The sequence below is a fragment of the Streptomyces exfoliatus genome (assembly GCF_000725545.1).
Lineage (GTDB): Bacteria > Actinomycetota > Actinomycetes > Streptomycetales > Streptomycetaceae > Streptomyces > Streptomyces exfoliatus.
Genome location: NZ_KL647056.1, coordinates 167,857 through 225,527 on the forward strand (window position 1 = coordinate 167,857; position 57,671 = coordinate 225,527).

At 71.0% G+C, this 57,671-nt stretch carries 49 protein-coding genes (2 of these 49 only partly in view); 27 read left to right on the forward strand and 22 right to left on the reverse strand.

Annotated elements, in window-relative coordinates:
- Window positions 1–184 carry the start of a flavin-containing monooxygenase gene (locus tag IO20_RS0135225; protein ID WP_031127877.1) on the reverse strand. 1,019 nt of this gene lie to the left of the window's left edge, so the window shows 184 of its 1,203 coding nt (coding positions 1–184); its start codon is at window positions 182–184; its stop codon lies off the left edge, out of view.
- A gap of 171 nt (window positions 185–355) precedes the next feature.
- Here IO20_RS0135225 and IO20_RS0135230 point away from each other — a divergent pair, with 171 nt between their 5' ends.
- Window positions 356–805 (forward strand): DoxX family membrane protein, encoded by a 450-nt coding sequence (locus IO20_RS0135230; protein WP_030549969.1) that lies wholly within the window; start codon window positions 356–358, stop codon window positions 803–805.
- A gap of 58 nt (window positions 806–863) precedes the next feature.
- The gene (locus IO20_RS0135235; RefSeq protein ID WP_030549967.1) at window positions 864–1,271 is read left to right on the forward strand and encodes a Zn-ribbon domain-containing OB-fold protein; all 408 of its coding nucleotides are present in this window, start codon (window positions 864–866) and stop codon (window positions 1,269–1,271) included.
- Here the strand turns inward: IO20_RS0135235 and IO20_RS0135240 are convergent.
- Window positions 1,260–3,209: a serine/threonine-protein kinase gene (locus tag IO20_RS0135240; protein WP_245685170.1), complete on the reverse strand. Its 1,950-nt coding sequence runs from the start codon at window positions 3,207–3,209 to the stop codon at window positions 1,260–1,262. The genes IO20_RS0135235 and IO20_RS0135240 overlap by 12 nt on opposite strands.
- 593 nt (window positions 3,210–3,802) lie before the next feature.
- Here IO20_RS0135240 and IO20_RS0135245 point away from each other — a divergent pair.
- Window positions 3,803–5,011, forward strand: a complete 1,209-nt coding sequence (locus IO20_RS0135245) for a hypothetical protein (protein ID WP_157850878.1) — start codon at window positions 3,803–3,805, stop codon at window positions 5,009–5,011.
- A 71-nt stretch (window positions 5,012–5,082) separates the two neighbouring features.
- Entirely contained in the window at window positions 5,083–6,387 is a 1,305-nt protein-coding gene (locus IO20_RS0135250; RefSeq protein ID WP_157850879.1) for a hypothetical protein, read from the forward strand.
- 6 nt (window positions 6,388–6,393) lie between these two features.
- Here IO20_RS0135250 and IO20_RS0135255 read toward each other — a convergent pair whose 3' ends face one another.
- The 8 genes from IO20_RS0135255 to IO20_RS0135290 all read right to left on the reverse strand — a co-directional run bounded on the left by IO20_RS0135255 (window position 6,394) and on the right by IO20_RS0135290 (window position 19,969).
- On the reverse strand, window positions 6,394–7,017 hold the full coding sequence (locus IO20_RS0135255) for an HAD family hydrolase (RefSeq protein ID WP_030549959.1): 624 nt from the start codon (window positions 7,015–7,017) through the stop codon (window positions 6,394–6,396).
- A gap of 169 nt (window positions 7,018–7,186) precedes the next feature.
- Complete coding sequence (locus tag IO20_RS0135260; RefSeq protein ID WP_031127884.1) at window positions 7,187–9,415, reverse strand: FG-GAP repeat domain-containing protein; 2,229 nt, start codon at window positions 9,413–9,415, stop codon at window positions 7,187–7,189.
- Between the two features lie 48 nt (window positions 9,416–9,463).
- Window positions 9,464–11,683, reverse strand: a complete 2,220-nt coding sequence (locus IO20_RS41935; protein ID WP_245685171.1) for an FG-GAP repeat domain-containing protein — start codon at window positions 11,681–11,683, stop codon at window positions 9,464–9,466.
- A 120-nt stretch (window positions 11,684–11,803) separates the two neighbouring features.
- The gene (locus IO20_RS0135270; protein WP_030549953.1) at window positions 11,804–14,044 is read right to left on the reverse strand and encodes an FG-GAP repeat domain-containing protein; all 2,241 of its coding nucleotides are present in this window, start codon (window positions 14,042–14,044) and stop codon (window positions 11,804–11,806) included.
- Between the two features lie 75 nt (window positions 14,045–14,119).
- Complete coding sequence (locus tag IO20_RS0135275; RefSeq protein WP_030549951.1) at window positions 14,120–16,453, reverse strand: FG-GAP repeat domain-containing protein; 2,334 nt, start codon at window positions 16,451–16,453, stop codon at window positions 14,120–14,122.
- A gap of 119 nt (window positions 16,454–16,572) precedes the next feature.
- The gene (locus tag IO20_RS0135280; RefSeq protein ID WP_030549949.1) at window positions 16,573–18,882 is read right to left on the reverse strand and encodes an FG-GAP repeat domain-containing protein; all 2,310 of its coding nucleotides are present in this window, start codon (window positions 18,880–18,882) and stop codon (window positions 16,573–16,575) included.
- 99 nt (window positions 18,883–18,981) lie between these two features.
- The gene (locus IO20_RS0135285; RefSeq protein WP_030549947.1) at window positions 18,982–19,488 is read right to left on the reverse strand and encodes a mycothiol transferase; all 507 of its coding nucleotides are present in this window, start codon (window positions 19,486–19,488) and stop codon (window positions 18,982–18,984) included.
- Window positions 19,489–19,570: 82 nt separating this feature from the next.
- Window positions 19,571–19,969, reverse strand: coding sequence for a DnaJ family domain-containing protein (locus IO20_RS0135290; RefSeq protein ID WP_030549945.1), 399 nt, complete (start codon window positions 19,967–19,969; stop codon window positions 19,571–19,573).
- 131 nt (window positions 19,970–20,100) lie between these two features.
- Here IO20_RS0135290 and IO20_RS0135295 point away from each other — a divergent pair, with 131 nt between their 5' ends.
- Complete coding sequence (locus IO20_RS0135295; RefSeq protein ID WP_030549943.1) at window positions 20,101–20,937, forward strand: M23 family metallopeptidase; 837 nt, start codon at window positions 20,101–20,103, stop codon at window positions 20,935–20,937.
- Between the two features lie 132 nt (window positions 20,938–21,069).
- Here the strand turns inward: IO20_RS0135295 and IO20_RS0135300 are convergent, their stop codons facing one another.
- Entirely contained in the window at window positions 21,070–21,273 is a 204-nt protein-coding gene (locus IO20_RS0135300) for a cold-shock protein (protein WP_015035453.1), read from the reverse strand.
- 260 nt (window positions 21,274–21,533) lie between these two features.
- Here IO20_RS0135300 and IO20_RS0135305 point away from each other — a divergent pair, with 260 nt between their 5' ends.
- From IO20_RS0135305 to IO20_RS0135315, 3 genes are all read left to right on the forward strand, one after another.
- Window positions 21,534–22,406: a menaquinone biosynthetic enzyme MqnA/MqnD family protein gene (locus IO20_RS0135305; protein WP_030549941.1), complete on the forward strand. Its 873-nt coding sequence runs from the start codon at window positions 21,534–21,536 to the stop codon at window positions 22,404–22,406.
- 238 nt (window positions 22,407–22,644) lie between these two features.
- The gene (gene mqnC / locus IO20_RS0135310) at window positions 22,645–23,844 is read left to right on the forward strand and encodes a cyclic dehypoxanthinyl futalosine synthase (protein ID WP_030549939.1); all 1,200 of its coding nucleotides are present in this window, start codon (window positions 22,645–22,647) and stop codon (window positions 23,842–23,844) included.
- 7 nt (window positions 23,845–23,851) lie between these two features.
- Window positions 23,852–24,451 (forward strand): hypothetical protein, encoded by a 600-nt coding sequence (locus tag IO20_RS0135315; protein WP_030549938.1) that lies wholly within the window; start codon window positions 23,852–23,854, stop codon window positions 24,449–24,451.
- A gap of 12 nt (window positions 24,452–24,463) precedes the next feature.
- Here IO20_RS0135315 and IO20_RS0135320 read toward each other — a convergent pair whose 3' ends face one another.
- Both IO20_RS0135320 and IO20_RS0135325 read right to left on the reverse strand, forming a co-directional pair.
- The gene (locus tag IO20_RS0135320; RefSeq protein ID WP_030549936.1) at window positions 24,464–25,303 is read right to left on the reverse strand and encodes a hypothetical protein; all 840 of its coding nucleotides are present in this window, start codon (window positions 25,301–25,303) and stop codon (window positions 24,464–24,466) included.
- Window positions 25,304–25,311: 8 nt separating this feature from the next.
- Window positions 25,312–25,824: a SigE family RNA polymerase sigma factor gene (locus IO20_RS0135325; RefSeq protein WP_030549934.1), complete on the reverse strand. Its 513-nt coding sequence runs from the start codon at window positions 25,822–25,824 to the stop codon at window positions 25,312–25,314.
- Between the two features lie 195 nt (window positions 25,825–26,019).
- On the opposite strand from IO20_RS0135325, the gene IO20_RS0135330 reads away from it, so the two are divergent.
- On the forward strand, window positions 26,020–26,712 hold the full coding sequence (locus IO20_RS0135330) for a demethylmenaquinone methyltransferase (RefSeq protein ID WP_030549932.1): 693 nt from the start codon (window positions 26,020–26,022) through the stop codon (window positions 26,710–26,712).
- Window positions 26,713–26,738: 26 nt separating this feature from the next.
- Here the strand turns inward: IO20_RS0135330 and IO20_RS0135335 are convergent, their stop codons facing one another.
- The 3 genes from IO20_RS0135335 to IO20_RS41945 form a co-directional block, all read right to left on the reverse strand.
- Window positions 26,739–28,133 (reverse strand): phosphodiester glycosidase family protein, encoded by a 1,395-nt coding sequence (locus IO20_RS0135335; RefSeq protein WP_245685172.1) that lies wholly within the window; start codon window positions 28,131–28,133, stop codon window positions 26,739–26,741.
- Window positions 28,130–28,618, reverse strand: a complete 489-nt coding sequence (locus IO20_RS37390; protein ID WP_245685173.1) for a peptidase inhibitor family I36 protein — start codon at window positions 28,616–28,618, stop codon at window positions 28,130–28,132. The genes IO20_RS0135335 and IO20_RS37390 overlap by 4 nt, the downstream gene beginning before the upstream one ends.
- A gap of 112 nt (window positions 28,619–28,730) precedes the next feature.
- Window positions 28,731–28,874, reverse strand: coding sequence for a hypothetical protein (locus IO20_RS41945; protein ID WP_245685174.1), 144 nt, complete (start codon window positions 28,872–28,874; stop codon window positions 28,731–28,733).
- A gap of 146 nt (window positions 28,875–29,020) precedes the next feature.
- On the opposite strand from IO20_RS41945, the gene IO20_RS0135345 reads away from it, so the two are divergent.
- Window positions 29,021–30,307, forward strand: a complete 1,287-nt coding sequence (locus IO20_RS0135345; RefSeq protein WP_030549929.1) for a geranylgeranyl reductase family protein — start codon at window positions 29,021–29,023, stop codon at window positions 30,305–30,307.
- An 84-nt stretch (window positions 30,308–30,391) separates the two neighbouring features.
- Here IO20_RS0135345 and IO20_RS0135350 read toward each other — a convergent pair whose 3' ends face one another.
- Window positions 30,392–31,276: a C40 family peptidase gene (locus IO20_RS0135350; protein WP_030549927.1), complete on the reverse strand. Its 885-nt coding sequence runs from the start codon at window positions 31,274–31,276 to the stop codon at window positions 30,392–30,394.
- A gap of 670 nt (window positions 31,277–31,946) precedes the next feature.
- Between IO20_RS0135350 and IO20_RS0135355 the strand changes: the two genes are divergently transcribed.
- The 14 genes from IO20_RS0135355 to nuoN are packed head-to-tail and all read left to right on the forward strand — an operon-like array spanning window position 31,947 to window position 47,675.
- Window positions 31,947–32,306, forward strand: a complete 360-nt coding sequence (locus IO20_RS0135355; protein WP_019888619.1) for an NADH-quinone oxidoreductase subunit A — start codon at window positions 31,947–31,949, stop codon at window positions 32,304–32,306.
- 17 nt (window positions 32,307–32,323) lie between these two features.
- Window positions 32,324–32,878, forward strand: coding sequence for a NuoB/complex I 20 kDa subunit family protein (locus tag IO20_RS0135360; RefSeq protein ID WP_024756031.1), 555 nt, complete (start codon window positions 32,324–32,326; stop codon window positions 32,876–32,878).
- Window positions 32,875–33,606, forward strand: coding sequence for an NADH-quinone oxidoreductase subunit C (locus IO20_RS0135365; protein ID WP_030549921.1), 732 nt, complete (start codon window positions 32,875–32,877; stop codon window positions 33,604–33,606). The genes IO20_RS0135360 and IO20_RS0135365 overlap by 4 nt, the downstream gene beginning before the upstream one ends.
- Window positions 33,603–34,925: an NADH-quinone oxidoreductase subunit D gene (locus IO20_RS0135370; protein ID WP_030549919.1), complete on the forward strand. Its 1,323-nt coding sequence runs from the start codon at window positions 33,603–33,605 to the stop codon at window positions 34,923–34,925. Before IO20_RS0135365 ends, IO20_RS0135370 begins: the two co-directional genes overlap by 4 nt.
- A gap of 20 nt (window positions 34,926–34,945) precedes the next feature.
- A complete protein-coding gene (gene nuoE, locus IO20_RS0135375) occupies window positions 34,946–35,662 on the forward strand; it encodes an NADH-quinone oxidoreductase subunit NuoE (protein ID WP_397787720.1) in 717 nt (238 codons plus the stop codon).
- Entirely contained in the window at window positions 35,659–37,011 is a 1,353-nt protein-coding gene (gene nuoF / locus IO20_RS0135380; protein WP_211270469.1) for an NADH-quinone oxidoreductase subunit NuoF, read from the forward strand. Before nuoE ends, nuoF begins: the two co-directional genes overlap by 4 nt.
- Window positions 37,008–39,488: an NADH-quinone oxidoreductase subunit G gene (locus IO20_RS0135385; RefSeq protein WP_030549915.1), complete on the forward strand. Its 2,481-nt coding sequence runs from the start codon at window positions 37,008–37,010 to the stop codon at window positions 39,486–39,488. Before nuoF ends, IO20_RS0135385 begins: the two co-directional genes overlap by 4 nt.
- Window positions 39,485–40,849, forward strand: coding sequence for an NADH-quinone oxidoreductase subunit NuoH (gene nuoH, locus IO20_RS0135390; RefSeq protein WP_030549913.1), 1,365 nt, complete (start codon window positions 39,485–39,487; stop codon window positions 40,847–40,849). Before IO20_RS0135385 ends, nuoH begins: the two co-directional genes overlap by 4 nt.
- Window positions 40,824–41,420, forward strand: a complete 597-nt coding sequence (nuoI, locus tag IO20_RS0135395; RefSeq protein ID WP_030214509.1) for an NADH-quinone oxidoreductase subunit NuoI — start codon at window positions 40,824–40,826, stop codon at window positions 41,418–41,420. The genes nuoH and nuoI overlap by 26 nt, the downstream gene beginning before the upstream one ends.
- A complete protein-coding gene (locus IO20_RS0135400) occupies window positions 41,417–42,244 on the forward strand; it encodes an NADH-quinone oxidoreductase subunit J (RefSeq protein WP_030549911.1) in 828 nt (275 codons plus the stop codon). Before nuoI ends, IO20_RS0135400 begins: the two co-directional genes overlap by 4 nt.
- Window positions 42,241–42,540 (forward strand): NADH-quinone oxidoreductase subunit NuoK, encoded by a 300-nt coding sequence (gene nuoK / locus IO20_RS0135405; protein WP_030549909.1) that lies wholly within the window; start codon window positions 42,241–42,243, stop codon window positions 42,538–42,540. Before IO20_RS0135400 ends, nuoK begins: the two co-directional genes overlap by 4 nt.
- A gap of 10 nt (window positions 42,541–42,550) precedes the next feature.
- Entirely contained in the window at window positions 42,551–44,446 is a 1,896-nt protein-coding gene (nuoL, locus tag IO20_RS0135410; protein ID WP_030549907.1) for an NADH-quinone oxidoreductase subunit L, read from the forward strand.
- 5 nt (window positions 44,447–44,451) lie between these two features.
- Window positions 44,452–46,029, forward strand: a complete 1,578-nt coding sequence (locus IO20_RS0135415; protein WP_030549905.1) for an NADH-quinone oxidoreductase subunit M — start codon at window positions 44,452–44,454, stop codon at window positions 46,027–46,029.
- Complete coding sequence (gene nuoN, locus IO20_RS0135420; RefSeq protein WP_030549903.1) at window positions 46,026–47,675, forward strand: NADH-quinone oxidoreductase subunit NuoN; 1,650 nt, start codon at window positions 46,026–46,028, stop codon at window positions 47,673–47,675. Before IO20_RS0135415 ends, nuoN begins: the two co-directional genes overlap by 4 nt.
- A gap of 57 nt (window positions 47,676–47,732) precedes the next feature.
- Here nuoN and IO20_RS0135425 read toward each other — a convergent pair whose 3' ends face one another.
- Together IO20_RS0135425 and fahA are read right to left on the reverse strand one after the other, a co-directional pair.
- Window positions 47,733–48,293, reverse strand: a complete 561-nt coding sequence (locus IO20_RS0135425; RefSeq protein WP_030549900.1) for a hypothetical protein — start codon at window positions 48,291–48,293, stop codon at window positions 47,733–47,735.
- A 165-nt stretch (window positions 48,294–48,458) separates the two neighbouring features.
- A complete protein-coding gene (gene fahA / locus IO20_RS0135430) occupies window positions 48,459–49,685 on the reverse strand; it encodes a fumarylacetoacetase (protein ID WP_030549899.1) in 1,227 nt (408 codons plus the stop codon).
- 293 nt (window positions 49,686–49,978) lie between these two features.
- On the opposite strand from fahA, the gene IO20_RS0135435 reads away from it, so the two are divergent.
- Entirely contained in the window at window positions 49,979–51,313 is a 1,335-nt protein-coding gene (locus tag IO20_RS0135435; RefSeq protein WP_030549898.1) for an LPXTG cell wall anchor domain-containing protein, read from the forward strand.
- A 31-nt stretch (window positions 51,314–51,344) separates the two neighbouring features.
- On the opposite strand, the gene IO20_RS0135440 is transcribed toward IO20_RS0135435, so the two are convergent.
- Both IO20_RS0135440 and IO20_RS0135445 read right to left on the reverse strand, forming a co-directional pair.
- On the reverse strand, window positions 51,345–53,345 hold the full coding sequence (locus IO20_RS0135440) for a CocE/NonD family hydrolase (protein ID WP_030549897.1): 2,001 nt from the start codon (window positions 53,343–53,345) through the stop codon (window positions 51,345–51,347).
- A gap of 9 nt (window positions 53,346–53,354) precedes the next feature.
- Window positions 53,355–54,860: a peptide MFS transporter gene (locus IO20_RS0135445; RefSeq protein WP_030549896.1), complete on the reverse strand. Its 1,506-nt coding sequence runs from the start codon at window positions 54,858–54,860 to the stop codon at window positions 53,355–53,357.
- 198 nt (window positions 54,861–55,058) lie between these two features.
- Here IO20_RS0135445 and IO20_RS0135450 point away from each other — a divergent pair, with 198 nt between their 5' ends.
- Window positions 55,059–56,069, forward strand: a complete 1,011-nt coding sequence (locus tag IO20_RS0135450; RefSeq protein WP_030549895.1) for a polyprenyl synthetase family protein — start codon at window positions 55,059–55,061, stop codon at window positions 56,067–56,069.
- 161 nt (window positions 56,070–56,230) lie between these two features.
- The gene (locus IO20_RS0135455) at window positions 56,231–57,397 is read left to right on the forward strand and encodes a LolA family protein (RefSeq protein ID WP_211270470.1); all 1,167 of its coding nucleotides are present in this window, start codon (window positions 56,231–56,233) and stop codon (window positions 57,395–57,397) included.
- 99 nt (window positions 57,398–57,496) lie between these two features.
- Here the strand turns inward: IO20_RS0135455 and IO20_RS0135460 are convergent, their stop codons facing one another.
- Window positions 57,497–57,671, reverse strand: the final stretch of a protein-coding gene (locus IO20_RS0135460) for a M28 family peptidase (RefSeq protein WP_031127897.1). It continues 962 nt past the right edge of the window; only the last 175 of its 1,137 coding nucleotides appear in the window; the start codon falls outside the window, past its right edge; it ends in the stop codon at window positions 57,497–57,499.

The window sequence follows — 57,671 nt, forward strand, 5'->3', positions numbered from 1 at the left end:
GGGTGGTGTGCAGCCGGAGCCGGTCGTAGTGGGTGCGCCAGGAGGCGCCGACGGCGTCGGACTTCTCCAGGACGACGGCCCGGACGCCGCGCCCGCGCAGGGCGGCGGCGACGGCGAGCCCGCCGGGGCCGCCGCCGATGACGTACACGGGGTGGAGGGTGGGTTGCTGGGGGGTGGTGGCCATGAATGCTGAGCGTAATGACGTGTACACGTAGTGGGTCTCGACCGAGAGGGATTTCGGTTGCGAATCGGTCACGCGTGCCCGATCTCCGCGTACCAGCCCCTTGCGCGGGGGCGGGGGGTGCGCTGAACTGACGTACCGTCAGATCCGACCCGGTCCGTCGAGGGGACGCGCATGCAGACCATCTGGCTCACCGGCGCCGAATGGCTCGCCGTCCTCCGCATCGGCCTCGGCCTGTGGTGGCTGGAGAGCTGGCGCCACAAGGACAGGAAGGGCTGGTTCGAACGCGGCACCGGCATCGCCTGGGCCGCCGACGTCGCCGCCAAGCACCGGTGGCCCCAGGTCGGGAAGGGCTTCGAGACCGTCGTCGCGCCCCGCCCCAAGCTCATGGCGTACGTCGTCGTCTACGCCGAACTCGCGATCGGCCTCGGCCTGGTCGCCGGCTTCCTCACCCCCGTCGCCCTCGCCGGCGGCCTCCTCCTCAACCTCCTCTACCTCGTCCTGATGATCCACGACTGGGCCGAGCAGGGGCAGAACGCGATGATGGCGCTGATCTCCCTCGTCGCGCTCCTCGCCATGTCCTGGCAGACCTGGTCCCTCGACTCGGCGATCGGACTCTTCTGATGACGGCGACGGACCGTGGCGACCGGTCGGTTCCGACGACGGCGACCGGACCGCTCCGATGACGGCCGCCGACCCCGACATCGACGCCTTCACGCGCCCGTACTGGGACGCCGCAGCCGAAGGACAACTGCTCCTGCGTCACTGCGCGACCTGCGACAGGACCCACCACTACCCGCGCGAGTTCTGCCCGCACTGCTGGAGCGAGGACGTCCGCTGGGAGCGGGCGAGCGGCCGGGCCACCCTCTACACCTGGTCGGTCGTCCACCGGAACGACCTCCCGCCCTTCGGCGAACGCGTCCCGTACGTCGCCGCCGTCGTCGACCTGGCCGAGGGCCCGCGCATGATGACCGAGGTCGTGGGCGTGCCGGAGGGTGACCTCCGGATCGGAATGGAACTGGAGGTCGCCTTCCGGGCGGAGGGGAAGGTCACGGTCCCGGTCTTCGGCCGCCCGCGCTCAGATGGCTGAGATGTTCCGCCAGAGGTGCGCGCGGTCGCTCGGGTTGCAGGTGTACGTCATCGCGAACGGCGGTCCGGTGATCAGGCAGTAGCCGCTGTTCACGTTCTTGATGGTCCGCCCGGCGGACGTCGACGTGCCGATCTTCCACGACTGGACACTGGACCCGTTGCAGGCGGCGACGGTGACGGTGGAGCTCGACGGCTGCAGGCACTTCCCGGAGATCTTGCTGATGAGGCGGAAGGTGCCGTTCGCGCCGGGGGAGTAGGTCCAGGAGTAGGCGAGGTAGCCGCCGTTGGTGGGCTTGGAACCGCACGCGTAGGTGTCGACGAGCACGGCGTAGCCCGCGTCGTTCTCCGCCAGGCACTCGCCGTTGGAGACGTTCTCCAGGGAGTACGTCCCCGAGGGCGCCGAGCCGCCGGAGGAGGGCGGCGGAGTCGTGGGCCGCTGGGTCGTCGGCTGGGGTGCGGGAGGGGCCGTCGTGCCGCCGCCGGAGGGGGCTGTGGTGGTCGAACCGCCGCCGGAACCACTGCCGGAGCCGCTGCCCGACCCGCTGCCGGAACCACTCCCGGAACCACTCCCCGAGGCGCTGCCGGACCCGCTGCCGGACCCGCCCCCCGCCCCGCCGGGCACGGTGCCGGTGCCGCCGGCGCCACCACCGGCGCCACCACCGGCGCCACCACCGGCGCCACCACCGCCGTCGGCGGGCGGGGGCGGTGCGCCCGGGGAGGAGCCCGGCGGCTTGGACGACGGGGACTTGGGGCCGCCCGGGGTCTGCGAGGACGGCGAACCGGACGCGCCCGCCGACGGTACGTTCGCCGGCTGCGAGGCCACCGTGGACGGGGGTGCGGCGGACGACCCCGGGCCCGCGCCGAGCCGGCCGATCTCGTACGGGCCGAGGGCGACGGTCAGGGTGGTGCCGGTCGCCACGACGACGGGCACGGCGAGCATGACGAAACGGTTCCGCCGCCCCTCCCGCTTGCCGGGCGCCGCCTGCCCCGTGACGGCCAGGGGGTCGGGCGAGGCGGTCGCGGGCTCCCGGCCGCCCTGCGGGGTGAGGGAGGCCGTCGCCACGTCCTGCGCGGGCTCGGTCTTCTCCAGCTCGGCGAGCTGCTCGGCCGTGGGCGCCCCGGCCGCGAACGTCGCCCGCTCGCCGATTCGCTCGGTGACCTTCGCCGGCCAGACGGCCCCGGCCGCGCGCTCCTCGGTGAGTCCGACCAGCTCGTCGGCGGTCGGACGATCCGCGGGATCCTTGGCGAAACACTTCTGTACGAGCTCCGCGAGCTCGGGATCGGCCTCGGTGAGGCGCCCGAAGTCAGGCTCGCCGTGGACGACCCGGTAGAGGAGGTCGGGACCGGAGCCGTCGCCGAACGGAGGCCGGCCGTTCGCCGCGTAGAGGAGCAGGCTGCCGAGGGCGAAGACGTCGGCGGCACCGGTCAGTTGCCGCTCGGCGACGGCCTGCTCGGGGGCCATGTAGGCCGGGGTGCCGATGACCATGCCGGTCCTGGTCAGACGGCTCTGGTCGGCGGCGCGGGCCACGCCGAAGTCGATGAGGGAGAGACCGGAGGAGGTCAGCATGACGTTGGACGGCTTGAGGTCACGGTGCACCATGTCGGCGCCGTGCACCACGCGCAGCCCGGCCGCCGCCTCGCGCAGGAGCCGCCACAGGGCCTCGCCGGTCAGCGGACCGCCGTTCAGCCGGATGGCCTCGCTGAGCGTGATGCCCGGTATGAACTCGGTGGCGAACCAGGGCGGCTTGGCCGTGCGGTCGCTGGCGAGGAGCTTGGTGTTGGCCCCGCCGGGCAGCCGGGCGAGGTTGTCGAGCTCGTGCCCGAAGTGACTCAGGAAGTCGGCGTCCTCGGCGAGCACGGGCAGCACCCGCTTCACCGCCGCGAACTTCCCGGGCACGGCGCCGAGATAGACCCGCCCCATGCCGCCGGACCCGAGCACGCCGAGCAGTCTGAACGCACCGATCTGCCGGGGGTCACCCGACTCGAGCGGCATCGCCCCGCTGCCGCTCAGACTTTCCAGACTGGAATTGTTTTCCGGTTCCCCCTGCATGGCCGACACAGTAGCGGAGGGGATGAACGATCTGAATGGCGGCCAAGTGCGCTGTGCTAAGGCCCGGTTGGAGCGAGGCGCGTGGGGTGGGGCGGCTACGCGGGTGTCGGGTGCGGCCGCCCTCTTTCCGAGTGTGGCGGCCGGGGGCGTGGCCACGCGGTAGCCCCGGGCAGCGGTCGGGGGCGTGGCCACGCGGTAGCCCCACCCACCGGCGTCAGGCGCACGCGCAGCCCCCGCCGCTGCCCGGGGCTTCGCGTGACCCGGTCCCACCCGCACTCGCTCGACACCGCCACCCACCGCACCTCGGAGACCTTCCGCACAACCATTCGCCCCCTCCGAAGGTCAAAGACGCGAACTACCGAACCAAATCGGAAGAATTCCTGGGGGGATTCGTGGCACATACGCGTGCGGCTCTGGCGATCGCGACGGTACTGGCCGTCGGTGTGGCCCCTGCGGTACTGGGAGGCACGGCGACCGCTGCCGTGTCTCTGAGCGCCGGGGCGGCGACCGCGAGCACGACCGGAACCGTTGTCCAGGAAGGCGGCCCGCTCGTCGTGCCCTCCGGCGAGGAGGGAGCGGTGACGACCCGGATCACGGTCACGCTCCCCACGGGCCATACGGGCCCCGTCAAGGCGCGGCTGCTCCTGCCGACGCCGACATGGGAGCTTCCCGACTTCGACACACCGGCCTACGAACCCGTCACCCCGACCTGCTCCGTCAACGGCGGTGCCTTCTGGTCCTGTCCGTGGGACAGCCCGGGCAACGAGGTCCGGTTCGCGGCCGTCGAGGCCGCGACGACCATCACCTACGACGTCCGGGTCGACGCCGACAGCCGTGCCGCCGTGATGGGAAACCTGACGGCCACCTTCGAAGTGACCGACGGGGCCGGGACCGTCATCGGGAGCGGACCCGTCACCTTCCAGTTCGTCAAGGGCACCCCCGAGAACTACCGGCGGACCACGGTCCTCGCCCGCGACAAGGCCGGCGTGCTCTGGCAGTACCCCAGCTCGGGCCGTGACGACAAGCCGCTCAGGGCGCGCCAGCGCATCGGCGGCGGCTGGAACATCTACACCTCGATCACGTCCCTCACCTACCGGACGGCAGCGGGCGAGGGGAACCTCGTCGCCCGAGACAAGGCCGGTGTCCTCTGGTACTACCAGGGCTCCGGAGACCCGGCCGCCCCATTCAAGCCGCGCGTGCGGGTGGGCGGCGGCTGGAACACGTACACCGCGATCACCGGACGCAACGGCGGTCTCGTGGCCCGGGACAGGGACGGAGTGCTCTGGGACTACTGGCCGACCCACGCGGAGAACAGCTCCGAGATCTTCGCACCGCGCCGACGGGTGGGCGGCGGCTGGAACCAGTACACCGCCCTCGCGGGCCAGGGCAGTGGCTACAACGCCGTGGCGCGTGACGCGGGCGGCGTGCTCTGGTCGTACGGGTACGCGTTCGAGAACGGCACGGGGCCGTACTCGCCGCGCGGGAGGGTCGGCGGCGGCTGGAACGCCTACAACACCATCGCCTGGGCTCAGAACCTCAACAGCACCGGCCACGCCGACGACCTCCTCGCCCGGGACAAGACAGGCCACCTCTGGCTCTACGAAACCGTGGACACCAACACGGGCCGGGTCCCGCTCCCGACGCGCAAGGAGATCGGCTGGGGCTGGGACATCTACGACGCCATCCTCTGACCCGGTCCGACAAGCAACTCTCAGGAAGAAGACCGAACGTGAAGCGCACGCGCACACGCATACGCACGCGCATGGCTCTGGTCATCGCGACCGCTCTGGCAGCCGGTGTCGCCCCCGCCGCCCTGGGAGGGGCGACGGCCCTCGCCGAGACTCCCCAGGCCGCCGGCCCGGCGAGCACGAGCACGGGCACGGGCACGCCCGGAACCGTCGTCCAGGAGGGCGGCCCGCTGGTCGTGCCCTCGGGCGAGGAGGTGGTGACCACTCGGGTCACCGTCACTCTCCCGGCGGACGCGAGCGGCCCCGTGAAGGCGCGGCTTCTCCTGCCGATCACCTATGAGTTCGCGGGTGACGCGTGGGACTTCCAGGACGACATCAAGGCGACCTGCTCGGTCAACGGCGGTGCCTACCAGCCCTGCCCCTGGCTGCAGCCGGTCGAAGGGGTCAACCAGGGCCCGTACGTGGCCACGATGCCCGTCACCGAGGCCGCGACCACCCTCACCTACGACATCCGCATCGAGTCGGGCATCGGCGCACGCCGGCACGGTGACGTCAACGGCACCCTCGAAGTGGGCGCGGGCGGGGCCCCCGACCTCGCGAGCGGGCCCGTGGTCTTCCAGTTCGCCCGGAACACCCCGGCGGCCAACCTGCGGACGACCGTCCTCGCCCGTGACAAGGCGGGCGTGCTCTGGCAGTACGAGAGCACCGGCCTCCACGAGAAGCCGCTCAAGGCGCGCGAGCGCATCGGCGGCGGCTGGAACATCTACACGTCGATCACTCCCCTCGGAGAGCGGACGGCGGCGGGCGAGGGCAGCCTCGTCGCCCGGGACAAGTACGGGGTCCTCTGGCACTACCAGGGCTCCGGAAACCCGGACGCCCCCTTCAAGCCGCGCGTGCGGGTCGGTGGCGGCTGGAACACGTACACCGCGATCAGCCCCCGGGGTTGGAATGGCCTCATGGCCCGGGACAGGGACGGGGTCCTCTGGCGCTACCGTCCGAGCTACGTGTCCCCTTCAGCGCCCTTCCAGCAGCGCGAGCGCATCGGCGGCGGCTGGAACGCGTACAGCGCCATAGTGGGCCGGACCCTCGGCGACGGCGTCGTGACGCGCGACACGGCCGGAGTGCTCTGGTCGCACGATCCCTCCTGGCAGGGCTCGGGCTTCATGCCGAGGGTGCGCCTGGGCGGTGGCTGGAACGCCTACGACCGCATCGCCTACGCCCGGAACCTCGCCGGCTCCCGCTACGGCGACTACCTCGCCCGCGACAAGGAAGGCCGTCTCTGGTTCTACGAAGGCCTCACCCGCAGCGGCAACCTCGTCCCGTCGCCGACCCGCAGGCAGATCGGCTGGGGCTGGGGGATCTACGACGCCATCCTCTGAGCGGTCCTAGCCCAGCGCCGTCAGGATGTGCGGCGCCGCCTCCGCCAGGGTCGGGAAGTGGCGGTGCGCGTCGGGGTGCGCGGCCGGGGTGTTGACCGTCCATACGGTCATCCCGGCCGCCAGACCCGAACGGACCCCCGACGGCGCGTCCTCGATCACCAGACACTCCGCCGGGTCCGCGCCGAGCTTCTCGGCGGCGGTCAGGTACGGGACGGGCGACGGCTTGCCCTCCGCCACCGAGGCCGCGTCGATGACGAGCGCGGGCATCGGAAGCCCGGTCCGATCGAACCGGCCCCGGACCCGGTGCTCGTAGTTCGACGTGACCAGCGCCCACCGGTCGGCGGGCAGGGCGGTCAGCAGCTCGACGGCGCCCTCGAAGGGCGCGTACGTACCCGTACGGACGTCCTCGTCCTCCAGCGCGTGCAGGAGGGCGAGGCACTCGTCCGGGTCCGCGCCCGGCACGACGGCCGCGAACGTCTCCACGGGCCGCGTCCGCAGCGCGACGGCGTACACCTCGTCCCCGTCGAGCCCGTACCGCGCGGCCCACTCGTGCCAGACGCGCCGCTGGTTGGCGACGGCGTCCATGAGGGTGCCGTCGACGTCGAAGAGGACGAAGTCCTTGCTGGTCACGCGCCCGATGCTACGTCCACGAACGCGGCCCACGCCGTCGGGGTTCTTGGATGGCGGTGGGGTGCGCGGCGACCCCGCCGCCCTCGCCACTGCTGTAGCCGCTCTTGAACCAGGCCAGAAAGGACCGGTGCGTCGGCAAGACGGTCTGGGCGACCGTCCCGCTGACGTGTCAGAACGCGGTGCCGCCCAGGTAGGCGTAGCTGTAGACGTCACTGCGGGGGGCGAAGGGGACCTTCCAGTCGCCGGTGCCCTTGTAGAAGTACGGGGTGCCGTGCGCGGCGGTGACGCCCAGCAGGTCGGGGCGCCCGTCGCGGTCCGCGTCGCCGAAGCCGACGATGTCGCTGTAGGTGTTCCAGCCGCCGCCGATCCTGGTGCGCGGGGCGAAGGTGCCGTTGCCGTTGCCGAGGTAGAGCCAGAGGACGCCTGCGGTGTCGCGGGCGACGAGGTCGCCGGCCGCGCCGCCGCCGATGTCGCCGGTGGCGACGATCTTGTTGTAGATGCCCCAGCCATGGCCGGTCTTGACGCGCGGTGCGAAGGGGGCGGAGGCGTTCCCTGTGCCCTTGTAGAGCCAGAGGTCCCCGGCCTTGTCGGTGGCGACGAGGTCGGCGCGGCCGTCGCCGTTCAGGTCGCTGCCGCCGGTGATCTTGTTGTAGATCTGCCAGCCGCCGCCGACCCTCACCCGGGGGGCGAGGGCCCGGCCGGTGCCCTGGTGGAGCCAGAGGACGCCGTTCGTGTCACGGGCGACGATGTCGGAGGGGGCGGCGCCGGCCACGTCGCCGGGGGAGAGGAGCGCGTCGTAGATGTCCCAGCCGGTGCCGAGCGGCTCGGCCGGGTTGACGGGCCACGATCCGAGGGGCGTGCTCGTGTTGTAGAGGGACAGGTGGCCGGAGGGCTCTCGTATGAGGAGGTCCGGGGTGCCGTTGTCGTTGAAGTCGTGCGGGACGGTCTTGCGGACGACCTTGAAGGCGCCGGTCTTTTCCACGGCGGGCCCGATGCCGTCGCGCGGCTCGGCTGTGAGGCGCCAGGTGTAGTCGCCGTTGGGGGCGGGGACGGCGTCGTTGTTCAGGTCGTTGGCGTTCATCCAGTTCTTGGCGTACACGCCGTCCCACTTGAAGCCGACGACGCCCCCGGCGTAGTGGGAGATACTCGGCTTCCACGTCTTCTTCGTCGCGGTGTGGACCAGCTCGACGCGCACCCTCGTGCTGCTTCTGCTGAGCGTCCAGTTCAGCCCGAGCGGGAGGGCCGCGCGGTCGAGGTCGATCGTCTCGGGGACGTCGTGACGGAGCAGTTCCAGCGTGGTGGGCTGGCCGGTCGACGCCACGAGGGTGACGACGGGCCGGGCGCCGTCGGCGCCGGGCGAGACCCGGTAGAGGCCCTCGCCCTGGTCGAGCGTCCCGCCCCGTGCCAGCTGGGTTCCGTCGGCGCCGGGGGTGGCGCTCGTCGTGTGCTCCAGGAGCTTGGCCGTCTCGCCGGTCGTCAGGGAGCGGGCGTACAGCGCGCGCAGGGCGTCCGGGGGCGCGGTGAGGTAGGGGGCCGGCCGCCTGTACGTCAGCCAGTCGCCCACCAGTTGGATGCTGAGGTCGTCCTGGACTCCCAGGTCGTGACGTACCGACTCGCCGGTGTCCCGGCGGGTCACCGTCACCCTCGCGGTGGAGTCGGCGGGCTGCTCCAACCAGGCGATGTGGGTCGCCGAAAGGGCGGTGCCCAGCGTGACGTCGGGCGTCTCGTACTCCTCGATGACCGCGTGGGCCGTGAGGTCCACGACGGCCGCGAAGCTCCGCTTCACGCCGTCGACCGTGCCCCAATACCGGACCACGGCGTCGGCGGGCGAGTCCACGTTTATGCTGATGATCTCGGCGTCCGTGGGGAGGCCGGTCACGGTGTCGTCGACCAGGGAACCCGCCGGCTTGCCGACGACGTGGAGCTCGGTGCCGCCGGTCGCGTTGGGCTTCTTCATGAGGAGACGGCTGCCGGCGTACCCCGCGAAGGTGTAGCTGTCGCCGAGTGGCGTGACGTCGATCTCCAGCAGGTCGCCCCCCGAGCCCATGTCGTACAGCCGGAAGACGCCGTTCTCGCGGCCCGAGGTCACGATGTCCGTCCGCCGGGCCGTCGTGTAGCCCGGGCCGGGTAGGAGGGTCGAGACCCCGTCCGCGTACCGCGTCCACCGATACGTGAGCTGAGTGCCCCTCTGGGCGCTCAGGAACCCCGTGGGGCCGGAGCCGACCACCCAGGCGTCGACCGGGAACGGGACGACGTCCTGCTGGGTCGTCTGCGCGGCGGCCGTCATGGCCCCCGGCGCCGCCACGGCCGGGACGGCCATCAGGGGTCCCGCCACGAGGGCGAGCGCGACCATGACCGCTGTGGTGAGCTGCCGTCGGGGCGTACGTGCGTGGGTCAAGGTCGCGCTCCTTTTCAGGGGGATTGCCGTGGGGGGATCAGACGGGGATCAGAACAGGTCCTTGTACGAGCCGGTCAGCGGCGGCGCGGCGTAGAGCCAGGACCGGGCGGCGAAAGGCACCTTCCAGTCGCCCGTGCCCGAGTACAGGGCGAGTTCGTCGCTCCTGCCGTCCGGGCCGTGCGCGAGGAGGTCCGCGCGGCCGTCGCGGTCGGCGTCGCCGATGGCGATGATCTCGTCGTAGGTGTTCCAGCCGCCGCCTATCTTGGTGCGCGCGGCGAAGGTGCCGTCGCCGTTGCCGAGGTAGAGCCAGAGGTCACCCGCGGTGTCGCGGGCGACGAGGTCGCCGGCCGCGGCGCCGCCGATGTTGCCGGTGGCGACGATCTTGTTGTAGATGCCCCAGCCGTAGCCGATCTTGACGCGCGGCGCGAAGGGCGCGGTGGCGGAGCCGGTGCCCTTGTAGAGCCACAGGTCGCCGACCGTGTCGGTGGCGACGAGGTCGGGGCGGGCGTCGCCGTCGAGGTCGCCGCCGGCGGTGATCTTGTTGTAGATCTGCCAGCCGCCGCCGATCTTCGTCCGCTCGGAGAAGGCCGTCTTGCCGGTACCCGTGTGCAGCCAGAGCGCACCGGTCTTGTCGCGGGCGACGAGGTCGGCGAACCGGGCGCCGGCGACGTTCCCGGGCGTGACGATCTGGTCGTAGGCGTCCCAGCCCGCCCCGATGTTCGTCTCCTTCAGCTCGGTCTGGGCGCCGTGCTGGAGGGCCTGGCGGCCGTCGTAGACGAACAGGAAGCCGCCCTCGCGGACGATCAGGTCGGGGGAGCCGGTGTCCGAGAAGCCGTGCGGGGCCTGCCCGCTGTCGACCGTGAGCGTGCCGGTCCGCTCCACCGGGGCGCCGATGCCGTTGGTGGGCGTCGTCGTCATCTTCCAGGTGTACGCGCCGTTGGCGGCGGCGGTGTGGTCGTCGAACAGGCCCGTCCAGTAAGCCCGTCCACGCCCGGTGGTTTCCAGGGAGGAGGTGCTGGTCCACCGCTTGCCGGTCGCGGTGTGGGTCAGCTCGACGCTCGTCTGCGCGCCGGTGTGCGCGGCGAACTGCCACGTCAGGTAGCCGTCGCCGCTGCTCGTACGGAAGTCGAAGGTGTCGGGGACCGTCTGGCCCGTCAGCTGGAGCACGATCGGCAGGCCGGTGCTCGCCACGAGGGTGGCGGCGGGGGTGCCGTCGGCGCCGGGGGCGATCCGGTAGAGGCCCTGGCCGTGCTCGACCGTGCCGCCCTGGACGAGGAGTGCGTCGTCGGCGTCGCTGCGGACGGAGTCCACGGTGTCGAGGAGCTTGACCGTCCGTCCGTCGGTCAGAGAGCGGGCCGTCAGCGCGTGGAGGGGGTTGGGGGCGTGCGCCGTGGTCCCGCCGGCCACGGCGTACGCGACCCAGTCGCCCATCAGCTCGTTCAGCGTCGCGCCGGTTCCCAGCGGGATGCGCTCGACGTCGTTCTGACCGCGGCGGCTCACCGCGAGGGTCGCGGAGCTGTCGGTGGAGGATTTCTCGGCCCACGCCACGTGCGTGGCGGAGGAGGAGAAGTCTCCGCTCATGGCGGCGGTCGGGAGGGCGCGGTCCTCGACGACGGCGGCGGTGGCGACGTCGACCAGGGCCACGCGGGCGTTGGCCACGCCGTCCACCATGTCGTAGTACAGGAGGGAGAGGGTGCCGGGGGCGCTCATCTCGTACCGGCGGATCGAGGCGTTCGCGGGCAGCCCGGTCACCTTGCGGTCCACGAGGGTGCCCGCCGGCTTGCCGAGGAGGTGGACGTCGGTGCCGCCGTCGGTGCGGGGGACGCGCGCGATGACGGTGTTGCCGGCCAGCCTGACGAACACCGCGGAGGTGCCCAGGTGCGCGATGTCGATTTCCACGGGGTCTGCGCCGGTCGCCATGTCGTACACCGTGTAGACGGTGCCTTCCACCTTGACGACGTGGTCGCTGCGCCACCCGCCCGAGTACCGGCCCGTGGGCAGGGTGGTCGTGACGCCGTCCGCGTACCGCGTCCAGCGGTAGTTGGTCTGGGTGCCCTCGACCAGGCGGGTCAGGAAGCCGGACGGGCCGTTGCCGACGAGTACGGAGCCGGGCGGGAGGACTATCGCCTCCTGCTGCGTCTGCTCCGCGGCCGTGACGGCTCCGGTCGCCGCCACGGCGGGGACGGCCGTCAGGGTGCCCACCGTGACGGCCAGGGCGGCGGTGACGGCGAGGGCGAGTCGTCGGCGGGGCATACGTGCGTGGGCCAAGGCAGGGCTCTCTCTCAAGAGGTGCGGGCGTGGCGAGAGATCGCCACGCCCGCATGGACTCACGAGAAGTTCGAAAGGTTGTACGCCGACGTGGAGGAATTCGACGGCACAACCCTCGGGTTACGAGACCGAGTTGAACTTCGTCCCCTCGCCCGCGTACAGGTCGGTCGCGACCCGGGTGAACGGCGCGGTCGTGTTCCCCGTACCGAGGTACGCCCACGTGCCGCCCGAGCCGTAGCCGATGAGGTCGGCGCGGCCGTCGTTGTTCAGGTCTCCCGCGCCGACGAGCTGCGAGAACGCGCCCCATCCGGCGCCGACCCTGACGCGGGGCGCGAACGTGCCGTCGCCCTTGCCGAGGTGGAGCCACAGCACGCCGGAGGTGTCACGGGTGAGGAGGTCGCCCGCCGAGGCGCCCGCCGTGTTGCCGACGGCCGTGATCTGGTTGTAGATGTTCCAGCCGGTGCCCGCCTTGACGCGGGCCGCGTAGGGGGCCTGCCAGTTGCCCGTGGCCTTGTAGAGCCACAGGACGCCGCTGGTGTCGGTGGCGAGGAGGTCGGGGCGGCCGTCGCCGGTCAGGTCGGAGCCCGCGGCGATCTTGTTGTAGACGCCCCAGCCGCTGCCGATCTTGGTGCGGGCGGCGAGGGTGCCGTTGCCGGTGCCGAGGTAGCTCCACAGGACGCCTGCGGTGTCGCGGGCGACGAAGTCCCCGGCCGGGCCGCCGGCCAGGTTCCCCGCGGCCTCGATCTGGTTGTAGATGCCCCAGCCGGTGCCGATCTTCGTGCGGCCGGAGGTCTTGATCTGACCCGCGACGGGCCAGTCGAAGGTGTCGTCCCGCCACAGCGCGCCCGAGGCGTCGCGGGCGACGATGTCCGCCGAGCCGTTGTCGCTGAGGTCGTGGGGGTTGGCCTTGCGGACGACCTGGAAGGCGCCCTGGGCGGTCGCCGGGGCGCCGAAGCCGTCGGCCGGGGTCGCGGTGACGGACCAGGTGTAGTCGCCGTTCGGGGCGCTGGCGCCGCCCAGGATGCCGTTCCACGCGTAGGTGAAGCGGGTGCCGGACGCGGGCCGGGGGAGGCGCTGGGTGAGCTTCTTCCCGGTGCGGTGGTGGGTGAGCGTGAGGTCCAGGTCGGCGTCGGCGCGGTTCAGGGTCCACTCCATGGGCACGGTCGTGCCGGGCTTCTCCAGGTCGGCCGCGCCGGGGACCTTGGACTCGGACACCTGGACGGCCACGAACCGGCCGGTGTCCGCCGCGAGCGTCACGGCCGGACGGGCGCCGCCCGCCCCGCCCTCGATCCGGAAGGCGCCGTCCCCGCCGGCGCCGGACCCGCGCACGAGCACGGAGCCGTCCGGGGCGTGGGCCGCGCTGGAGAAGTTGTCCAGGAGTTCGTACGGGGCGGCGGTGGGGTCGGCGAGGCTCCGCGCGTACAGCGGGCTCGGGCTCTCCCCGCCGGCCGTGCCGGGGACGCCGTACAGGAGGACGTCCCCGACGACGCCGGCGACGACGGCGCCGCTCATGGAACCGGTCAGGGGGAACCGCGCGACGCTGTTCGTGACGATCACCGGGTCCCCGGTCGTGGGGTGGTGGACCCACGCCTCACGGGTGGCGGAGGAGGCGCCCGTCGTGCTCGGGGTCCAGCGCAAGGTGCCCCCGGAACCCTCCCAGTCGACGACGGTGTTGCTGAGGGCGGTCGTCCTGGCGCTCCACCACGAGGGCGTGTACTGGGCGTTCGGCGACGACCGCGACATCTCGGCGCCCAGGATGAGCAGCTTGTTCCCGTCGGAGGCGACGACCTTGTAGTCGGTGTTGCGGGTGCGGAGGTTCAGCTTCGACTTCTGGGCGAAGCCGTTGACCCGGGCCAGCTTGTACAGGTCCTGGTAGCCCTCGGAGCCGGTCGAGACGCTCACGTAGAGGTTCTCGCCGACGGCGCCGACCAGCTTCGCCGGGGCCCCGAACACGGAGTACAGGTCGAAGTACGTGTACAGGGTGCCGCCGGGGCGCATGTCCCGCAGCCACACCGAACCGCCGCCGTTGCTCGTCACGGCGATGTCGGAGTAGCTGTTGTGGCCCACGGTGCCCGAGAGGGGGGTGACCGAGCCGTCGGCGTACGTGCGCCACTCCATGACGGTGTTGCCGAGCTCGTCCTTCCGCGAGGTGACGTAGCCGGTGGTGCCGGTGCTCGCGACGTCGGCGTCGACGGGCAGGGAGGCCTCGGCGGAGGCGGCGGTGGATCCGGCGGCGGCCATCGGGACCGCCGCGACCGCCGGTGCGGTGACGAGCGTCCCGGCCACCGCTGTGACCGTGGAGAGGGTGAGGAGCACGGCGGCCAGACGGCGGCCGGAGGTGCGTGTCTGGGTCTGGTTCACGTGGTCTCTTCCGGAGAGGGTGGGTCGGTGAGCGTCCGCTACGGGGAGGGGTCTGTGGGACCGGTCCGGGACCGGTCAGAAGACCTGGTGGTAGGCGGTGCTCTCGTCGTCGCCGAGCACCGGGCTGGCCGTACGGGCCGCGAAGGGGTACTTCCAGTCGCCCGTACCGGCGTAGAAGTACGAGGTGTTCCCCGCGCCGCGGGCGTACAGGTCGGGCTTGCCGTCCTTGTTGCCGTCGCCGATGCCGACGATGTCGGTGTACGGGCCCCAGCCGGCGCCGATCGGCGTCCGCGCGGCGAAGGTGCCGTCGCCCTTGCCGAGGTACAGCCACAGCTTCCCGGCCTTGTCGCGGGCGACGAGGTCACCGGCTGTGCGGCCGCCGCGGATGCCGCCGCCGATGTCGCCGGTGGCGGTGATCTGGTTGTAGATGCCCCAGCCGTGGCCGATCTTCTTCCGCGGGTTGTACAGCGCGGAGCGGCTGGCGCTCGACGGGTACAGCCAGAGGTCGCCGGCCTTGTCGACGGCGACGAGGTCGGGCTTTCCGTCACCGTTGAGGTCGCTGCCGCCGGTCAGTTCGGTGTACGTGTTCCAGCCGCCGCCGATTCTCGTCCGGGGCGGGAACGCCACGTTGAACGAGGGCCCGGCACCGTCGTACCGCCAGAGCACGCCGCTCCTGTCGCGGGCGACGAAGTCGCCGCCGACGCCGCCCAGGTTGCCGACGGACTCGATCCGGTCGTAGACGTGCCAGCTGTACCCGGCCCGCTTGCGCTCCCCGGCGGCTGTCAGGGTCTTCCGGGTCGCGTCGTAGGCGGTGTCGGTCCACCACAGGACGCCTTCGGCGTCCCGGGCGAGCAGGTCGGGTGCCCGGTCGTCGTCGAGGTCGTGGGCGTCGCCGGTGTGGTTGGCGTGGAACTGGCCGGAGGCCACCAGGTCGGGACCGATGCCGTTCTGCGGGACCGCGCGGAACGACCAGTCGTAGGTGCCGTAGGAGGCGTTCCTGCCCAGATTCGACTTCTCGGCGATCTCGGCCCAGGACAGGCCGAACGTCTGGGAGCCGTAGAAGTAGTCGGCGGGGGCCCTGAAGGTGACGTGCATCTTGGTCGAGAAGGTCTCGCCGGACCTGCGGTGGGTCAGCTTGAGGTAGACGTCGGCGTTGACCCGGGACATCCGCCACTTCAGGTGGGTCCAGGCGGGTTCGCCGTCGAGGTCGACCGTGTGGAGGTCGGTCCCGAGGTACGTCAGCTCGGTCGGCTGCCCGCTGGAGGCGACGAGCTCGGCGGCCGGCCGGCCGTCCTCGCCGGGGGCGATCCGGTAGAGGCCCTCGCCCTTGCCGACGAGGCCGCCGCTCACCAGCAGGGTGCCGTCGGGAGCGGGCACGGCGGTGTTGATGTGGTCGAGGAGCTCGACCGTCTCGTCGGAGGTCGTGGACCTGGCGGTCAACGCCTGGATCATGCCGACCGGCGGGGTGTCCAGGCCCTGATCGAGGGCGACCGGGGTGCCGTACGTGACCCACGTGCCCACCAGGCCGACGTGGGTCTTCCCGAACTCCTTGCCCACGGCGACGCGCCGCACCGTCTCGGTGGTCCGGTCGGCGATCGCGAGCGTCACGTTCCTGCCGTAGGTCTCCGGCCAGGCGGCGTGCTGGGGGGAGAGGGCGGAGGTGCTGCCCGTCGAGTTGCCCTCCAGGACCGCGAACGCGGGACCCGCCTCGGCGGTGGCCACGTCGACCGTGGTCCGGTACCGGTCGATGACCGTGTCGGAGCGCGTGGCGTAGCCGAGGAGCGCGGTCCCGCCGTGGGAGGCCTCGACGGAGTGGATGATCGCGCCCTCGGGCAGACCGGTCACCTTCCGGGCGGACCGCGTGTCCCCGGTCGCGTCGAGGAGCAGCAGCTCCCCGGCGCCGTCCGTGCCGGTCCCCGTGGCGAGCAGCGTGGAGCCGACGAGGCCCGCGAACCCGTGGTCGGCTCCGAGCTTGGTGAAGTCGACGTCGACGGGGGCGGCGCCCGTGGTCATGTTCCGCAGCGTGATGTGCTGCGACCGGCCGCTGTACAGGCCCTCCTCGGACGTCATGAGGATGTCCGAGGTCTCCGTGGAGAAGACCTCGGAGCGCGTCAGATCCGTCGCGGGCAGCGTCGTCGTCGTGCCGTCCGCGTACGTCGTCCAGCGCAGTTTGTACCGGTCGGGACCGATGTAGTCCCGGGTCAGGAAGCCGGTCCGGCCGGCCCCGAGGAGGGTGCCGCCCGGGTCCGCGATCGGGGTCGCCGCCTCGGCCGCGGCCGCGGCGAACGCCCCGGGCGCGGCAGGGGCCGCCGTCGCCGGGACGGTGAGGAGCCCCGCGCCGAGGGTGACCGCGAGGACGGTGGTGACGGCGGTGCCGAGACCGTGCCGGGTGATGCGTACTGAGCTCAAGAGATCCCCCCCATGATCTGCGAACGGCGCGCGAACACGCGCGCGCCGTTCGATCAGACTCTTGATCGACGCGGGGGGTTGTACGGGAAGAGGCCGAACTTCCTTATGGGTGTGGGGTGTCAGAAGGTGCCGTTGTACGACGCGCCGTCGCCGAGCAGGGCCCCACTGGCCACCCGGGCCCCGAAGGGCGCCTTGTAGTCGCCCGTACCGGGGTGGAAGTACGCGGCGCCGCCCGGCCCGTACGCGTACAGGTCGGGGCGGCCGTCCTTGTTGCCGTCGCCGATGCCGACGGTGTCGGTGTACGCGCCCCAACCGCCGCCGATCTTCGTCCGGGCGGCGAAGGTACCGTCGCCCTTGCCGAGGTACGTCCAGAGGACGCCGTTCTTGTCGCGGGCGACGAGGTCCCCGGTCGGGTTGCCGCCGATGTTGCCGGTGGCGGTGATCTGGTTGTAGATCCCCCAGCCGTACCCGATCTTCTTCCGCGCGGCGAAGGGAGCGGTGGCGCTGCCGGTGCTCTTGTAGAGCCACAGGTCGCCGGCCTTGTCGGTGGCGACGAGGTCGGGGCGGCCGTCGCCGGTGAGGTCGCTGCCGCCGGTGAACCGGGTGTACGCGTTCCAGCCGCCGCCGATCCGCCTACGGGGCGCCAGCGTCACGTCGAGGGAGACGTCGGCCCCGGTGTACAGCCAGAGCACGCCGTCCCGGTCCCGGGCGACGAAGTCGGCGGAGCCACGGCTGACGATGTCGCCGACGGCCTCGATCCGGTCGTAGGCCTGCCAGCCGCCGCCGACCCGGACGCGCCCGCCGTTCGCGACGAGGCTCTTCCTGCCGACGTCGTACGCGGTGTCGGTCCGCCACAGCACGCCCTGGGCATCGCGGGCCAGCAGGTCCGGGGTGCCGTTGTCCTTGATGTCGTGCGGGGCGGACGTCCTGACGGCCGTGAAGCTTCCGGAGGCCTCGACGGCCGGGCCGACGCCGTTCTGCGGGGTGGCCTTGAACGTCCAGTCGTACGCGCCGATGTGGGCGTCCTTGCCCATCTCGGATTCGGCGGCGATCTCGTCCCACGAGATGCAGACGGTGTCGTCCCCGCAGAGGTACGGGCTGCCGGCGGACTCCGTGTAGAGAGACATCTCCTTCGAGAAGGTCTTGCCCGTCCGGCGGTGGGTGACGGTGAGATCGATGTCGGCGTTGATCCGGGACAGCTTCCACCTGAGGTGGGAGCCGGGGGCGTTCAGGTCGAGTGTCTGCGGGGTCAGCGAGCCGAGGTAGACGAGCCGGGTCGGTTCACCGGTGGAGGCGACCTGCTCGGTGGTCGGCCTGCCGTCCGCCCCGAGCGAGATCCGGTACAGGCCCTCGCCCTTCTCGACGGTGCCGCCGCGCGCGAGCAGCGTGGCGCCGGGGCCGGGCAGAACCTTGGAGACGTAGTCGAGGAGCTTGACCGACTCGCCGGAGGTCAGCGACTTCGCCCTGAACGCGACGTCCGAGCCCGAACCGCCGGTGCCGTTTCCTTCGAGGGCTGTCGGGACGCCGTACATCGCCCACGAACCCAGCAGGCCCGCGGCGAGGGACTCCCCGTAGCCGAGGTTGATCCGCGACTCGACGCCGGTGGCACGGTCCAGGGCGACGATCTCCTGGTCGTTGTAGTCGATCCAGTCCGACCAGGCCAGATGCGTGGCGGAGAACGAGCTGAACCGGTTGTTGACGTACGAGGCGCTCGGAGCGGTCTCGTGGGTCGAGACCACCGAGGCGGTGTCGAGATCCACCATGGCGTAGTGGCTCCGCAGCGCACCGGTGGCGCTGTTCGCGTAGTAGTCGACGAGGACGGAGCCGTCACGCGCGGGCGTGGAGCCGATGTGCCTGGCTCCGACGGGGATGCCGGTGATCTTCGTCTGCGTGACGGCGTTGCCGGTGCGGCTGACGAGGAGCAGCTCCTCCGACGAGCGGTCCGCCTTCACCACCTTGGCGAGGACCGAGTTCCGGGACACGGCCTGCACGAAGGTGGCGTTCAGGGCGCCGAGGTCGATCGCGACGGGCGCGCTCCCGGCGGCCATGTCGTGGAGCTTCACGATCTTGACGCTGTAGAGGCTCGACGCGTCTCCGGACGCGACCACGTCCGACCCGGTGGGGTAGATGGACCCCATGCCGTCGATCGCGGTCGTCGAGCCGTCCGCGTACCGGGTCCAGAGGAACCCGCTGCCGCCGTTCAGCCCCTTGGTGCTCAGGAAACCGGTGTCCCCGGCGGCCAGGAGGGCCGCGCCCACCGGGAACGCCAGGGGCGCGTCCGCCTCGGCCCCGGCCTCCGCCGTGACGGCGGTGGGCGCGGGTGCGGCGGTGGCCGGGACGGCCAGGGTGCCCGCGCCGAGCGTGACGGCGAGGACGGTGGTGATCGCGGCGGAGACACGGCGACGGGCCGGGCGACGTACGGAGTTCAAGGTTCCCCCCACGGGAATCGAAACGACACTCGATGGTGCGAGCGTCGTTCCGTTCGACTCCCGATCAGGCCGGAGGGTTGTACACCCTGCCGTCCGGCGTCACCGCCGTTCCACCACGCCCCGTACGTACGCCGCCTGCCCGGCGTGCTGCAGGTCGTCGGCGATCACCGACACCAGGCGGACGCCGAGGGTGACCGGAGGGTTCCAGGTGGTGTCGACGACCCGGTCCAGGTCCGCGTTCGTGACCATGCCGACCAGTTCCTCCGTACGGGCGTGCACGGCGTCGTGGTAGCCGAGCAGCAGCTCGGCCGGGGCGCGGACCTTCCCGGACTGGGCGCGCGACTGGCCGTAGCCGGTCGCCGCCGCGGGGAACGGGAGCCCGAAGCGGTCGTGCCAGCCGTCCGTGTCCCACAGCTGGTCCCTGCCGAAGGCGCCCGCGAGGTGATCGTCCTGGATGCGGGTGAGGTGCCAGACGAGCCAGGCGATCGAGTTGGCGTCCGGATCGATCCGGACGGTGAGCTCGTCCTCGGTGAGGCCGTCCACGGCCTCGTGGACGGCCTCGCGGACCCGGGCGAACGAGTCGACGAGCAGACCGGCGCTGTTCATGGGGGCTCCTTCCGGCAACGGCTTCGGCGGCATTTCGGCGGCTTCGACGGTTTCGGCCGACGGTTTCGGCGGCCCTCCCGGCCTACGCCCGTTTCTTCCGCCAGGTCTCCACCATCGCCTCCACGTCGAACGGCCGCAGGTTCAGCGGCGGCCCGGCAGGTGGGCGGAGGAGGGCTTCGGCGATCTTGGTGTTGATCTCACCGAGCAGGCGCCGGACCTGGCTCTCCGAGACGGCCGCGGCCACCGCCGCCTCCGCGTCCTCGGCCTCCTTGCGCAGGGCCAGCGAGGGCGGCAGCACGGACGCGCCCTCGCGGTGCATCTTGCCCTTGATCCACCACAGCTCGTCGTACGGTGCCGAGTCGTCGGGCAGCGGCTTGCCGAAGCCCGGCAGGCGGCTGAACTCACCCCGTTCGGCGGCCTCGCGGATCTGCTTGTCCACGAACGACTCGAAGCTGACTCCGGGCGGCTTCCGTTCGGTCATGTGTCCAGACTACGTAAACGCCCCCGCCCGGGTGTGGTCCTCGCGGTCTTCTGCGACACGCGATCTTCCGGCACGCTGTGGTCCGTTCAACGCGCGTCGACCCTTGTCCCGTCTCGGTACCCGGAGGATGCATGCGTGCCCGGATCACCCCGCTCGGCACCCTGCTCGCGCTCGTCGCGGGCCTGCTCACCGCGCTCGTCACCAGCACCCCCGCCCAGGCGGCGCCCCTCTTCAAGGCGCCCTACCCGTGCGGCCAGACCTGGACCTACAGCCACCACTCGGCGGAGGTCCGCCAGGCCCTCGACTTCGTCCGCTCCGACGGCGGTACGACCGCGGGCGCCCCGGTCCTCGCCTCGGCGTCCGGCACCGCCTACCGCTACTCCCAGCCGTCCGGCGCCGGCAACTACATCGTGATCGAGCACGGCGGCGGCTGGAAGACGTACTACTTCCACCTCAACGCCTACTCGGTGGCCCACGGGGCCGCGGTCTCCCAGGGCCAGCAGATCGGCACCACGGGCAGCACCGGCAACAGCTCCGGCGCCCACATCCACTACGAGCAGCTCTACAACGGCGTCGGCCAGCCGATCGTCATCAACGGAGCCTCCCTCGCGCCCTATCCGGGCTCCTACGGCTCCAAGTCCCTGACCAGCGACAACGGCTGCTCCGGCGGGGGCGGCGGAAAGTACTGGGTCGACACCTTCGCCAACGCCACCGGCTACGCGCAGGCGAACACCACCTCCCCGCAGGGCGTCCTGAACGCCGGCACCAACTACGTCTACTGCAAGGTGTGGGGCCAGGAGATCCGCGACGCCGCCGGCAACTACAACCACTGGTGGCTGAAGACCGACCTGGACACGGTCTACGCGGGGAAGAACGGATACGGGGCGTACGTCTCCGCGTACTACCTGTCCCGCTGGGGCAACGACGAGGCCCGCGACAACAACGGGACCGTCATCCCGAACTGCTGAGAGCCCCCGGAAGCGCCCGCCAGGGGCCAGGAACCGGCCCGCAAAGGGCAGGAGCCCCGCTCGTGCCCGAAGGCACGGAGCGGGGCTCCTTGGGTACTGCTCTAGTCGTGCTTGTCCGCCGACCCAGGCACCTTAGGCCGGGGAGACGTTCTCCGCCTGCGGGCCCTTCGGGCCCTGCGTGACGTCGAAGGTCACGAGCTGGTTCTCCTCGAGCGAACGGAAGCCGTTCGCGTTGATCGCGGAGTAGTGGACGAAGACATCCGGGCCGCCGCCGTCCTGGGCGATGAAGCCGAAGCCCTTTTCAGCGTTGAACCACTTGACGGTTCCGGTAGCCATAAGCCCTCCTTGGGCCAAAGGGTTGCCCTGCTCCAGAACCTGCAAAGAAGTCTGAAAACTACAAAAGCCTGCGGGTCACATGCTCCGCAGGCTCTGTACTGCAAGGGAAACCAAACTGCAACTTGCGTTGAGCCTAGCACGCAGGACGCGCGTGGCGGTAGAGGGATGGATCACGTCACCCGCATGTTTGATCTCGCTCCACTCGCTGACGCGCGTGCCCCGCCGATGCCCACGGACCGAGACCGGTCTAGCCTCACTATGTGGACAATGCAACCGACGAGCAGCAGCGCAGCCGGCCCCGCGTCGGGCACATCCAGTTCCTGAACTGCCTCCCCCTGTACTGGGGCCTGGCCAGGACCGGCACGCTCCTCGACCTGGAGCTGACCAAGGACACCCCGGAGAAACTCAGCGAGCGGCTGGTCCGGGGCGATCTCGACATCGGCCCCATCACCCTCGTCGAGTACCTCCGCAACGCCTCGGACCTGGTGGCCCTGCCGGACATCGCCGTCGGCTGCGACGGGCCCGTCATGTCCTGCGTGATCGTCTCCCAGCGCCCCCTGGAGCAGCTGGACGGCGCCCGCGTCGCGCTCGGCTCCACCTCCCGCACCTCCGTGCGGCTCGCCCAGCTGCTGCTCGCCGAGCGGTTCGGGGTGTCGCCCGACTACTACACCTGCCCCCCTGACCTGGGCGTGATGATGCAGGAGGCCGACGCGGCCGTCCTCATCGGCGACGCCGCCCTGCGCGCCTCGCTGCACGACGCGCCCCGCCTCGGCCTCCAGGTCCACGACCTCGGCCTCATGTGGAAGGAGTGGACGGGCCTCCCGTTCGTCTTCGCCGTGTGGGCGGCGCGCAAGGACTACCTGGCGCGCGAGCCGGAGACCGTCCACGAGGTGCACCAGGCGTTCCTGGCCTCGCGCGACCTCTCCCTCGAAGAGGTCGCCAAGGTCGCCGAGCAGGCCGCCCGCTGGGAGACCTTCGACGCCGAACTCCTGGAGCGGTACTTCCGTACGCTCGACTTCCGATTCGGCCCCGAGCAGCTCGCCGGAGTGCGCGAGTTCGCCCGCCGTACCGGCCCCACGACCGGCTTCCCGGCCGACGTCCGCGTCGAACTGCTTCCGCCCGCTTCCCTTTAGGTCTCCATAGGTCGCCATAGGTCCCTCGGGTGCCCCCGGGAATTCGCCGCCGCGTTCTCGGGCGGTAAGCGTCCCGTAATTCCTTCGTATATCCGATATCCGATATATCCGCGCCCGCGCCGTCCGCATTACCGTCGAAGGCCCCGCACGGCACCCGACGGCACCCAGCGGAAGCCGCGAAGACCGCTGGCGTACGCTGGTTCGGTCCGTAAGAACCCCTCCGAAAGGGACACATCCGGTGACCGAGAAGGCCGAACTCCAGTCTGTTCTCGACCGCGCTGCCGCGGGTGGCCGGATCACCCCCGAGGAGGCGCTCGACCTCTACCGCTCGGCGCCGCTGCACGCCCTCGGCGCCGCCGCCGACGCCGTGCGCCGCCGCCGGTACGCGGGGACCGAGCACATCGCGACGTACATCATCGAGCGGAACATCAACTACACGAACGTCTGCGTGACGGCGTGCAAGTTCTGCGCCTTCTACGCGGCCCCGAAGGACACGAAGAAGGGCTGGACCCGCGACCTCGACGACATCCTGCGCCGCTGCGCGGAGACCGTGGAGCTCGGCGGCACCCAGATCATGTTCCAGGGCGGCCACCACCCGGACTACGGCGTCGAGTACTACGAGCACCACTTCGCCGCCATCAAGAAGGACTTCCCGCAGCTGGTCATCCACTCCCTCGGCGCCTCCGAGGTCGAGCACATGGCCCGCATCTCCGGCGTCCCCGTCGAGGAGGCGATCACCCGCATCCACGCCGCAGGCCTCGACTCCTTCGCCGGCGCCGGCGCGGAACTGCTCCCGGAGCGCCCCCGCAAGGCCATCGCGCCCCTGAAGGAGTCGGGCGAGCGCTGGCTGGAGATCATGGAGATCGCCCACAAGCTGGGCGTCGAGTCCACCTCCACCATGCTGATGGGCACCGGCGAGACCAACGCCGAGCGGATCGAGCACCTGCGGATGATCCGTGACACGCAGGACCGGACGGGCGGCTTCCGGGCCTTCATCCCGTACACGTACCAGCCCGAGAACAACCACCTCAAGGGCCGCACGCACGCCACGCTCTTCGAGTACCTGCGCATGATCGCCATCGCGCGGCTCTTCCTCGACAACATCGCCCACATCCAGGGCTCGTGGCTGACCACCGGCAAGGAGGTGGGCCAGCTGTCCCTGCACTACGGCGCCGACGACCTCGGCTCGATCATGCTGGAGGAGAACGTCGTCTCCTCGGCCGGTGCCAAGCACCGCTCCAACCGCCTGGAGATCATCGACCTGATCCGCAAGGCAGGCCGCGTCCCGGCGCAGCGCGCGACCACGTACGAGCACCTCGTCGTCCACGACGACCCGGCGAACGACCCGGTCGACGAGCGGGTGGCCTCGCACATCTCGTCGATCGCGATCGAGGGCGGCACGGCGCACCCCGAGCTCAAGCTCCTCGACGCCAACTGACGCGCGCGTGCTCACGATCCACGTCGCCGAGGCGTCCCCCGAGACGGCCGTCCTGGTCGACGGCGAGCTCGTCGCCGCCGTCGGCCCCTACGAGGACCTGGTCGCCGTCCGGCCCGAGGCACGGGTGCGGAACTGGCCCGGCATCCTCACCCCCGGGCTGCTCAACCCGTTCGGGCCCGAGCTGCTCGAGGGCATGTACCACCCGGACCCCCGGGAGGCCGCCGGGTTCGGCACCGAGCCGATCCCGGGGGAGCGGGCGCAGCGGATCTTCCGGGCCGACCCCTCCCGGCGCGGCGCCTCCGCCCGCCGGGGCGTGCAGCGGCTGCTCGCGCACGGGACGGTCGCCGTCGCCGGCGAACTGCGCGACCGGGCCGTGCTGGACGCCGTGCGCAGGGCCGGGCTCGCCGTGGGCCGCCGCCCGCAGCGGCTCCCCGGCGCCCCGTCGTTCTCCCCGTCGCCGCTGGTGCTGCTGCCGGGACTGACGCCGGGTGGCCCGGCCCGCTTCGCCGTCTTCGACGTCCCGGACCGGGCGGCCCTCGTCAGCCGGGGCGCGTCGACGTGCGTCGCCACCGTCCTGGGCGGCCGGCTGGTGTTCCGGCGGCAGTAGCTTCCGGCCCGCTCAGCCGCCCTCGATCGCCGGCGGCGCCTTCGTCTCGACCGGGTTCTCGTCCGCGTACCGCACCTGGTCGAGGAAGCGCGGGTCCTCGGCGACGGCGAGGAGCTGTCGCGGTGTCACCGGCGCCGACACGTTCTCGGGATCGACGGAGAGCAGGACGCGGCTGTCGCCGTAGCGGAAGTCCAGGTAGGACCCGGATGTCTCCTGGCTGTTGACCGCCATCGAGATCAGGTGCGCCCGGCGGTTTCCGTCGAACGTGACCTCCTCGCAGCGGAAGCCCCTGACCGGCTCGTCCACGCAGGGCTTGAGTCGGCTCTCGTCGGACGGACGTACCGACACCGTCATGCGGAAGGTCTCGCCGCCGGAGGCGATCCGGTAGACGTGCACCTTGTCCTTGACGGGCCGGATCTCGGTCACGGTCGGGGGCAGCAGTTCGTCGAGCAGCGCCGCCACCCGCTGCTGGTGGGCCGCGCGGCGCTCGCGTTCGGCCTCGGGCAGGCCGTCGGGGTTGTCGGGCGGTGTGACGCCCGGGGTCTCCTCGATCGTGACGGGGGCGTAGGTCGTGCTCGCGCTCGGGCCGGTGCTCGCGCTCGCGGTCGCGCCGGGCGACGACGGCACGGCGGCGGGCAGGGTGACCTCCGGGTTCGACCCCGGCAGCAGCGTGAGGCCGAGCGCCCCCGCGGTGACCGCGCCGAACGCGGTCGTGACGATCGCGATCCGGGCCCGCAGCCGCCGTCCGCGGCCCTCCCGGACCGCGAGCGGGGCGAGGTCGGGGAGCGGGGGCAGGTCGTCCACCGTGCGTTCCATGGTGCTGCGGAGCAGGGTGATGTCGTCGGTGTCCACGGCGGACCTCAGCTTCCTGTGGTGGCGAGGCCGGTGTCACCCAGGCGCACGCGGAGTCGGGCGAGGGAACGCGAGCACTGGCTCTTGACGGTGGCCTCGCTGCACCGCAGCAGGGCGGCCACGGATGCCACGCTCTGGTCGTCCCAGTAGCGCAGGACGACCATCGCGCGGGCCCGCGGCGGCAGCTCGGCGAGCGCCGCGAGCAGGGTGACGCGCAGGTCCGCGTGGTCGGCGGCGGGCGCCGGGCGCATGCCGCCGGTGCGGGTGAGCGCGAGCAGGTCGCGCAGGCCGCGGCGGCGCTCGGCCAGGAAGGTGCGGGTCAGCACCTTCTTGGCGTACGCGTGCGGATGGTCGGCGGCGCCCGCGCGCCGCCAGTGCTGGTACAGCTTGGCCAGCGTGGTCTGGGTCAGGTCGCGGGCGGTCTCGGCGTCGCCGCAGAGGAGGTACGCCGTGCGGTACAGCCGCTGCTGCCCCGCCCGGGCGAACTCCTCGAACCCGCCGTCCGCCGCTCCGGCCGACACGTCGACCGGAGGGCCGTGTCTCACGTCGTCCCGCCCGGCCGCCGGGGAGCCGGGTCTCACTTCCGTCGGTACCGCCATCGCGTTCCTGCCTTCTCTCACCGTGGGTGTCGCACACTCATGCGTCCTTGAGCGCCGCCGCGCCGAAAAGGTTGAAGCGGTACGAGAAGAGATTTCGGCGACTGCCACAATGGCGGGGTGATCCGAGCTTCCCTGGACAAGCAGCCGCACGAAGTCGCCTCGATGTTCGACGACGTGGCGGCGAACTACGACCTCACCAACGACGTGCTCTCCCTGGGCCAGGACCGGCGCTGGCGCAAGGAGGTCGCCAAGGCGGTCGACGCCCGTCCCGCGCAGAAGATCCTCGACCTCGCGGCGGGCACGGCCACCTCCTCGCAGCCCTTCGCGCGCGCGGGCGCGTACGTCGTGCCCTGCGACTTCTCGATCGGCATGCTCCAGGTCGGCAAGAAGCGGCACCCGTGGATGCCGTTCACGGCCGGCGACGGCACGAAGCTGCCCTTCCGTGACGACGTCTTCGACGCCGTCACCATCTCCTTCGGGCTCCGCAACATCCAGGACACCGAGCAGGCGCTGCGCGAGCTGTACCGGGTGACGAAGCCGGGCGGCCGGGTCGTCATCTCCGAGTTCTCGCACCCGACGTGGGCGCCGTTCCGCACGGTGTACGAGGAGTACCTGATGCGGGCGCTGCCGCCGGTGGCGCGCGCGGTCTCCTCCAACCCCGACGCGTACGTGTACCTGGCGGAGTCCATCCAGTCCTGGCCGGACCAGCCGACCCTGGCGGGCATGCTCCAGAAGGCCGGCTGGTCGAAGGTGGCGTGGCGGAACCTGACCGGCGGGATCGTCGCGCTCCACCGGGGCTTCAAGGCCTGACGGCCGCTGTCTGACGACGGGCTACGTCACGGCTTCACGTACAGGCCGTAGCCCCCGACGCCCGTGTACACCGTGTCCGCCACTTCCCTGTGGACGCGCGTGCCGTCCTTGAGGTCCGTCGGCGGCGTGTGCACCTGGGTGCCCGTCTGCAGGGTCGTGGAGCCGCCGCCGTCGAGGTTGAGGGCGTCGACGATCCCCAGCTCGGGGGAGTTCAGGAGGGCGGCGAAGCTCTGCAGGTAGTCGCCGTCCTCGTTGTCCTGCCCGGTGAGGGTGACGAGGACGGGCCGGCCGCGGACGTTGGTGCCGAGCGCCGTGCGCGAGTCGGTGCAGATCAGGGTGGTGCCGTCGGTTCCGGTCTCCGTGCCGCTGCACGAGTTGGGCAGCTCGGCGGGGATGTCTCCGTGGCGGAGGAGCTGGTGGAAGGAGCTGACGACGTCCACCGAGGCGTCCAGCGGTATGTCCCGCTTCATGGTCACGTCGTGGAGCTTCTGGTCGATCGTCGCCGTGCTGCCGGGGACGAGGTGGTCGCGGAGCCACTGCGCTCCGGTGCCGATGCCCTGGATCACGCGCCCGCCCGCCGGGACGAGGGTCCCGCCGCGGCCCTCGCGGGTCCGGGTGACGACGCCGTTCGCGTCCACGACGACCTCGAAGCCCTCGTCCATGGTGGCGGCGACGCCCGGGTCGGTTCCGGGCGCGGGGACGGGAGCGCCGTAGTCGTGGGTGAACACGACGATCTCGCTCGGGTCGGTGTAGACGGGGGGACTCGCGGTCACCAGGACGTCGTCGGTGTCGCGCGCGCAGTGCGGGACACGGCCGGGCGCCCGGTTGAAGTCGTCGATCCGTACGGTCGTGCCCGAGGGCGCGACGAGGTTCAGCCGGGTGCTGAGCTTGGTGATGTACGGGAGGCCGTACTGGATGACCGCGCCGGAGCTGCCCTTCCCGCCGCTCCAGCAGCCGGCGCTGTGCAGCACGCCGTCGGTGGCCGTGACGCTGGTGTGCACGATGGTCGACTCGGCGCCGGCGCCCGCGGGTTCGCGCTGGAACAGGCCGCCGTTGACGCCCGCCCACGGGTGGCGGGTGGTGACGGGTGTGACCTTGGCGAGCTGCTCGGTGAGCGTCTCGGCCAGGGAGTCGTTCGCACCGATCGCGCTCTCCAGCGTGACCGCCCCGGCGACGGGGTCGATCTCGACGATCTGGAGGGCGCGGGCCTTGGCGCGGTTGTCGGGGGTCGTCTCGGTCCAGGTGGTGCGGGTGACGCCGGCGGCGACCGTGACGGGGGTCCCCGCGGTCCAGGCGGCGAGCGGGCTCGTGGCCGGTTCGGCGGCGCCGGAGGAGGAGGTGGTGAGGGCGAGCGCGGCACCGAGCGCGGCTGCCGCGGCCACCCAGGTGCGGCTCTTCATGGGGAGGTGCGGCCTGGTCACGCGCATTCCGCCGTTCCGTTGACGAGCTCGTGCGAGCGGAAGGTGCCGGAGAACGGCGCAGGGATGGTGGTGCTGTCGCCGCGCAGGATGACGTACGCGCCGAACTCCCGCAGGCTCGCCGGATCGTCCCAGGTGCCGGTGAACGTCGGCTGCGGGTAGAAGCAGACGTGCTTCTTCGTCCGGTTCCAGGCGGACCTGGGCGCGGCCTCGGCGCCGTAGCTGGTGCCGTGGCTCCGGGTGGCGGGGTCGGTCGTCGGGACGTGGACGGTCATCGCGCCCCGGCCGTTCGGCTCCTTGAAGGTGCAGACATGGTCGTCGGGGCAGCGCTCGTAGCCGGTGAAGCAGAGGGCGCGGGACGGCACCAGCTTGTGTCCGCTGAGGGTGCCGGTGAAGCGGGGGTCCGTCGTGTACTGGTCGGCGTTGCCCGGCTTGACGGTCTCGAAGAGACCGCCGTACCCGGCGCCGACGTAGGCGCAGGCCCACATCGCCGTGTTGTTCTTCGCCGACAGGGTCTTGCCGTCCCAGGTCGCGTCGTAGGCCTCGACGTTCTGCGGTTCGGTGAAGTCCCGCCGCTCCCCGGTGCCGTCGGGCCCGGAGTTAGAGGCAGAGCGTCGCGGCCGGGCAGTCGTCGAACGGAATCGGGTCGGCGTTCGCCGGCAGGACGAGGAAGAGCGAGCAGAGGAGAGCGAGGGCGGCTGTGATGAGCGCGCCCCGCCTGAGGTCGATACGGGATGTGGTCACGGATGATCAGCGTGCCATCACGCTCGGCATCGGGGAACGCGTGTTCGCCGGAGGGGGAAGTGGTGGGGTGACCCTCCGTTTGAACCGGACCCGCCCCCCATAGACTTCGATACGTCCTCATCGCCGAACCACCGGGAGAAACCGCCGTGAGCGAGCAGCCCCTCTCCGAGCACAGCGCGGACGTCATCGTCGTCGGAGCGGGCCCGGCCGGCTCCACCACCGCGTACTACCTCGCGAAGGCCGGACTCGACGTCCTGCTCCTGGAGAAGACCGCGTTCCCCCGCGAGAAGGTCTGCGGCGACGGCCTCACCCCGCGCGCCACCAAGCAGCTCGTCTCCATGGGCATCGACATCTCCGAGGAGGCCGGCTGGCTGCGCAACAAGGGCCTGCGGATCATCGGCGGCGGAGTCCGCCTGGAGCTGGACTGGCCGGAACTCGCCTCGTACCCGGACTACGGACTCGTCCGCAAGCGCGACGACTTCGACGAGCAGCTGGCCCGCCAGGCGCAGAAGGCCGGCGCCCGCCTGTACGAGCGCTGCAACGTCGGCGCCCCGATCATCGACGACCGTACGGGCCGCATCACCGGCGTCCACGCCAAGCTCGGCGAGGAGAAGCGCGAGGTCACCTTCCACGCCCCGCTCGTCGTCGCCGCCGACGGCAACTCCACCCGGATCTCCCTCGCCATGGGCCTGCACCGGCGCGAGGACCGGCCGATGGGCGTCGCCGTCCGCACGTACTTCACCTCGCCCCGCCACGACGACGACTACCTGGAGTCCTGGCTGGAGCTGTGGGACCGGCGGGGTCCGCAGGACCGTCTGCTGCCCGGCTACGGCTGGGTCTTCGGCATGGGCGACGGCACGTCCAACGTCGGCCTCGGCATCCTCAACTCCTCGAAGGCCTTCCGGGAGCTGGACTGGCGCGAGGTCCTCAAGGCCTGGTGCGCCTCGATGCCGGAGGACTGGGGCTTCACCCCGGACAACATGACGACGCCGATCCGCGGCGCCGCCCTCCCGATGGCCTTCAACCGCCAGCCGCACTACACCAAGGGCCTGTTGCTCGTCGGTGACGCGGGCGGCCTGGTCAACCCGTTCAACGGCGAGGGCATCGCGTACGCCATGGAGTCCGGCCAGATCGCGGCCGACGTCATCGTCCAGGCGAACGCCCGGACCACTCCCGCCCAGCGCGAACTGGCCCTGCAGAACTACCCGCAGGTCCTCAAGGACACCTACGGCGGCTACTACACGCTCGGCCGCGCCTTCGTGAAGCTCATCGGTAACCCGAAGGTCATGAAGGTCGCGACCCAGCGCGGCCTGACCCACCCGCTCCTGATGAAGTTCACCCTGAAGATGCTGGCGAACCTCACGGACCCGACGGGCGGCGACGCGATGGACCGCATCATCAACGGCCTGTCGAAGGTCGCCCCGAAGGCCTGACCGCCGGGACCGCGTACGAGGAAGGGCCGTCTCTCCCCCGAGGAGTGACGGCCCTTCTTCGTGCTTACGCGGATGCGTGCGGGATCAGAGGATCCGGACGGCGCCCGACGGGGTGTCCCAGTCGAGGGAGCGCTCGACGACGCCCGTGGACGGGTTCTGCGCGCCGACGTAGTTGCCGCCGCCGACGTAGATGGCGACGTGGTACGAGCCGCTGCGGCTGCCCCAGTACAGGATGTCGCCCGGCTGGAGGTTGCTCAGGGAGACGGAGGTGCCCATGCTCGACTGCGAGTACGAGATGCGGGGCAGGTCGATGCCGGCCGCGCGGTAGGCGGCCTGGACGAGGCCCGAGCAGTCCCACGAGTTGGGGCCGGTGCCGCCGGACACGTAGGCGTCGCCGATCTGGGCACGGGCGAAGGCCACGATCGCGGCGGCGGAGCCGGAGGGGGCCTGCGTCTCGGTGCTGGAGCCTGCCGTGGAGCCGCTGTCGGAGGACGACGAGGAGCCGCTGTCGTTCGACGAGCTCGTGGACCGGGTGGAGAGCTGAGTGCGCTCACGGTCGCGGGAGGCGCGCTCCTCGGCTTCCTTGCGCTCCTGCTCGGCCTTGAGGCGGGCCTCCTCGGCGCGCTCGGCCGCGGCCTTGCGGTCCGCCTCGGCCTTGGCCTTCTTGGCTTCCTTGGCGGCCTTCTGCAGCGCCGCGTTCTCCTGCGCCTGGAGGCTCTGGTCAAGCGCCTCCTGGTGGGAGGCCTCGGCGGAGGCGGCGACGGCGCTGGCGAGACCGGCGCCGGACTCGAGGGAGCCCAGGGTGGGCATTTCGATGGTCTCGGTCACCGGCTCGGCGTTCGCCGGCCCGGCAGCACCGGCCACCGCGATGGTGCCGAGGACGCCACCGGCAACTCCGGCTCGCAGCGCGAGCTTCGAGGCGCTGCGGCGGGGCTTCCGGTGGCTGGGTATGTGAGCGGTGTGGGACATGGGTACAACCGCTATCAGGGCTTCACGGTTCCCTTCAAGAAACGTGGGGTGCGCCACAGTTGCCCCAGGAATCTCCTAATCCGCTTCTGAGGCGCCCTTATTGACGCCGTAACGGGCAAATCGGGCAGGGCTCATCTGGCCCTTGATCACGGGTTTTCATTGAAACGCCCGAATTGCCCGACGCTTACCACCTCTTGACACCCATGGCCAAGCCCCGTTTTCCCGGAGCCCTTGACGTGTGGCACAGGTCACACTCGCGTCTCACGAACGCTCGTGAAAGCGCGCACGCGTCCACCTCCGTCCGCCGGACCCCCCGACCGGGCGACGGGCTGGTCCTTTACCACCCGGATGCGCCCATCGCCAATTTGCTTGTAATGACCATCACTTGATAGTGCGACACCCCCTCCGATCAGCGATTTCCGATCCGGATGTCACATCTGGTGATCACCTGGGCGCTTCGCGCAACAAGATCACCGCTCATCCGACTTCATGATCCTTCGTCAGGTGGTGGAGATCACAAAGTCCTTGCTGTACCCCGTGTCGCAGATCACAGAGGGGCGGGCATAAGATGCGGGGCAGCCGGGCTTGTGAACTGCCTCACATGGGGGCGATCTTTCACGGTCCGGCCGTGCGGTCCAACGGTCAAGGACGACTGGAAGGAGCGAGGAGCGTGAATGCGTACGCGCCCGTCCTCGTGCTCGGTGCCCTGGGTGCGGGGTTTGCGATCTTCTCCGTGGTCATGGCCACGCTTATCGGTCCAAAGCGGTACAACAGGGCAAAACTTGAGGCGTACGAGTGCGGCATCGAGCCGACGCCCACTCCCGCCGGCGGCGGCCGCTTCCCGATCAAGTACTACCTGACGGCGATGCTCTTCATCGTCTTCGACATCGAGATCGTCTTCCTCTACCCCTGGGCCGTCACCTTCGACGCCCTGGGGCTTTTCGGGCTCGTGGAGATGCTGCTCTTCGTGCTCACCGTCTTCGTCGCCTACGCCTACGTGTGGCGTCGCGGCGGCCTGGAATGGGACTGAGGGGCTGAGGGGCACCTATGGGACTCGAAGAGAAACTCCCGAGCGGCTTTCTGCTGACGACGGTCGAACAGGCCGCGGGCTGGGTGCGCAAGGCGTCCGTGTTCCCCGCGACCTTCGGCCTCGCCTGCTGCGCCATCGAGATGATGACCACCGGAGCCGGCCGGTACGACCTGGCCCGCTTCGGCATGGAGGTCTTCCGCGGCTCGCCGCGCCAGGCCGACCTGATGATCGTGGCCGGCCGGGTCAGCCAGAAGATGGCGCCCGTCCTGAGGCAGGTCTACGACCAGATGCCCAACCCCAAGTGGGTCATCTCCATGGGCGTCTGCGCCTCATCGGGCGGCATGTTCAACAACTACGCGATCGTCCAGGGCGTCGACCACATCGTGCCGGTCGACATCTACCTGCCCGGCTGCCCGCCGCGCCCGGAGATGCTGCTCGACGCGATCCTCAAGCTCCACCAGAAGATCCAGACCTCCAAGCTCGGCGTGAACGCCGAGGAGGCGGCCCGGGAGGCGGAGGAGGCGGCGCTCAAGGCGCTGCCGACCATTGAGTTGAAGGGTCTGCTCCGTTGAGTGACGAAACCCCGAACCCCGAGAAGGAGCTGAGCGAGCAGAACCTGCCCGGTCAGCGCGGGGACCACGGCGAGGAGGTCCGCGTCCAGCGCGGCATGTTCGGTGCCCAGAGCGGCGCCGACACCTCCGGCTACGGCGGCCTCGTCCGCTCGATCCGGCTCCCCGGCCCGGCCACCCGCCCGTACGGCGGCTGGTTCGACGAGGTCGCCGACGAACTCGAAGGCGCCCTCGAGGAGCAGGGCCTGCTCCCGGACAACGCCATCGAGAAGACGGTCGTCGACCGCGACGAGCTCACCTTCCACATCGAGCGCGAGCACCTCGTCCGCGTGGCCCGCACCCTGCGCGACGACCCCGCCCTCCGCTTCGAGCTGTGTACGGGCGTCTCCGGCGTCCACTACCCGGGCGACAAGGGCCGCGAGCTGCACGCCGTCTACCACCTGCGCTCGCTCACCCACGGTCGGCTGATCCGCCTGGAGGTCTCGGCGCCCGACGCCGACCCGCGCATCCCGTCCCTCGTCGCCGTCTACCCGACGAACGACTGGCACGAGCGCGAGGCGTACGACTTCTTCGGCATCGTCTTCGACGGCCACCCCGCCCTCACCCGGATCATGATGCCGGACGACTGGCAGGGGCACCCGCAGCGCAAGGACTACCCCCTCGGCGGCATCGCCGTCGAGTACAAGGGCGCCCAGATCCCGGCTCCGGACCAGCGGAGGTCGTACTCGTGACCACTCCCCACGCGTCTCCCCGCGAGACGACAGAAGGCGCCGTCTACACGGTGACCGGCGGTGACTGGGAAGAGGTCGTCCAGTCCGCCGCCAAGGCCGACGACGAACGCATCATCGTCAACATGGGCCCCCAGCACCCGTCCACCCACGGCGTGCTCCGGCTCATCCTGGAGATCGACGGCGAGACCGTCACCGAGGCCCGCTGCGGCATCGGCTACCTCCACACCGGCATCGAGAAGAACCTCGAATACCGGACCTGGACGCAGGGCACCACCTTCGTCACGCGCATGGACTACCTCACCTCGTTCTACAACGAGACGGCGTACTGCCTCGGCGTGGAGAAGCTGCTCGGCATCACGGACCAGATCCCGGACCGGGCCAGCGTCATCCGGGTCCTCCTCATGGAGCTCAACCGGCTCTCCTCCCACCTGGTGTGCATCGCCACCGGCGGCATGGAGCTCGGCGCCACCACGATCATGATCTACGGCTTCCGTGACCGCGAGATGATCCTGGACCTGTACGAGCTGATCACCGGCCTGCGCATGAACCACGCGTTCATCCGCCCCGGCGGCCTCGCCCAGGACCTGCCGCCCGGCGCCGTCGACGCCGTGCGCGAGTTCGTGAAGACCATGAAGAAGAACCTGCCGGAGTACGACAAGCTCGCCACCGGCAACCCCATCTTCAAGGCCCGCATGCAGGACGTCGGCCACCTCGACCTCACCGGCTGCATGGCGCTGGGCGCCACCGGCCCGATCCTGCGCTCCGCGGGCCTCCCGCACGACCTGCGCAAGACCGACCCGTACTGCGGCTACGAGAACTACGAGTTCGACATCCCGACCGCCGACACCTGCGACTCCTACGGACGTTTCCTCGTCCGCCTGGAGGAGATGCGGCAGTCCCTCCGGATCGTCGAGCAGTGCCTCGACCGTCTGGAGCCGGGCCCGGTCATGGTCGGCGACAAGAAGATCGCCTGGCCCGCGCAGCTCGCGCTCGGCGCCGACGGCCTCGGCAACTCCACCGACCACATCGCGAAGATCATGGGCACCTCCATGGAGGCCCTGATCCACCACTTCAAGCTGGTCACCGAGGGCTTCCGGGTCCCGGCGGGACAGGCCTACGCGGCCGTCGAGTCGCCCAAGGGCGAACTCGGCGTGCACGTCGTCTCCGACGGCGGCACCCGCCCCTTCCGGGTCCACTTCCGCGACCCGTCCTTCACCAACCTCCAGGCCATGGCCGCGATGTGCGAGGGCGGCCAGGTCGCCGACGTCATCGTCGCCGTCGCCTCCATCGACCCCGTGATGGGAGGCGTCGACCGATGACGGAGAACGTCAGCCTGGGGATGCCCCAGCTCCCCGCCCCCGCGTTCCCGGCCGAGGTCCACGCCCGGCTGACCGAGGACGCGCGGGCGATCATCGCCCGCTACCCGGACTCCCGCTCCGCGCTCCTGCCGATGCTGCACCTCGTGCAGTCGGAGGAGGGGCACGTGACCCGTACCGGCATGCAGTTCTGTGCCGACCTGCTCGGCCTCACCACCGCCGAGGTCACCGCCGTCGCCACCTTCTACACGATGTACCGGCGCAAGCCCTCCGGCGACTACCAGGTCGGCGTCTGCACCAACACGCTCTGCGCGGTCATGGGCGGCGACGCCATCTTCGAGGAGCTCAAGGCCCACCTCGGCGTCGGCAACGACGAGACGACCGAGGACGGCAAGATCACCCTCGAACACATCGAGTGCAACGCGGCCTGCGACTTCGCCCCCGTGGTGATGGTCAACTGGGAGTTCTTCGACAACCAGACCCCCGAGTCCGCCAAGCGGATGGTCGACGACCTGCGGGCCGGCCGGACCGTCGAACCCACCCGGGGCGCCCCGCTCTGCTCCTTCAAGGAGACCGCCCGCATCCTGGCCGGCTTCCCCGACGAGCGCCCCGGCGCCGTCGAGGCCACCGGCGGCGCGGGCCCGGCATCCCTGGTCGGTCTCCGCCTCGCCAAGGGCGAGCAGCCCCACCACCGAATCGTCCACCCGCGCGGTGAGTCCTCCGGTCAGGAGGGGGAGTGATGACCTTGGCCGCCGAGATCAACAACAGCAGCCCCGAGAAGCTTCTCGCACCCGTCCTCTCGGCCTTCTGGGACCAGCCCGACTCCTGGACCCTGGAGACCTACGAGCGCCACGAGGGCTACCGGGGCCTCAGGAAAGCCCTCGCGATGAGTCCCGACGACCTCATCGCCTACGTCAAGGAGTCCGGCCTCCGCGGACGCGGCGGCGCGGGCTTCCCCACCGGCATGAAGTGGCAGTTCATCCCGCAGGGCGACGGCAAGCCCCACTACCTCGTCGTCAACGCCGACGAGTCCGAGCCCGGCACCTGCAAGGACATCCCCCTCCTCTTCGCCAACCCGCACTCCCTCATCGAGGGCATCGTGATCGCCTGCTACGCGATCCGCTCGAACCACGCCTTCATCTACCTGCGCGGCGAGGTCGTCCCCGTCCTGCGCCGCCTCCACGAGGCCGTCCGCGAGGCCTACGCCGCCGGCTACCTCGGCACGAACATCCTCGGCAGCGGACTCGACCTCGAACTCACCGTGCACGCCGGCGCCGGCGCGTACATCTGCGGTGAGGAGACCGCGCTGCTCGACTCGCTCGAAGGGCGCCGCGGCCAGCCCCGGCTGCGCCCGCCCTTCCCCGCGGTCGCCGGCCTGTACGCCTGCCCCACCGTCGTGAACAACGTCGAGTCCATCGCGTCCGTTCCCGCGATCCTCAACAAGGGCAAGGAGTGGTTCACCTCGATGGGCAGCGAGAAGTCCCCGGGCTTCACGCTCTACTCGCTGAGCGGGCACGTCGCCTCGCCCGGCCAGTACGAGGCACCCCTCGGCATCACCCTGCGCCAGCTCCTCGACATGAGCGGCGGCATGCGCCCCGGCCACCGCCTCAAGTTCTGGACCCCCGGCGGCTCCTCCACCCCCATGTTCACCGACGAGCACCTCGACGTGCCCCTCGACTACGAGGGCGTCGGCGCCGCCGGATCCATGCTCGGCACCAAGGCGCTCCAGTGCTTCGACGAGACCACCTGTGTCGTCCGGGCCGTCACCCGCTGGACCGAGTTCTACGCCCACGAGTCCTGCGGCAAGTGCACCCCCTGCCGCGAGGGCACGTACTGGCTCGTCCAGTTGCTCCGCGACATCGAGGCCGGACGCGGACAGATGTCCGACCTCGACAAGCTCAACGACATCGCCGACAACATCAACGGCAAGTCGTTCTGCGCCCTCGGCGACGGCGCCGCCTCGCCGATCTTCTCCTCGCTCAAGTACTTCCGCGCGGAGTACGAGCAGCACATCACCGGCCGGGGCTGCCCCTTCGACCCCGCCAAGTCGACCGCCTGGGCGGACAACCACAAGGAGGTGACGGCATGACGGTCACCACGGCCGGCCCGGCGGGCGGCACCCCGGCGGTACCGCCCGAGGACCTCGTCACGCTGACCATCGACGGCGCCGAGATCTCCGTCCCCAAGGGGACGCTCGTCATCCGCGCCGCCGAACAGCTCGGCATCGAGATCCCGCGCTTCTGCGACCACCCGCTCCTCGACCCCGCCGGCGCCTGCCGCCAGTGCATCGTCGAGGTCGAGGGCCAGCGCAAGCCCATGGCCTCCTGCACCATCACCTGCACCGACGGCATGGTGGTGAAGTCCCAGCTCACCTCGCCCGTGGCCGAGAAGGCCCAGCACGGCGTGATGGAGCTGCTGCTCATCAACCACCCGCTGGACTGCCCCGTCTGCGACAAGGGCGGCGAATGCCCCCTGCAGAACCAGGCCATGTCCCACGGGCAGTCCGAGTCCCGCTTCGAGGGCGTCAAGCGGACGTACGAGAAGCCGATCCCGCTCTCCACCCAGGTCCTGCTCGACCGCGAGCGGTGCGTGCTCTGCGCCCGCTGCACCCGCTTCTCCAACCAGGTCGCCGGCGACCCGATGATCGAACTGGTCGAGCGCGGCGCGCTCCAGCAGGTCGGCACCGGCGAGGGCGACCCCTTCGAGTCGTACTTCTCCGGCAACACCATCCAGATCTGCCCGGTCGGCGCCCTCACCTCGGCCGCCTACCGCTTCCGCTCCCGCCCCTTCGACCTGGTCTCCTCCCCGTCGGTGTGCGAGCACTGCGCGGGCGGCTGCGCCACCCGCACCGACCACCGGCGCGGCAAGGTCATGCGGCGGCTCGCCGCCGAGGACCCGGAGGTCAACGAGGAGTGGATCTGCGACAAGGGCCGCTTCGGCTTCCGGTACGCCCAGCAGCGCGACCGGCTCGCCACCCCCCTCGTCCGGAACCCCGGCACCGGTGAACTGGAGCCCGCATCCTGGCCCGAGGCCCTGGAGGCCGCCGCCCGCGGGCTCGTCCGCGGCCGGACCGGCGTCCTCACCGGAGGCAGGCTGACCGTCGAGGACTCCTACGCGTACGCCAAGTTCGCCCGGGTCGCCCTCGACACCAACGACGTCGACTTCCGGGCCCGGATCCACTCCGGCGAGGAGGCCGACTTCCTGGCCTCCGCCGTCGCCGGACGGGGACGCGACCTGGACGGCACGGGCGTCACGTACACCTCGCTCGAAGCCGCCCCCGCGGTGCTCCTCGTCGGCCTGGAGGCCGAGGAGGAGGCCCCCGGCGTCTTCCTGCGGCTCCGCAAGGCCTGGCGGAAGAAGGGCCAGAAGACGTACGCGGTCGCCGCCTTCGCGACCCGGGGCCTGGACAAGGCGGGCGGCACCCTGCTGCCCGCCGCCCCCGGCACCGAGACCGAGTGGCTCGACGCGCTGACCTCCCGGGTCGGTCTGGAGGGCGACGGGCTCGCCGCCGCCCAGGCCCTCCGCCAGGAGGGCGCCGTCATCGCCGTAGGCGAGCGGCTCGCGGGCGTCCCCGGCGCCCTCACCGCCGCCCTGCGCGCCTCGGCCGCCACCGGCGCCCGCCTCGTGTGGATCCCGCGCCGCGCCGGCGAACGCGGAGCCGTCGAGGCCGGCGCCCTCCCGGCCCTGCTGCCCGGCGGCCGGCCCGCGACCCACCCCCGCGCGCGCGAGGAGGTCGCCGCCGCCTGGGGCGTCCGCGAACTCCCGCACCGCTACGGGCGCGACACCGGCCAGATGATCGAGGCCGCCGCCACCGGCGAACTCGGCGCCCTGCTCGTCGGCGGCGTCGAGGTCGCCGACCTGCCCGACCCGGCACGCGCGCGTGAGGCCCTCGACGCGGCCTTCGTGGTCTCCCTGGAGCTGCGGCCCAGTGAGGTCACCCAGCGCGCCGACGTCGTCCTCCCGGTCGCCGCCGTCGCCGAGAAGCCCGGCACCTTCCTCAACTGGGAAGGCAGGGCCCGGCTCTTCGAGGCCGCGCTCAAGCCCGAGCAGATGACCCGGCCCGTCGCCCCGGGCGACGCGCGCGTGCTCCACATGCTCGCCGACGCCCTTGACGTCCACCTGGCGCTGCCCGACCTCAGGGCCGTACGCCGGGAGCTGGACCGGCTCGGCGGCTGGACCGAGGAGCGGGCCTCCGAGCCCGTCGAACCCGGCCAGGCCGCGCCGAGGGCCGGCGACGGAGAGGCCGTCCTCGCCGGACACCGGCTCCTGCTCGACCTGGGCCGCCTCCAGGAGGGCGACACCGCCCTGGCCGGCACCCGGCACGCGGCGGTCGCCCGGCTCTCCGCCGCCACCGCCGCCGACACCGGCGTCAAGGACGGCGACGTCCTGGAGGTGACCGGCCCCGCCGGCTCGGTCGCCTTCCCGCTCCAGGTCACCGAGATGCCCGACCGCGTGGTCTGGCTCCCGCTGAACTCGGCGGGCCGCGGCGTCCTCTCCGACACCGGCGCCCACCCCGGCGACCTGGTCCGCATCGGCGCGGTCACCACGAAGGAGGTCCAGGCATGAACACCCTCCTCGCCGCCGAAGACCTGTCCATGTTCGGCACGGACCCCTGGTGGCTCGTCCTCATCAAGGCGGTCTTCTGCTTCGCCTTCCTCATGGTCACCGTGCTCTTCTCCATCGTGTGGGAGCGCAAGGTCGTCGCCTGGATGCAGCTGCGCGTCGGCCCCAACCGGCACGGCCCCTGGGGCCTCCTCCAGTCCCTCGCGGACGGCATCAAGCTGATGCTCAAGGAGGACGTGATCGTCAAGAAGGCCGACAAGGTCGTCTACGTCCTCGCCCCGATCATCGCCGCGATCCCCGCGTTCATGGCGATCGCCGTGATCCCCTTCGGTCCCGCGGGCAACGAGGTCTCGATCTTCGGCCACCGCACCGCGATGCAGCTCACCGACCTGCCGATCGCGATGCTGTACGTCCTGGCCATCGCCTCGGTCGGCATCTACGGCATCGTCCTCGCCGGCTGGTCGTCCGGCTCCACGTACCCGCTCCTCGGCGGCCTGCGCTCCTGCGCGCAGATGATCTCGTACGAGATCGCCATGGGCGCGGCCTTCGCCTCCGTCTTCCTCTACTCCGGGTCGATGTCGACCTCGGCGATCGTCGAGGCGCAGGCGGACCGCTGGTTCATCATCCTGCTGCCGGTGTCGTTCATCATCTACATCGTCACGATGGTCGGCGAGACCAACCGCGCCCCGTTCGACATGCCGGAGTCCGAGGGCGACCTCGTCGGCGGCTTCAACACCGAGTACTCGTCCATCAAGTTCGCGATGTTCATGCTCGCCGAGTACGTGAACATGGTGACGGTCTCGGCGGTGTCGGTGACCCTCTTCCTGGGCGGCTGGCGGGCCCCGTACCCGGTGTCCACCTTCTGGGAGGGCGCGAACCACGGCTGGTGGCCGATGCTCTGGTTCGTCCTCAAGGTGCAGCTGCTGCTGTTCTTCTTCATCTGGCTCCGCGGCACCCTGCCCCGCGTCCGCTACGACCAGCTGATGAAGCTCGGCTGGAAGGTCCTCATCCCGGTCTCCGTGGTCTGGCTCATGCTGGTCGCCACCGTCCGGGCGCTGCGCAACGAGAACATCGCGTTCACCAACATCGTCCTGTACGTGGCCGGGGCCGTCCTCGGACTGCTGCTGCTGTCCTTCGTGGTCGACGTGTTCCGCGACCGGAAGGCCAAGGCGTCCGCGGCGGCCGGGCCGGCCGACGAGCCCGCCTTCGACCCGATGGCCGGCGGCTTCCCCGTACCGCCCAAGCCCGGACAGTCCCTGCCGCCCGTGCCCCGGCGCAGGCCCCGGCACGACCGGGACCTCGTTGTCAGTGGCGCCCCCGATACTGCTACTGCGAGTGATGGAAAGGAGACGGACGGTGTCTGACTTCCAGAATCCGGTGGCCGGCTTCGGCGTGACCTTCAAGGCCATGTTCAAGAAGCGGCTGACCGAGCAGTACCCGGAGCAGCAGAAGACGACGGCGCCCCGCTTCCACGGCCGGCACCAGCTCAACCGTCACCCCGACGGGCTGGAGAAGTGCGTCGGCTGTGAGCTGTGCGCCTGGGCCTGTCCGGCCGACGCCATCTACGTGGAGGGCGCGGAGAACACGGACGAGGAGCGCTACTCGCCCGGCGAGCGCTACGGCCGCGTCTACCAGATCAACTACGCCCGCTGCATCCTGTGCGGGCTGTGCATCGAGGCCTGCCCCACCCGGGCGCTGACGATGACCAACGAGTTCGAGCTGGCCGACTCCTCCCGCGCGAACCTGATCTACACCAAGGAGCAGCTCCTCGCGGGACTCGAGGAGACCATGGTGGACACCCCGCACGCGATCTTCCCCGGCATGACCGAGCAGGACTACTACCGGGGCCTCGTCACCGAGGCCGCGCCCGGGACCGTCCCTCAGGTCGCCGTGTCCAAGGGGGAGACGGGCGAGCCGGAAGAGGTGGACGCATGAGCGCCGAACTCGCGGCGTACGCGACCTCGGGCGGTGAGGCCTTCCAGTTCTGGGTCCTCGGTACCGTCGCCGTCGCGGGCGCGCTCGGCACGATCCTGATGAGGCGGGCCGTGCACTCGGCGCTCTGCCTCGCCGGGACGATGATCATCCTGGCGGTCTTCTACCTGGCCAACGGGGCGTACTTCCTCGGCATCGTCCAGATCGTCGTCTACACCGGCGCGATCATGATGCTCTTCCTCTTCGTCGTCATGCTGGTCGGCGTCACGGCGGCGGACTCGCTGAAGGAGACCCTCAAGGGCCAGCGCTGGTGGGCCGCCGCCTGCGGCCTCGGCTTCGGCATCCTCCTCGCCGGCGGCATCGGGAACGCCTCCCTGACGGAGTTCGCCGGACTCGGCGCCGCCAACAGCGCGCACGGCGGGAACGTCGAGGGCCTCGCCGCCCTCATCTTCACCAAGTACGTCTTCGCCTTCGAGATCACCGGCGCGCTCCTCATCACCGCCGCCGTCGGCGCGATGGTGCTCACCCACCGCGAGCGCACCGAGCGGGCCCGCACCCAGCGCGAGCTGTCCGAGCAGCGCGTACGCGAGGGCAAGCACGTGCCGCCGCTGCCCGCGCCCGGCGTCTACGCCCGGCACAACGCCGTGGACATCCCCGGTCTGCTGCCCGACGGCACCCCCTCGGAGCTGACCGTCATGCAGACCCTGCGCAAGCGGGGCCAGGTCCGGGACGTGTCCGCCGAGGCCCTCGCCGACCTCAAGGCCCTGGAGCAGCGCTCCGAGGAGCGGCTCGGCCGCGACCGGGATGAAGAGGAGGCCACCCGGTGAACCCCGTCAACTACCTGTACCTCGCCGCCCTGCTGTTCACCATCGGTGCGGCCGGGGTGCTGATCCGGCGCAACGCGATCGTGGTCTTCATGTGCGTCGAGCTGATGCTCAACGCCTGCAACCTCGCGTTCGTCGCCTTCTCCCGTATGCACGGAAACCTCGACGGCCAGATCTTCGCGTTCTTCACGATGGTCGTCGCCGCCGCGGAGGTCGTCGTCGGGCTCGCGATCATCGTGTCCGTCTTCCGTGCCCGCCACTCGGCCTCGGTCGACGACGCAAGCCTGATGAAGCTGTGAGGGGCTGACCGTGGAAAATCTCATCGCTCTGCTCGTCGGAGCGCCCCTGCTCGGCGCGGCCGTCCTGCTCTGCGGCGGACGGCGGCTCGACAAGACCGGGCACTGGATCGGCACGCTGCTCGCGGCCGTCTCCTTCGCCATCGGCCTCGCGCTCTTCGTCGACATGCTGGGCAAGAGCGCCGACGACCGGGCCCTGCACCAGCGGCTCTACACCTGGATCCCCGTCGAGGGCTTCCAGGCGGACATCGCCTTCCAGCTCGACCAGCTGTCGATGACGTTCGTCCTGCTGATCAGCGGGGTCGGCACGCTCATCCACGTGTACTCCATCGGATACATGGAGCACGACGAGCGCCGCCGCCGCTTCTTCGGCTACCTCAACCTGTTCGTCGCGGCGATGCTGCTGCTCGTCCTCGCCGACAACTACCTGCTCCTGTACTTCGGCTGGGAGGGCGTCGGCCTGGCCTCGTACCTCCTGATCGGTTTCTGGCAGCACAAGCCCAGTGCGGCCACCGCCGCGAAGAAGGCCTTCCTGGTGAACCGGGTCGGCGACATGGGCCTCTCCATCGCCATCATGATCATGTTCACCACCTTCGGCACCTTCGCCTTCGGGCCGGTGCTCGGGGCGGCCGGTGAGGCGTCCGAGGGCACGCTGACCGCGATCGGCCTGATGCTGCTCCTCGCCGCCTGCGGCAAGTCGGCCCAGGTGCCGCTGCAGTCCTGGCTCGGCGACGCGATGGAGGGCCCGACCCCGGTCTCGGCCCTCATCCACGCGGCCACGATGGTGACCGCCGGTGTCTATCTGATCGTCCGCTCCGCCGACATCTTCAACGCGGCGCCGGACGCGCAGACCGTCGTCGTCGTGGTCGGCGCCGTCACGCTCCTCTTCGGTGCGATCGTCGGTTGCGCGAAGGACGACATCAAGAAGGCGCTCGCCGGTTCGACGATGTCGCAGATCGGATACATGATCCTGGCGGCCGGCCTCGGCCCCATCGGCTACGTCTTCGCGATCATGCACCTGGTGACCCACGGCTTCTTCAAGGCCGGGCTGTTCCTCGGCGCCGGTTCGGTCATGCACGGCATGAACGACGAGGTCGACATGCGCAGGTACGGCGGCCTGCGGAAGTACATGCCGGTCACCTTCGTGACCTTCGGCCTCGGCTACCTCGCGATCATCGGCTTCCCCGGCCTGTCCGGCTTCTTCTCCAAGGACATGATCATCGAGGCGGCCTTCGCCAAGGGCGGCACCCAGGGCTGGATCCTCGGCTCGGTCACCCTGCTCGGCGCGGCCATCACCGCGTACTACATGACCCGCGTGATGCTCATGACCTTCTTCGGCGAGAAGCGCTGGCAGGCGGACGCCGAGGGCCACGAGCCGCACCCGCACGAGTCGCCGAAGTCCATGACGATCCCGATGATCCTGCTGGCCTTCGGGTCGGTCTTCGCGGGCGGCATCTTCGGCGTCGGCGACCGGTTCGTGCACTGGCTGGAGCCCGTCACCGGTTACGCGCACGGCCACCCGCCGATCAGCGCCGCGGCCGTCACCTCCGCCACCGTCGCCGTCATGGTGATCGGCGTCGGCGTCGCCTACCTCCAGTACGGGCGCAGGCCCGTCCCGGTGGTCGCCCCGCGCGGCTCGCTCCTCACCAGGGCGGCCCGCCGCGACCTGCTCCAGGACGACTTCAACCACGCCGTCTTCGTCCGCGGCGGCACCCACCTGACCCGCTCCCTGGTCTACGTCGACCACAGCCTCGTCGACGGCGTGGTCAACGGCACCGCCGCCTCCGTCGGCGGACTGTCCGGCCGACTGCGCAAGCTCCAGAACGGCTACGCCCGCTCGTACGCGGTCTCCATGTTCGGAGGTACTGCGGTGCTGATCGCCGCGACCCTGCTGATGAGGGCGGTGTAACTGTCATGTCCTTCCCGCTCCTTACGGTGACGGCAGCGGTGCCGGCGGTCGGTGCGATCCTCACCGCCGCCGTCCCCGCCGCCCGCCGCACCGCCGCCAAGTGGCTGGCGCTGCTCGTCTCGCTCGCCACGCTCGTGCTCGCCGCCGTCGTGTTCGTACGGTTCGAGCCCGGCGGCGAGCGCTACCAGCTGACCGAATCGCACTCCTGGATCAAGGACTTCGGTGTCCGGTACGAGCTCGGGGTCGACGGCATCGGGGTGGCGCTCATCGCGCTCACCGCCCTGCTGATCCCGTTCATCGTCCTGGCCGGCTGGCACGACGCCGACCAGGAGGCCTCCTCCAAGCGCTGGCGCCCGACCCAGGGCTTCTTCGCCCTGATCCTCATGGTCGAGGCGATGGTGATCCTCTCCTTCGAGGCCACCGACGTCTTCCTCTTCTACGTCCTGTTCGAAGCCATGCTCATCCCGATGTACTTCCTCATCGGCGGCTTCGGCGACCGGGCCCACGCGGGCTCCGACGAGAACGCGGCGGCCCAGCGGTCGTACGCGGCCGTCAAGTTCCTCCTGTACAACCTCGTCGGCGGCCTGATCATGCTGGCCGCCGTCATCGGGCTCTACGTGGTCGCGGGGAACTTCTCGCTCACCGAGATCGCCGAGGCCCGCGCCAACGGCACCCTCGACATGGCGACCAACACCGAGCGGCTGCTGTTCCTCGGCTTCTTCTTCGCCTTCGCGGTGAAGGCGCCGCTCTGGCCGCTGCACACCTGGCTGCCGAACGCGATGGGAGAGGCGACCGCCCCGGTCGCCGTCCTCATCACCGCCGTCGTCGACAAGGTCGGCACCTTCGCGATGCTCCGCTTCTGCCTCGGGCTCTTCCCCGAGGCCTCGCAGTGGGCCACCCCCGCGATCATCGTCCTCGCCCTCATCAGCATCGTGTACGGGGCACTGGTCGCGGTCGGCCAGCGGGACATCAAGCGCCTGGTCGCGTACGCGTCGATCTCGCACTTCGGCTTCATCATCCTCGGCATCTTCGCGATGACCAGCCAGGGCCAGTCGGGCGCCACGCTCTACATGGTCAACCACGGCATCTCGACGGCCGCCCTGATGCTCGTCGCCGGATTCCTGATCTCCCGGCGCGGCTCGCGGCTCATCGCCGACTACGGCGGTGTGCAGAAGGTCGCCCCGGTGCTCGCCGGCACCTTCCTGATCGGCGGCCTCGCGACCCTGTCGCTGCCCGGACTCGCCCCGTTCGTCAGCGAGTTCCTGGTCCTGGTCGGCACCTACGCCCGCTACCCGGTGGCCGGTGTCATCGCCACCACCGGCATCGTCCTCGCCGCGCTCTACACCCTCGTCCTGTACCAGCGGACGATGACCGGGCCGGTGAAGGAGGAGGTGCGGTCGCTGCCCGACCTGCGGGCGCGTGAACTGGCCGTGGCCGTGCCGCTGATCGCCGTCCTCATCTTCCTCGGGGTCTTCCCGAAGCCGCTGACGGACGTCGTCAACCCGGCGGTGCGGCACACCATGTCCGACGTCCAGCAGACGGACCCCCAGCCCGCAATTCAGACCGTGGAGGCGGCCAAGTGAGTTCCATGGCTGTCCACAGCTTGTGGACGACAGCTGCCGAGCCGCTGGACAAGATCCCGGCACCCCACATCGAGTACACCCAGCTCTCGCCCGTCCTCATCGTGATCGGCGCGGCGATCCTCGGCGTCCTCGTCGAGGCCTTCGTGCCCCGCAAGGCCCGCTACCACAGCCAGTTGTTCCTCAGCGTGGTCGCGCTCGTCGCCGCCTTCGCCGCGATCGTCGCCCTGGCGGCCGGCGGCTACGGCTCCACCAAGGCCCAGATCGCGGCCATGGGCGCCATCGCCGTCGACGGACCCGCCCTCTTCCTCCAGGGCACCATTCTCCTCGCCTCCGTCGTCGCCATCTTCACCTTCGCCGAGCGCAGGCTCGACCCGGCCGACCACGGCCACAAGGTCGACTCCTTCGCCGCCGAGGCCGCCGCCGTCCCGGGCAGCGACCAGGAGAAGGCCGCCGTCAAGGCCGGCTTCACCACCACCGAGGTCTTCCCGCTGGCGCTCTTCGCCATCGCCGGCATGCTGGTCTTCCCGGCCGCCAACGACCTCCTGACGCTCTTCGTCGCCCTGGAGGTCTTCTCCCTCCCGCTCTACCTGCTCTGCGCCGTCGCCCGCCGCAAGCGGCTGATGTCGCAGGAGGCGGCCGTCAAGTACTTCCTGCTCGGCGCCTTCTCCTCGGCCTTCCTGCTCTTCGGGATCGCCCTGCTCTACGGCTACGCGGGCTCCGTCTCGTACGCCACCATCGCCAGCGTCGTCGACGGCACCGTCGGCTCCGTGAACCCGGCGCTCGCCGACACCATGGGCAACGACGCGCTGCTGCTCATCGGCTTCGCCATGATCCTCACCGGGCTCCTCTTCAAGGTCGGCGCCGTGCCGTTCCACATGTGGACCCCGGACGTCTACCAGGGCGCCCCGACCCCGGTCACCGGCTTCATGGCCGCCGCGACCAAGGTCGCCGCGTTCGGCGCGCTGCTCCGCCTGCTGTACGTGGTGCTCCCGGGCCTCACCTGGGACTGGCGGCCGGTCATGTGGGGCGTCGCCATCGTCACCATGCTGGGCGGTGCGATCGTCGCCATCACCCAGACCGACATCAAGCGGCTCCTCGCGTACTCGTCGATCGCGCACGCGGGCTTCCTGCTCGCGGGTGTCATCGCGGCCACGCCGAGCGGCATCTCGTCGGTCCTGTTCTACCTCGGCGCCTACTCCTTCGTGACGATCGGCGCCTTCGCCGTCGTCACGCTGGTCAGGGACGCGGGCGGCGAGGCCACCCACCTCTCCAAGTGGGCCGGTCTCGGGCGCCGTTCGCCGCTCGTCGCCGCGGTCTTCGCGGTCTTTCTGCTCGCCTTCGCCGGCATCCCGCTGACCTCCGGGTTCTCGGGCAAGTTCGCGGTCTTCAAGGCGGCGGCGGACGGTGGCGCGGGCGCGCTCGTCGTGGTCGGCGTGATCTCCTCGGCGATCGCCGCGTTCTTCTACATCCGGGTGATCGTGCTCATGTTCTTCAGCGAGCCCAAGGCGGACGGCCCGACGGTCGCCGTGCCCTCGGCCCTGACGACCCTCACCATCACCGCCGGTGTGGTGGTCACCCTCGTGCTCGGCTTCGCCCCGCAGTACTTCCTGGACCTCGCGAACCAGGCGAGCGTCTTCGTCCGGTAGCGGGTACGGCAGAGGGCCCGGTCTCCGTGCGCGGAGGCCGGGCCCTTCGTCGTACGCCTACGCCTTCGGGTGGTCCTCAGGGCAGGGGGTGCAGTGCACCCGCGGGTTGTACGGAGTGAAGACGCCCTTCGGGTTCTTCTTGAAGATCCACGCGTGCAGCGAGTAGTGGGGGCCGACGGGCTCGAAGTCGAACGGCCCGTCGAAGCCCCGGCCGAAGAGCTGCGGCCTCGGCAGGTTCTCGTTCGGGTCCGGGACGACCCACTCGACCGCGACCAGCTCGCGCTTGCCGGTCTTGTGGTTCTCCTCGTACAGCACCGCGGCCGGCTTCGTCGGGTCGGTCGAGCCGAGGTTCGCGGGGTTCACGTAGTGGTAGCCCATGCCGCCGAGCTCCGGGTCCTCGACGCAGTCGTCGGTGCGCATGAAGCCGTCGGCTATGGCCTTCTGCTCCGACTGGTACTTCACCGTGGCGTCGTACGTCTTCTTGAGGTCCGGGTGCGGGAATTCGGTGACCGGCTTCGGGGCCGGCTCGGCCGAGACGGCCGGGGCGGTCCCCAGGGCCAGCGAACCGGCGGCGAGCAGGGCGAACGCGGCCATCAGGGGACGGGGTCGTGCGGACATGTGGGTGTACTCCTCGGGAGGGGCGCCGCCGGTGCGGGGCGCCGGACGCCGGCGGGCTCTCCCCGGCTCCCGCCGCCTCCAGCAGCATCGGCCGCCCGTTCCACCCCCGCACTCGGGACTGACCCAGGGGAGTGGACACGGCGCGTGACCACTCCCTCGGGCACCTCAGGCGGAGGGGACGATCCGGCCGCGTACCTCGCCCAGGGCCACGCGCGTGCCGTCCGGGCCCGGGGCCCAGGCCGTGAGGACGACCTCGTCGCCGTCCTCCAGGAACGTCCGCTTGCCGCCCGCGAGTTCGAGCGCGTCACGGCCGTTCCACGTCAGCTCCAGGAGCGAACCGCGCTGGTGCGTCTCGGGCCCGGAGACCGTCCCGGAGCCGTACAGGTCACCCGTACGCAGCGAGGCGCCGTTCACCGTCATGTGCGCGAGCTGCTGCGCGGCCGTCCAGTACATGGAGGAGAACGGCGGCTCCGCCACCACCTCGCCGTTGATCTCCACCGTGATCCGCAGGTCGAAGCCGCCCGGCTGCTCCTCCTCCGCGTCGTCCAGGTACGGCAGGAGGGGGAAGTCCCGCGCGGGCGGGGCGGTCCTCGCCGCGTCCAGGGCCTCCAGGGGCGTCACCCACGCCGACACCGAGGTCTGGAACGACTTGCCGAGGAACGGGCCGAGGGGCACGTACTCCCAGGCCTGCACGTCACGCGCCGACCAGTCGTTGAGCAGCGTCAGACCGAAGACGTGCTCCCCGAAGTCGGCCAGCGGGACGGGCTTGCCCAGTTCCGACGGGGTGCCGACGAGGAACCCGACCTCCGCCTCGATGTCCAGCTTGATCGAGGGCCCGAACACCGGTGCGGCGTCCGTGGGCGCCTTGCGCTGCCCGGAGGGGCGTACGACATCGGTCCCCGAGACCACGACCGTGCCGGCGCGACCGTGGTAACCGATCGGCAGGTGCTTCCAGTTGGGGGTGAGCGCGTCGCCGTCGGGGCGGAAGATCCGGCCCACGTTCGTCGCGTGGTGCTCGCTCGCGTAGAAGTCGACGTAGTCCGCGACCTCGTACGGCAGGTGCAGCGTCACCTCGTCCAGCGGGTGCAGCAGCGGCTCGATGTCCGCCCGGTGCGCGGGCACCGTCACCCAGGCCGTCAGCGCCCTGCGGACATCGCGCCAGGCCGTCCGCCCGGCCGCGAGCAGCGGGTTGAGGCTGGGCTGCGCGAGGAGCGCCGCGTACGGGGAGCCGAGCGCGTGCGCCGCGGCGCCCGCGTCCAGCACGTGCCCGCCGATCCGGACGCCGAGCCGGCGCCGGTCGGGCTCGTCGGCGGTCGAGAAGACGCCGTACGGGAGGTTGTGCGGGCCGAAGGGATCGCCTTCGGCCAGGTCGAGCGGGCTGTGCTCGGACATGGGTGCCTGCCTCGCTTTCCACGTGTGTGGGGGACACGTTACGGGGCGGGCCGCCGGGCGCGGATGACATGGATCACACAGAAAGTGCGGCCTCCGTGGGCAACTGTCCGGCTTCACGCGGTTTGTGTCGCGAGCGGGCGACGAACACGGCTGCGAGCTGCGAAAACAGGGCTCCCGCAAGGCCGTTCCCGGCCATACGATCGCCTTGGCGTCGCGCGCCGCGTGAAGTCGCCGCAGGCGCGCGGCCCGCACTTTCTTCCGCCTCTCCCTGACCAGGAAAAAGGGTCCGCACTGTGAAGATTCGTCGCATTCTGGCCACCGCCGTGGCCGCCGCTGTGACCACCCCGGTCGTGTTCCTCTCGGCCGCGCCCGCGTTCGCGGACACCAAGCCGTCGCCCTCGCCGACGCAGAAGTCCACGCTCGACGACGAGGACCCCGAGGACATGCCGTCGCTCGAGGAGCTGAAGGCGGCCGTCGCGCTGGCCCAGAAGGCGTACGACGAGGCCGTCGTCGACCTCGCCAAGGCCAAGGAGGCCCTGAAGGCCTTCGACAAGCCCGAGCACCCCCTCAGGGCCGCGATGACCGAGGCCAAGACGGCCGCCGAGGCCGCCGCCGCGGCGAAGATCCTCGCCGACGAGAAGCTCGCCGAGGCCGAGAAGGCCGTCACGGAGCTGCCCGCCGACGCCACCGAGGAGCAGAAGGCGGCCGCCGCCGCTGCCGTCACCGAAGCGAAGAGGGTCGCCGACGAGGCCGCCATCGCCAAGACCGCCGCCGACAGGGAGTCCGCGGAGGCGGACAAGGCCTTCAGCGACGCCCGCTCCGCCGCCTCCCAGGTCGTCACCCTCGCCCAGAAGGTGAAGAAGGCCGCCGCCGAGGACCTCGCCGAGGCCCAGGAGGAGCTGAAGTTCTACGAGGAGATCGGCGGGGAGTGCGAGGTCGACCCCGCCGTGGAGATCGCGCTGAGCGGCCCGAAGACGGTCACCGCCGGCCAGCCCGCCGTCTTCTCGCTGCGCGTCACCAACACCTCCGACGCGCCCCTGGACGCCGTCCACGCCTTCGCCGACGCCCTGCGGATCCCCGAGGACGACGAGGCCATCGACGAGGAGACGGACTTCGCCGACCGGATGATCCCCGTCGAGTGGTCCTCCGCCGACAACCTCGAATGGACGTCGTTCACCGAGGAGTTCGACTCCATCGAGATCGGCAAGCTCGCCAAGGGCGCGCACTACGACGTGAAGCTGCGCCTCACGGTCCCCGCCGACGCCACCGCCGGCGAGGGCGCGGCCTTCTCGTACGCCGAGTACGAGACCAACGACGGCGAGTGCGGCATGGGCGACTACGCGGACGTCACCTTCGACATCCTCGCCGCCAAGGGCGACAAGCCGAAGCCTGAGCCGACGCCGACCCCGTCGGTGACGACCACGACGCCGGCCCCGGCGCCCTCCACCGCCGGCAACACCAACACCACCCCGCAGGGCGGCTCGTCCACCACGCGCGTGAACGGCTCCCTCGCCGCCACCGGTGCCGACGACACCCTCCCGCTCGGCCTCGCCGCCGGTGCGGCCGTCGCCCTCGGCGCCGGCGCGGTGTTCTTCGCACGTCGCCGCAAGGCCGACGCGAACGCGTAACCGCTTTTCCGGTCCCCCGTACGGCGTGCGCTCAGCCCGCCGTACGGGGGATCCGCTTTTCCCAGGTGCGGTGGAAGACGACCTCCCCGCCCTCCTTGCACACCACCTCGTTCGCGGTGAGGAACGCGTCCGCGTCGCAGGTGATCTCCGAGCGGGTGTCGATCGTGACGTCCCAGGCCGTCTCCGGGCGGTGCAGCCGGATCGACCACTCGGAGCGGGTCCGGGCGGACAACGGGCCGCTCTCGTCGATCGTGTACGTCTCCACGGCGTCCTCGGTGAACTCCAGGCCGTCCGGGTACACGCGCGTACCGCCGTATCTCGGGTCGACCTCCAGGGTCCACTCGCCCTTCGCCACGTCCCTGACCACCACCCGCTCCGGGCGGGGCTCCTCCAGGGTGACCGGATGGGCGACGCCGAGCGGCGCGGACTGCTCCGGCTCCTCCCACTCGACGGCGTCCTGGGTGGGGCGGCGCACCGGCAGGGTGAGGGAGGAGCCCTCCGGGTCGAGGGTGAAGCCCGCCGCGTCCGGCTGGGGCCAGATCCACGGCCAGTACGTGGACGAGACGGCGAGGCGCACCCGGTGTCCCGGCGGGAAGCTGTGCCCGATGCCGTTCAGTTCGAAGGCGAAGCTCTCCGTCTCGCCGATCTGGGCCTCCACGGCCCGGTCGCGGCCGTAGCGGGCGGAGAAGTTCAGCGCGCCGCGGGTGACGAGGGTGGAGGAGCCGTCGGGGGCGATGTCGCAGAGCCGGGCGATGACCTGCCCGGTGGGGGCGGCGGCGCGCAGGGCGAGGTTGACGGACGGCCGGCCGAGGATCTCGATCGCCGGACCGTCCTCGGGCACGGGGAAGTCGAAGCAGGCCGAGTGGGCGTCCTCGTCGCGCTGGTCGGGCGGCAGGTCGGCGTCGTTGCCGAAGGGGAAGAAGCGGCCGGCGTCGAGGCCGGTCTGCTGCGGCGAGTCGACCACGACGGGGGCGCCCTGGAAGGCGTACGTGACGGGGGTGACGTGGGGAGAGGGCCAGGCGGGGTCGGTGACCCAGCGGCCGGGCAGTTCCTCGTACACGGTGGCGGGGAGGTGCGACTCGCTGATCCAGGAGCGGAGCAGCGGCTCGGCCATGACGTCGTTCTCGATGCCCTTGAGGTGGTGGTCCCACCAGCGCAGGGTCTCCTGGAGGAAGCCGATGGCGGGGCCCGGCGGCAGGCCCCGGTCCGGGTACTGGTGGGACCAGGGGCCGATGATGCCGCGCACCCGGTCCTGGGGGAGGTGCTGGGCGAGGCGGAGGACGGTGTCCCGGTACGGGTCGTGCCAGCCGCCGACGGCGAGGACGGCGGCCCGGACGGCGGAGTAGTCCTCGCAGACGCTGCCGTGCCGCCAGTAGGCGTCGCGGGTCTGGTGGGCGAGCCAGGTGTGGACGAGGGGCTCGACGGCCTCCAGTCGCTTCAGCCACATCGCGCGCCACTCCTCGCCCGCGTACCGCGGGTCGGGCGGGCGGCAGACGAAGGCGAGCATGGTGGCGGCCCAGGCGTGCATGTCGACGCCGAGGACGGAGCCGCCCATGTAGTGGACGTCGTTGTCGTAGCGGTCGTCGGTGGAGCAGACGGTGACGATCGCCTTGAGGGGTTCGGGGGCGAGGGCGGCGATCTGGAGCGAGTTGAAGCCGCCCCAGGAGATGCCGAACATGCCGACCTTGCCCGTGCACCAGGGCTGTTCGGCGAGCCAGTTCACGACGGCGACGCCGTCGGCGAGCTCGACCGGGTCGTACTCGTCGCCGGGCAGGCCCTCGCTGTTGCCGTGGCCGCGGACGTCGACGCGTACGGAGGCGTAGCCGTGGCCCGCGTACCAGGGGTGGCGCTGCCAGTCGCGGGGCGCGGTCCAGTCGGTGAGGCGGTACGGCAGGTACTCCAGGAGGGCCGGTACGGGCTCGTCGGTGAGCGGGCGCCACACGCGCGCGTACAGCCTGGTCCCGTCCGGCAGCGGGATGCGGATGTCCTCGTGGCGGGTCTCGTACGGGAAGTCGGTACGGATCTTCGTCATCAGGTCACCTCAGTGGACGGGGTGCATGGTGCGGCGCAGCCAGGGCGCCAGGGCGAGCACGGCGAGGCCGACGGCGACGGCCACGGCGCCGTTCACGCCGAAGTAGACGGGCTTGGACACGTCGTCGTAGAGCTTGACGGTCTGGGCCTGGATGCCGTTGGCGAGTGCGAGGGAGAGGAACCAGAGGGACATCGTCTGGCTGGAGAAGGCCTTCGGGGCGAGCTTGCTGGTGGCGGACATCCCGGAGGTCTCCAGGAGCACGTCGCCGAGGCCGAGCAGCAGGTAGGAGCCGACGATCCACCAGGCGGCCATCCGGTACGTGTCGTCGGCGTGTCCGGAGGTCGGCAGGACCATCAGGAGGAAGGAGAGGCCGCCCAGGATGACGCCGAAGGCGATCTTGTTGGAGGCGTGCGGCTGGCGGGGGCCCATGCGGGCCCAGGCGGCGGCCACCACGGGCGCCAGGAGGACCTCGAAGGCGCCGAGGGTGGAGGCGTACCAGCTCGCGGGGAAGTCGAAGCCGAGGATGGTCGTACGGGCGTTCTCGGCGGCGAGGAGCATCATCGTCGAGTACGCCTGGAAGAGGATGAAGTTGAACGCCACCGAGGCCAGGAACAGCACGACGTACGGCTTGAGGCGGCCGCGTTCCTCCGCGGTGACCCGGGGGCTCCGGAACATGACCGCGAAGTAGACGACCGGGGCGATCACCGAGACCAGGGTCAGCAGGTCCACGAACCGGTCCATGGTCAGCCAGCCGGCGAGCGCGAGGGCCGTGGCGACGAGGGCGAAGGCGACCGTGCCGGTGATGATCAGCCGGACCGCCCGGCGCATGGCGTCGGGGGCGAGGGCGAACTCGGCGGAGTGTTTGCGCCCGGCCAGGTGACGGCGGCCCGCGACGTACTGGATCAGGCCGAGGGTCATGCCGAGCGCGGCGGCCGAGAAGCCCCAGTGGTAGCCCTGGTGGTCGGCGAGCCAGCCGGTGATCAGGGGTCCCGCGAAGGCGCCGATGTTGATCGCCATGTAGTAGAGGGCGAAACCGGCGTCGCGGCGGTCGTCGTCCGTGCGGTACAGCTTGCCGACCATGGTCGCCACGTTCGGCTTCAGGAGGCCCGTGCCGGCGCTGATCAGGCCGAGGCCGGCCCAGGTCATGGCGGCCGTCGGCACCGCCATCGCGTAGTGGCCGCAGGCGATCAGGATCCCGCCCCAGAGGACCGCGCGGTACGAGCCGAGGATGCGGTCCGCGAGCCAGCCGCCGGCCACCGAGACCAGGTAGACGAGGGTGCCGTAGGCGGCGGACACGGAGGCGGCGGTGCCCGCCGCCATGCCGAGGCCGCCGTCGGCGACGGCGGCGGCGAAGTAGAGGACGAGGATCGCCTGCATGCCGAGGAACGAGAACCGTTCCCAGACCTCCAGGCCGGAGAGGGTCAGCAGCCCCCGGGGATGGCCGAGGAAGGCGTGGTCGTCCTCGGGGGGCGGCTGCCCGCCGCTCGTATCGCTGTCGATCGCTGTTCGGGACAAAACGCGCACTCCTGGTCGTATGAGCTGATCACGAACATACCGGGGGTGACGGGAAGGCGCCCACGGTGATCGAAAGGTGACCGGATACGCTGGCTTGAGTGAATCCAGCGACACATCGACAATCCGTGTGATCTTCAACAGTCCATGTGAACCATCCGTGTGATCGTCAGCAGGCGTCAGCAGACAGGAGACCCCCTCGTGACCGTCGTCGGGCCGTTCGGTCTTAGCGTGCGGGACCAGGCTCTCGAAGCCGATGTCCAGACGGGGTTGGCGGCTGTGGAGGCGGGCCTCCTGGACGCCACCAAGAGCGATGTCCCCTTCATCACGGAGGCCGCGCAGCACCTCGTCCTGGCCGGCGGCAAGCGCTTCCGTCCCCTGCTCGTGATGCTCGCCGCCCAGTTCGGCGACCCCTACGCGCCGGGCGTCGTGCCCTCCGCCGTCGTCGTCGAGCTCACCCACCTGGCCACGCTCTACCACGACGACGTCATGGACGAGGCCGACGTCAGGCGCGGCGTCCCCAGCGCCAACACCCGCTGGGGCAACTCCATCGCCGTCCTCACGGGTGACTTCCTCTTCGCCCGCGCCTCGCACACGCTCGCGGACCTCGGCCCCGAAGCCGTACGGATCCAGTCCGAGGCGTTCGAACGCCTCGTGACCGGCCAGATCCTGGAGACCGCCGGACCGACCGACGGCCGCGACCCCGTCGATCACTACCTCGACGTCCTCGGCGGCAAGACCGGCTCCCTCGTCGCCGTCTCCTGCCGCTTCGGCGCGATGATGTCCGGCGCCGAGGAGAGCGTCGTCGACACCCTCACGCAGTACGGGGAGCGGCTCGGCGTCGCCTTCCAGCTCGCCGACGACGTCCTCGACATCGCCTCCGACTCCCACGAGTCCGGCAAGACCCCCGGCACCGACCTGCGCGAGGGCATCCCGACCCTGCCCGTCCTCCACCTGCGGGCCGCCGCGGCCGCCCACGGCCGCCCGGAGGACCTGGAACTCGTCGCCCTCGTCGACGGCGACCTCAGCGACGACGAGCGGCACGCCGAGGTCCTGCGCCGGCTGCGCGCCCACCCCGCCCTGGAGCAGGCCCGCCGGGACACCGTGCGGTACGCGCAGGAGGCGCGCGCGATGCTGGCGCCGCTGCCCGACGGGTACGCGAAGGCGGCCCTGGCGGAGATGTGCGACGCGGTCGTCCACCGCGCGGGCTGACACGACCGCCTCGTCCTCCCCGCGCGGGTCAACCGCGGGGGTGAGGCGGTCTCAGGGTCGGGTCATCCCGAAGCAGTACGTGAGGTTGATCCCCGGGGCTGACGTATCCCCGCCGCCTCTTTGGTGAGATGGAGACATCGACCACGGAGGTAGCGGAGACCATGGCAGAGACCCGTAAGGCGAGCCGGTTCATCGTCCCGGTCGCGGTGGCAGGAGTGGCCGCGGCGACCATCGGACTCGTCCCGGCGCTGGCGGCGTCCGGCGACCCCGAACTGCCGGAGATCACGGCCCAGCAGCTCATCGAGAAGATCGCGGCCTCGGACACCCAGACCCTGTCCGGCACGTTCAAGATCTCCACCGACCTGGGACTGCCGTCCTTCGCCGGCCTGATGCCGGGCCTCGGCGGCGACGGCGGCGGCTCGTCGGCCGACCCCTCGGAGAAGCTCACCCAGCTCGTCTCCGGCACCCACACCCTGCGCGTGGCGGCCGACGGCCCCGAGCGCCAGAAGCTGACCCTGCTCGACGGCTCCGACGAGTACAGCCTGATCCACAACGGCGCCGACGTCTGGGCGTACGACAGCAAGTCGAACGAGGTCTTCCACGAGAAGGCCCCCGAAGGCGCGGGCGCGCCGGAGGAGAAGGAGGTCCCGACCACGCCCAAGGAGCTCGCGGACGAGGTCCTGAAGGCGGCCGGCGACACCACGTCGATCACCGTCGGCGGTACGGCCAAGGTGGCCGGCCGGGACGCGTACCAGCTGGTGATCAAGCCGAAGCAGGCCGGTTCGACGGTCGAGTCGGTCAAGATCGCGGTGGACGCGGCGAACGGCACCCCGCTGAAGTTCACCCTCGCCTCGGTCGAGGGCGGCAAGCCCGTCGTCGACGCGGGCTTCACGAAGATCGACTTCGCGAAGCCGGCGGCCTCCGACTTCACCTTCAAGGCGCCCGCGGGCGCCAAGGTGACCGAGGGCGCGGCGGAGGACGCGGCGGGCGAGGAGAAGCTGCCCGAGGGCTTCGAGAAGGGCCTCGGCGACCTGGAGAAGGGCTTCGGCGGCTTCGGTGGCTCCGGCGAGGGCGTGAACGTCATCGGCGAGGGCTGGACGACGATCGCGAAGCTCGACACCGGGGCCCCGGCGCCGAAGACCGACGAGGCGCCGAAGGAGGTCCAGGGCTTCCTGGACTCCCTCGGCGACAAGGTCACCGGGAAGTTCGGCTCGGGCACCGTCTTCAAGACGAAGCTGGTGAACGCGCTCCTCACCGACGACGGCAAGGTCTACGTCGGCGCGGTGACGCAGGACGCCCTGGTGAACGCGGCGAACGCCGGCAAGTAGCCGCAAGGAGCAGTCTGGTTGGGACCCCGGGCGGGTCGGGGGCGATGGTCACCGACCCACCCGGGAGCTCTTTCGTTTCGCGCTACGGGAACGGCAGCGCTACGGGAACGTCAGCTTGAAGCCGCTGATGTAGCCCGTGTCGACCGAGGCCTTGTCCTGGGCGCGGAGCTTCCAGGCACCGTTGGCGACCTCGGAGGAGGCGTTCACGGTGAAGGTCTGGACGATGTTGTCGGCGCTGCCGCCGGACACGTCGGCCGTGTTCTCGAAGACCGTG

Bases quoted from the DNA above. Each gene is read 5' to 3' on its own strand.
- IO20_RS0135230 (WP_030549969.1), top strand. From the start codon at position 356: ATGCAGACCATCTGGCTCACCGGCGCCGAATGGCTCGCCGTCCTCCGC.
- IO20_RS0135385 (WP_030549915.1), top strand. From the start codon at position 37,008: ATGACGGTCACCACGGCCGGCCCGGCGGGCGGCACCCCGGCGGTACCG.
- IO20_RS0135235 (WP_030549967.1), top strand. From the start codon at position 864: ATGACGGCCGCCGACCCCGACATCGACGCCTTCACGCGCCCGTACTGG.
- IO20_RS0135300 (WP_015035453.1), bottom strand. From the start codon at position 21,273: ATGGCTACCGGAACCGTCAAGTGGTTCAACGCTGAAAAGGGCTTCGGC.
- fahA (WP_030549899.1), bottom strand. From the start codon at position 49,685: ATGTCCGAGCACAGCCCGCTCGACCTGGCCGAAGGCGATCCCTTCGGC.
- IO20_RS0135285 (WP_030549947.1), bottom strand. From the start codon at position 19,488: ATGAACAGCGCCGGTCTGCTCGTCGACTCGTTCGCCCGGGTCCGCGAG.
- IO20_RS0135250 (WP_157850879.1), top strand. From the start codon at position 5,083: ATGGCTCTGGTCATCGCGACCGCTCTGGCAGCCGGTGTCGCCCCCGCC.
- IO20_RS0135360 (WP_024756031.1), top strand. From the start codon at position 32,324: ATGGGACTCGAAGAGAAACTCCCGAGCGGCTTTCTGCTGACGACGGTC.
- IO20_RS0135455 (WP_211270470.1), top strand. From the start codon at position 56,231: ATGGCAGAGACCCGTAAGGCGAGCCGGTTCATCGTCCCGGTCGCGGTG.
- IO20_RS0135295 (WP_030549943.1), top strand. From the start codon at position 20,101: ATGCGTGCCCGGATCACCCCGCTCGGCACCCTGCTCGCGCTCGTCGCG.
- IO20_RS0135440 (WP_030549897.1), bottom strand. From the start codon at position 53,345: ATGACGAAGATCCGTACCGACTTCCCGTACGAGACCCGCCACGAGGAC.
- IO20_RS37390 (WP_245685173.1), bottom strand. From the start codon at position 28,618: ATGTGGGCCTGCGCCTACGTCGGCGCCGGGTACGGCGGTCTCTTCGAG.
- IO20_RS0135350 (WP_030549927.1), bottom strand. From the start codon at position 31,276: ATGTCCCACACCGCTCACATACCCAGCCACCGGAAGCCCCGCCGCAGC.
- nuoI (WP_030214509.1), top strand. From the start codon at position 40,824: ATGGAAAGGAGACGGACGGTGTCTGACTTCCAGAATCCGGTGGCCGGC.
- IO20_RS0135400 (WP_030549911.1), top strand. From the start codon at position 41,417: ATGAGCGCCGAACTCGCGGCGTACGCGACCTCGGGCGGTGAGGCCTTC.
- IO20_RS0135415 (WP_030549905.1), top strand. From the start codon at position 44,452: ATGTCCTTCCCGCTCCTTACGGTGACGGCAGCGGTGCCGGCGGTCGGT.
- IO20_RS0135290 (WP_030549945.1), bottom strand. From the start codon at position 19,969: ATGACCGAACGGAAGCCGCCCGGAGTCAGCTTCGAGTCGTTCGTGGAC.
- nuoH (WP_030549913.1), top strand. From the start codon at position 39,485: ATGAACACCCTCCTCGCCGCCGAAGACCTGTCCATGTTCGGCACGGAC.
- IO20_RS0135425 (WP_030549900.1), bottom strand. From the start codon at position 48,293: ATGTCCGCACGACCCCGTCCCCTGATGGCCGCGTTCGCCCTGCTCGCC.
- nuoE (WP_397787720.1), top strand. From the start codon at position 34,946: ATGCCCCAGCTCCCCGCCCCCGCGTTCCCGGCCGAGGTCCACGCCCGG.